Source organism: Chitinibacter sp. GC72, from assembly GCF_009760905.1.
GTDB lineage: Bacteria > Pseudomonadota > Gammaproteobacteria > Burkholderiales > Chitinibacteraceae > Chitinibacter.
The window spans coordinates 1-56,139 of record NZ_VIRW01000001.1; the positions used below are offsets into that span (position 1 = coordinate 1).

Annotated in this window: 57 protein-coding genes and 1 tRNA gene (1 of these 58 only partly in view); 27 read left to right on the forward strand and 31 right to left on the reverse strand. The window is 55.1% G+C overall.

All coding sequences use genetic code 11. The features are described 5' to 3' along the window. The 3 genes from FLS37_RS00005 to FLS37_RS00015 all read left to right on the forward strand — a co-directional run. Positions 1–283, forward strand: a 283-nt coding sequence (locus FLS37_RS00005; protein WP_198314420.1) for a hypothetical protein, incomplete at its 5' end; no start/stop codon positions are given. A 140-nt stretch (positions 284–423) separates the two neighbouring features. Continuing rightward, positions 424–1,020, forward strand: coding sequence for a response regulator transcription factor (locus FLS37_RS00010; protein WP_157313880.1), 597 nt, complete (start codon positions 424–426; stop codon positions 1,018–1,020). A gap of 96 nt (positions 1,021–1,116) precedes the next feature. Further along, the gene (locus FLS37_RS00015) at positions 1,117–1,896 is read left to right on the forward strand and encodes a GntR family transcriptional regulator (protein WP_157313881.1); all 780 of its coding nucleotides are present in this window, start codon (positions 1,117–1,119) and stop codon (positions 1,894–1,896) included. 57 nt (positions 1,897–1,953) lie between these two features. On the opposite strand, the gene FLS37_RS00020 is transcribed toward FLS37_RS00015, so the two are convergent. Both FLS37_RS00020 and orn read right to left on the reverse strand, forming a co-directional pair. Further along, entirely contained in the window at positions 1,954–2,466 is a 513-nt protein-coding gene (locus FLS37_RS00020) for a CinA family protein (RefSeq protein WP_157313882.1), read from the reverse strand. Next, positions 2,466–3,062: an oligoribonuclease gene (gene orn, locus FLS37_RS00025; protein ID WP_157313883.1), complete on the reverse strand. Its 597-nt coding sequence runs from the start codon at positions 3,060–3,062 to the stop codon at positions 2,466–2,468. Before orn ends, FLS37_RS00020 begins: the two co-directional genes overlap by 1 nt. A gap of 48 nt (positions 3,063–3,110) precedes the next feature. Here orn and FLS37_RS00030 point away from each other — a divergent pair, with 48 nt between their 5' ends. The 3 genes from FLS37_RS00030 to rsgA all read left to right on the forward strand — a co-directional run bounded on the left by FLS37_RS00030 (position 3,111) and on the right by rsgA (position 5,925). Then, the gene (locus tag FLS37_RS00030; RefSeq protein WP_157313884.1) at positions 3,111–4,361 is read left to right on the forward strand and encodes a M48 family metallopeptidase; all 1,251 of its coding nucleotides are present in this window, start codon (positions 3,111–3,113) and stop codon (positions 4,359–4,361) included. Between the two features lie 345 nt (positions 4,362–4,706). Further along, positions 4,707–5,021, forward strand: a complete 315-nt coding sequence (locus tag FLS37_RS00035; RefSeq protein ID WP_157313885.1) for a 4a-hydroxytetrahydrobiopterin dehydratase — start codon at positions 4,707–4,709, stop codon at positions 5,019–5,021. Between the two features lie 19 nt (positions 5,022–5,040). Then, positions 5,041–5,925: a ribosome small subunit-dependent GTPase A gene (rsgA, locus tag FLS37_RS00040; protein ID WP_157313886.1), complete on the forward strand. Its 885-nt coding sequence runs from the start codon at positions 5,041–5,043 to the stop codon at positions 5,923–5,925. Positions 5,926–6,071: 146 nt separating this feature from the next. Here rsgA and FLS37_RS00045 read toward each other — a convergent pair whose 3' ends face one another. After that, positions 6,072–6,626 (reverse strand): DUF2062 domain-containing protein, encoded by a 555-nt coding sequence (locus FLS37_RS00045; protein WP_157313887.1) that lies wholly within the window; start codon positions 6,624–6,626, stop codon positions 6,072–6,074. Positions 6,627–6,776: 150 nt separating this feature from the next. Between FLS37_RS00045 and FLS37_RS00050 the strand changes: the two genes are divergently transcribed. Continuing rightward, the gene (locus FLS37_RS00050) at positions 6,777–8,990 is read left to right on the forward strand and encodes a bifunctional (p)ppGpp synthetase/guanosine-3',5'-bis(diphosphate) 3'-pyrophosphohydrolase (RefSeq protein ID WP_157313888.1); all 2,214 of its coding nucleotides are present in this window, start codon (positions 6,777–6,779) and stop codon (positions 8,988–8,990) included. 194 nt (positions 8,991–9,184) lie between these two features. Next, entirely contained in the window at positions 9,185–11,071 is a 1,887-nt protein-coding gene (locus FLS37_RS00055; RefSeq protein ID WP_157313889.1) for a methyl-accepting chemotaxis protein, read from the forward strand. A 101-nt stretch (positions 11,072–11,172) separates the two neighbouring features. Here the strand turns inward: FLS37_RS00055 and pyk are convergent, their stop codons facing one another. Continuing rightward, the gene (gene pyk / locus FLS37_RS00060; protein WP_157313890.1) at positions 11,173–12,612 is read right to left on the reverse strand and encodes a pyruvate kinase; all 1,440 of its coding nucleotides are present in this window, start codon (positions 12,610–12,612) and stop codon (positions 11,173–11,175) included. Positions 12,613–12,879: 267 nt separating this feature from the next. Here pyk and FLS37_RS00065 point away from each other — a divergent pair. Further along, positions 12,880–12,955: transfer RNA gene (locus FLS37_RS00065), tRNA-Arg, on the forward strand. A 294-nt stretch (positions 12,956–13,249) separates the two neighbouring features. Next, positions 13,250–14,452: an ammonium transporter gene (locus FLS37_RS00070; protein WP_157313891.1), complete on the forward strand. Its 1,203-nt coding sequence runs from the start codon at positions 13,250–13,252 to the stop codon at positions 14,450–14,452. A 150-nt stretch (positions 14,453–14,602) separates the two neighbouring features. Here FLS37_RS00070 and FLS37_RS00075 read toward each other — a convergent pair whose 3' ends face one another. The 10 genes from FLS37_RS00075 to FLS37_RS00120 all read right to left on the reverse strand — a co-directional run bounded on the left by FLS37_RS00075 (position 14,603) and on the right by FLS37_RS00120 (position 25,205). Next, on the reverse strand, positions 14,603–15,040 hold the full coding sequence (locus FLS37_RS00075; protein ID WP_157313892.1) for a DUF411 domain-containing protein: 438 nt from the start codon (positions 15,038–15,040) through the stop codon (positions 14,603–14,605). Between the two features lie 35 nt (positions 15,041–15,075). Next, positions 15,076–16,614: a multicopper oxidase family protein gene (locus tag FLS37_RS00080; RefSeq protein ID WP_157313893.1), complete on the reverse strand. Its 1,539-nt coding sequence runs from the start codon at positions 16,612–16,614 to the stop codon at positions 15,076–15,078. A gap of 239 nt (positions 16,615–16,853) precedes the next feature. Next, complete coding sequence (locus tag FLS37_RS00085) at positions 16,854–17,228, reverse strand: hypothetical protein (protein WP_157313894.1); 375 nt, start codon at positions 17,226–17,228, stop codon at positions 16,854–16,856. 107 nt (positions 17,229–17,335) lie between these two features. Next, on the reverse strand, positions 17,336–20,446 hold the full coding sequence (locus FLS37_RS00090; protein ID WP_157313895.1) for an efflux RND transporter permease subunit: 3,111 nt from the start codon (positions 20,444–20,446) through the stop codon (positions 17,336–17,338). Between the two features lie 10 nt (positions 20,447–20,456). Beyond that, positions 20,457–21,548, reverse strand: coding sequence for an efflux RND transporter periplasmic adaptor subunit (locus FLS37_RS00095; RefSeq protein WP_157313896.1), 1,092 nt, complete (start codon positions 21,546–21,548; stop codon positions 20,457–20,459). After that, positions 21,545–22,060 (reverse strand): hypothetical protein, encoded by a 516-nt coding sequence (locus FLS37_RS00100; protein ID WP_157313897.1) that lies wholly within the window; start codon positions 22,058–22,060, stop codon positions 21,545–21,547. Before FLS37_RS00100 ends, FLS37_RS00095 begins: the two co-directional genes overlap by 4 nt. Beyond that, positions 22,057–23,289, reverse strand: coding sequence for a TolC family protein (locus FLS37_RS00105; protein WP_157313898.1), 1,233 nt, complete (start codon positions 23,287–23,289; stop codon positions 22,057–22,059). Before FLS37_RS00105 ends, FLS37_RS00100 begins: the two co-directional genes overlap by 4 nt. A gap of 335 nt (positions 23,290–23,624) precedes the next feature. After that, positions 23,625–24,059 carry a hypothetical protein gene (locus FLS37_RS00110; RefSeq protein ID WP_157313899.1) on the reverse strand — a complete coding sequence of 145 codons (435 nt, stop codon included), beginning with the start codon at positions 24,057–24,059 and terminating at the stop codon, positions 23,625–23,627. Between the two features lie 40 nt (positions 24,060–24,099). Further along, a complete protein-coding gene (locus FLS37_RS00115) occupies positions 24,100–24,837 on the reverse strand; it encodes an LrgB family protein (RefSeq protein WP_157313900.1) in 738 nt (245 codons plus the stop codon). Then, positions 24,834–25,205, reverse strand: a complete 372-nt coding sequence (locus tag FLS37_RS00120; RefSeq protein WP_157313901.1) for a CidA/LrgA family protein — start codon at positions 25,203–25,205, stop codon at positions 24,834–24,836. The genes FLS37_RS00115 and FLS37_RS00120 overlap by 4 nt, the downstream gene beginning before the upstream one ends. 156 nt (positions 25,206–25,361) lie before the next feature. Between FLS37_RS00120 and FLS37_RS00125 the strand changes: the two genes are divergently transcribed. Beyond that, the gene (locus FLS37_RS00125) at positions 25,362–25,565 is read left to right on the forward strand and encodes a hypothetical protein (RefSeq protein ID WP_157313902.1); all 204 of its coding nucleotides are present in this window, start codon (positions 25,362–25,364) and stop codon (positions 25,563–25,565) included. Between the two features lie 63 nt (positions 25,566–25,628). On the opposite strand, the gene murI is transcribed toward FLS37_RS00125, so the two are convergent. Next, entirely contained in the window at positions 25,629–26,462 is an 834-nt protein-coding gene (gene murI, locus FLS37_RS00130) for a glutamate racemase (RefSeq protein WP_157313903.1), read from the reverse strand. Positions 26,463–26,574: 112 nt separating this feature from the next. Beyond that, positions 26,575–28,224 (reverse strand): SulP family inorganic anion transporter, encoded by a 1,650-nt coding sequence (locus FLS37_RS00135; protein WP_157313904.1) that lies wholly within the window; start codon positions 28,222–28,224, stop codon positions 26,575–26,577. 80 nt (positions 28,225–28,304) lie between these two features. Here FLS37_RS00135 and FLS37_RS00140 point away from each other — a divergent pair, with 80 nt between their 5' ends. Continuing rightward, positions 28,305–29,123 (forward strand): fused MFS/spermidine synthase, encoded by an 819-nt coding sequence (locus FLS37_RS00140; RefSeq protein ID WP_157313905.1) that lies wholly within the window; start codon positions 28,305–28,307, stop codon positions 29,121–29,123. A 13-nt stretch (positions 29,124–29,136) separates the two neighbouring features. Further along, the gene (locus FLS37_RS00145; protein ID WP_157313906.1) at positions 29,137–29,928 is read left to right on the forward strand and encodes an alpha/beta hydrolase; all 792 of its coding nucleotides are present in this window, start codon (positions 29,137–29,139) and stop codon (positions 29,926–29,928) included. Positions 29,929–29,985: 57 nt separating this feature from the next. Here the strand turns inward: FLS37_RS00145 and pxpA are convergent, their stop codons facing one another. The 3 genes from pxpA to pxpB all read right to left on the reverse strand — a co-directional run bounded on the left by pxpA (position 29,986) and on the right by pxpB (position 32,453). Continuing rightward, entirely contained in the window at positions 29,986–30,750 is a 765-nt protein-coding gene (gene pxpA / locus FLS37_RS00150; protein WP_157313907.1) for a 5-oxoprolinase subunit PxpA, read from the reverse strand. Positions 30,751–30,843: 93 nt separating this feature from the next. Then, complete coding sequence (locus FLS37_RS00155) at positions 30,844–31,806, reverse strand: biotin-dependent carboxyltransferase family protein (protein WP_157313908.1); 963 nt, start codon at positions 31,804–31,806, stop codon at positions 30,844–30,846. Then, positions 31,803–32,453, reverse strand: coding sequence for a 5-oxoprolinase subunit PxpB (pxpB, locus tag FLS37_RS00160; RefSeq protein WP_157313909.1), 651 nt, complete (start codon positions 32,451–32,453; stop codon positions 31,803–31,805). Before pxpB ends, FLS37_RS00155 begins: the two co-directional genes overlap by 4 nt. A 90-nt stretch (positions 32,454–32,543) precedes the next feature. Between pxpB and FLS37_RS00165 the strand changes: the two genes are divergently transcribed. The 3 genes from FLS37_RS00165 to FLS37_RS00175 all read left to right on the forward strand — a co-directional run bounded on the left by FLS37_RS00165 (position 32,544) and on the right by FLS37_RS00175 (position 36,772). After that, complete coding sequence (locus FLS37_RS00165; protein WP_157313910.1) at positions 32,544–33,824, forward strand: HD-GYP domain-containing protein; 1,281 nt, start codon at positions 32,544–32,546, stop codon at positions 33,822–33,824. A gap of 2 nt (positions 33,825–33,826) precedes the next feature. Continuing rightward, on the forward strand, positions 33,827–35,701 hold the full coding sequence (locus FLS37_RS00170) for a PAS domain-containing hybrid sensor histidine kinase/response regulator (RefSeq protein ID WP_157313911.1): 1,875 nt from the start codon (positions 33,827–33,829) through the stop codon (positions 35,699–35,701). A 579-nt stretch (positions 35,702–36,280) separates the two neighbouring features. Next, positions 36,281–36,772, forward strand: a complete 492-nt coding sequence (locus tag FLS37_RS00175; RefSeq protein ID WP_157313912.1) for a hypothetical protein — start codon at positions 36,281–36,283, stop codon at positions 36,770–36,772. Positions 36,773–36,861: 89 nt separating this feature from the next. On the opposite strand, the gene queG is transcribed toward FLS37_RS00175, so the two are convergent. Beyond that, positions 36,862–37,953 carry a tRNA epoxyqueuosine(34) reductase QueG gene (gene queG / locus FLS37_RS00180; protein ID WP_157313913.1) on the reverse strand — a complete coding sequence of 364 codons (1,092 nt, stop codon included), beginning with the start codon at positions 37,951–37,953 and terminating at the stop codon, positions 36,862–36,864. A 34-nt stretch (positions 37,954–37,987) separates the two neighbouring features. Here queG and tsaE point away from each other — a divergent pair, with 34 nt between their 5' ends. The 4 genes from tsaE to FLS37_RS00200 all read left to right on the forward strand — a co-directional run bounded on the left by tsaE (position 37,988) and on the right by FLS37_RS00200 (position 41,467). Next, positions 37,988–38,470 (forward strand): tRNA (adenosine(37)-N6)-threonylcarbamoyltransferase complex ATPase subunit type 1 TsaE, encoded by a 483-nt coding sequence (gene tsaE, locus FLS37_RS00185; protein WP_157313914.1) that lies wholly within the window; start codon positions 37,988–37,990, stop codon positions 38,468–38,470. Beyond that, a complete protein-coding gene (locus FLS37_RS00190; RefSeq protein ID WP_304487295.1) occupies positions 38,437–39,807 on the forward strand; it encodes an N-acetylmuramoyl-L-alanine amidase in 1,371 nt (456 codons plus the stop codon). The genes tsaE and FLS37_RS00190 overlap by 34 nt, the downstream gene beginning before the upstream one ends. Positions 39,808–40,062: 255 nt before the next feature. After that, the gene (locus FLS37_RS00195; RefSeq protein WP_157313915.1) at positions 40,063–40,866 is read left to right on the forward strand and encodes a Cof-type HAD-IIB family hydrolase; all 804 of its coding nucleotides are present in this window, start codon (positions 40,063–40,065) and stop codon (positions 40,864–40,866) included. Positions 40,867–40,966: 100 nt separating this feature from the next. Further along, complete coding sequence (locus FLS37_RS00200) at positions 40,967–41,467, forward strand: glutathione peroxidase (protein WP_232522451.1); 501 nt, start codon at positions 40,967–40,969, stop codon at positions 41,465–41,467. Positions 41,468–41,530: 63 nt separating this feature from the next. Here FLS37_RS00200 and FLS37_RS00205 read toward each other — a convergent pair whose 3' ends face one another. Beyond that, positions 41,531–42,181, reverse strand: a complete 651-nt coding sequence (locus FLS37_RS00205; protein WP_157313917.1) for a carbonic anhydrase — start codon at positions 42,179–42,181, stop codon at positions 41,531–41,533. A 212-nt stretch (positions 42,182–42,393) separates the two neighbouring features. Here FLS37_RS00205 and FLS37_RS00210 point away from each other — a divergent pair, with 212 nt between their 5' ends. The 4 genes from FLS37_RS00210 to FLS37_RS00225 all read left to right on the forward strand — a co-directional run bounded on the left by FLS37_RS00210 (position 42,394) and on the right by FLS37_RS00225 (position 44,938). After that, on the forward strand, positions 42,394–42,954 hold the full coding sequence (locus FLS37_RS00210) for a cytochrome b (protein ID WP_157313918.1): 561 nt from the start codon (positions 42,394–42,396) through the stop codon (positions 42,952–42,954). 25 nt (positions 42,955–42,979) lie between these two features. After that, on the forward strand, positions 42,980–43,537 hold the full coding sequence (locus tag FLS37_RS00215; RefSeq protein WP_157313919.1) for a YceI family protein: 558 nt from the start codon (positions 42,980–42,982) through the stop codon (positions 43,535–43,537). 137 nt (positions 43,538–43,674) lie between these two features. Beyond that, positions 43,675–44,238, forward strand: coding sequence for a YceI family protein (locus FLS37_RS00220; protein ID WP_157313920.1), 564 nt, complete (start codon positions 43,675–43,677; stop codon positions 44,236–44,238). Positions 44,239–44,398: 160 nt separating this feature from the next. Next, positions 44,399–44,938 carry a TIGR00645 family protein gene (locus tag FLS37_RS00225; RefSeq protein ID WP_157313921.1) on the forward strand — a complete coding sequence of 180 codons (540 nt, stop codon included), beginning with the start codon at positions 44,399–44,401 and terminating at the stop codon, positions 44,936–44,938. 61 nt (positions 44,939–44,999) lie between these two features. On the opposite strand, the gene FLS37_RS00230 is transcribed toward FLS37_RS00225, so the two are convergent. Next, the gene (locus FLS37_RS00230; RefSeq protein ID WP_198314421.1) at positions 45,000–45,923 is read right to left on the reverse strand and encodes a LysR family transcriptional regulator; all 924 of its coding nucleotides are present in this window, start codon (positions 45,921–45,923) and stop codon (positions 45,000–45,002) included. A 107-nt stretch (positions 45,924–46,030) separates the two neighbouring features. Here FLS37_RS00230 and FLS37_RS00235 point away from each other — a divergent pair, with 107 nt between their 5' ends. Beyond that, positions 46,031–46,729, forward strand: a complete 699-nt coding sequence (locus FLS37_RS00235; protein WP_157313922.1) for a pirin family protein — start codon at positions 46,031–46,033, stop codon at positions 46,727–46,729. 256 nt (positions 46,730–46,985) lie between these two features. Continuing rightward, positions 46,986–48,071, forward strand: coding sequence for an SGNH/GDSL hydrolase family protein (locus FLS37_RS00240; RefSeq protein ID WP_157313923.1), 1,086 nt, complete (start codon positions 46,986–46,988; stop codon positions 48,069–48,071). 22 nt (positions 48,072–48,093) lie between these two features. Here FLS37_RS00240 and FLS37_RS00245 read toward each other — a convergent pair whose 3' ends face one another. From FLS37_RS00245 to FLS37_RS00255, 3 genes are all read right to left on the reverse strand, one after another. Further along, positions 48,094–49,140, reverse strand: a complete 1,047-nt coding sequence (locus FLS37_RS00245; RefSeq protein ID WP_308418691.1) for an NADP(H)-dependent aldo-keto reductase — start codon at positions 49,138–49,140, stop codon at positions 48,094–48,096. Further along, complete coding sequence (locus tag FLS37_RS00250) at positions 49,137–50,051, reverse strand: TraB/GumN family protein (RefSeq protein ID WP_157313924.1); 915 nt, start codon at positions 50,049–50,051, stop codon at positions 49,137–49,139. Before FLS37_RS00250 ends, FLS37_RS00245 begins: the two co-directional genes overlap by 4 nt. Positions 50,052–50,119: 68 nt before the next feature. Continuing rightward, a complete protein-coding gene (locus FLS37_RS00255; RefSeq protein WP_157313925.1) occupies positions 50,120–51,121 on the reverse strand; it encodes a nucleoid-associated protein in 1,002 nt (333 codons plus the stop codon). On the opposite strand from FLS37_RS00255, the gene FLS37_RS00260 reads away from it, so the two are divergent. Then, entirely contained in the window at positions 51,120–51,365 is a 246-nt protein-coding gene (locus FLS37_RS00260) for a hypothetical protein (RefSeq protein ID WP_157313926.1), read from the forward strand. The genes FLS37_RS00255 and FLS37_RS00260 overlap by 2 nt on opposite strands. On the opposite strand, the gene FLS37_RS00265 is transcribed toward FLS37_RS00260, so the two are convergent. The 6 genes from FLS37_RS00265 to FLS37_RS00290 form a co-directional block, all read right to left on the reverse strand. Beyond that, a complete protein-coding gene (locus FLS37_RS00265; protein ID WP_157313927.1) occupies positions 51,346–51,660 on the reverse strand; it encodes a hypothetical protein in 315 nt (104 codons plus the stop codon). The two genes, FLS37_RS00260 and FLS37_RS00265, sit on opposite strands and share 20 nt — an antisense overlap. A 97-nt stretch (positions 51,661–51,757) precedes the next feature. Further along, on the reverse strand, positions 51,758–52,243 hold the full coding sequence (locus FLS37_RS00270; RefSeq protein WP_157313928.1) for a DUF697 domain-containing protein: 486 nt from the start codon (positions 52,241–52,243) through the stop codon (positions 51,758–51,760). Between the two features lie 92 nt (positions 52,244–52,335). After that, on the reverse strand, positions 52,336–53,874 hold the full coding sequence (locus FLS37_RS00275) for an HD domain-containing phosphohydrolase (RefSeq protein WP_157313929.1): 1,539 nt from the start codon (positions 53,872–53,874) through the stop codon (positions 52,336–52,338). Between the two features lie 86 nt (positions 53,875–53,960). After that, positions 53,961–54,404, reverse strand: coding sequence for a GNAT family N-acetyltransferase (locus FLS37_RS00280; protein ID WP_157313930.1), 444 nt, complete (start codon positions 54,402–54,404; stop codon positions 53,961–53,963). Positions 54,405–54,411: 7 nt separating this feature from the next. Beyond that, entirely contained in the window at positions 54,412–55,863 is a 1,452-nt protein-coding gene (gene tldD, locus FLS37_RS00285) for a metalloprotease TldD (RefSeq protein ID WP_198314422.1), read from the reverse strand. A gap of 97 nt (positions 55,864–55,960) precedes the next feature. Next, a protein-coding gene (locus tag FLS37_RS00290; protein WP_157313931.1) for a carbon-nitrogen hydrolase family protein crosses the window boundary here: on the reverse strand, positions 55,961–56,139 show its 3' end. The gene runs 658 nt beyond the window's last position; 179 of the gene's 837 nt are visible here — the last part of the coding sequence; its start codon lies off the right edge, out of view; the stop codon is at positions 55,961–55,963.

Below are 56,139 nucleotides of genomic sequence, written 5' to 3' on the forward strand. Positions count from 1 at the left end.
CCTGGCCCTCTACGCCGCCAGCTTTGAAGCCAGTGGCGGGCGCACCCGCGCCGACTGGGAAACCAAACGCCGCGCCCGCGTCGGCAAGGAAGGCAGCATCACGCTCAAACTGGACAACCCAAGCTGCAAGATGAGCGGCAAGGATCGCGGCGAAGTGACCTTCACGCAGCACTACAGCTCGAAAGACTACAGCGACACCGTACAGAAAACGCTGGAGCTGGTGCAAGAAGGCGGCAAATGGAAAATCAGCCGCGAACGCGTCACCAGCGGGCGTACCGAGTAATTACATCAACAAAGGTATTGCCATACAGGCCAATATGCAATTGGTCTGTATCCACATACCCTTGCTTGCTGCTGCGTCATTCAGATCAATTGAATTTAATGGCGCAGAGTGAGCGACTCGCATCTAAAAATGGAACACCGATGAGCCAGCCGATTTACCTGCTTAGCCAAGACGCTGGCCTGCTCAAACACTGGCAGGCCAGTTGGGGCGCCGATTGCGTCACCATAGAGCAAGCCTGCAACCCCCTGCCCGCCAACGCCATTCTGATACTCGATCTGGCGCACCCGCAATTAATGCAATGGGATAATGCACAGTGGTCGGCTCGCCTGAACTCGGCACTGGTCATCGCCGCCAGCACCAACCCCCGGGACGAAGAAGGTCATTATTTGCTGAGCGTGGGCGCGCGCGCCTATTGCCACGCGGCCGCCCCCGGCAAGTTGCTGGAACAGGTTTTGTCTGTGGTGGCAGCAGGAGAAATCTGGGCCGGCCGCAGCCTAGTGCAGCGCATTTTAAGCGCCATCAACCAATTGCCCGCCCAGAAACCGGTGCTCAGCGAATTGAGCGAACGCGAAAAAGAAACCGCCATCTATGCCGCCAAAGGCTACGCCAACAAGGAAATCGCCCGCGTACTGAATATTTCGGAGCGCACCGTCAAGGCGCATCTGACCAGCTGCTATGACAAACTGGGCATCAGCGACCGTGTTCACCTGACGCTGCGCGTGAATGGATTGAGCTAAACGCAGCGCACCATTCATCCGCTGCACGGATCATCGCCGGGCAGCCTCCGACTCGCGCTCGCCTATACTCGGCAAACAAGTCATGGGAGCGCAATCATGAACAGCATCAGCGAACAGGAGTTTATCGAATCTGCCCAGCTTGCCACACTGGATTTGTCCGATCTGGTGCCGCAAACTCATCTGCCACAATCCAATCTGATCCAGTTCTTTGACCGGCTCAGAAAGGCCGTTATCAATGGGCGCTGGCGACCTAATACTGCGCTACCCAGTATCGAAGAATTCGCTTACCTGACCAGCCTGCCCGCCGCACAAGTCCAGCTGGCATTGCGCCTGCTCAATAGTCAGCACTGGATACGCAAGGCCAGCGACGGGTTGTATTACATTACGCCCAGACTCGATCAGCCGGTTGGCAAGCTCAGCAGTTTTAGCGAAATGCTCAAAGAAAGAGGTTTTACACCCGCTTCAACCTGGATTGAACGGGTGATCACCGAGCCCAGCCTGGACGAACAATGGCGGCTTAAACTACATGCAGGCGAGCAAGTGGCCCGCTTACAAAGACTGAGGATTGCCGACGGAATCGTCATCGGCTACGAGGTGAGCGCGATTCCTGAGCGTTTTTTGCCCGATCCCCTTCAGGTGCAGGATTCGCTGTACGCTTACTTCCGGACCGCGCAGCTGGAGATTGCGATGGCGCGGGAGGAAATTGACGCCGATTATGCCGACGAAGACATGGCCAACTGGTGTAACTTTGACCCGCAACAACCGCTATTGCGGCTGACCCGGGTCAGCCATCTGGCCGATGAAACGCCACTGGAATTGAGCTATTCCTTCTTTCGCAGCGATTATTATCATTATGTTGTGCAGTACCGCGAATAAAACAGGCGAATCCCTGCCCGCAGAGCTCAAACACCAGTGGACTAATAACAGACCGTATTAAGCAGCTTCACGCAAAAAGGCGGCCAGCCTCTCTAATGCACGGTATACCGTTGCAGCCCTGATCTGTGAACGGTTGCCGGCAAATACCTGCTTCTCGGTGATAATACCAGCGGGCGTTGCCCACGCCAGCCAGACGGTGCCAACGGGCTTTTCAGCGCTTCCCCCGGTTGGACCAGCAATGCCCGACACGGCCAGCGCCCAGCGCGCGTTGGCGTTGGTCGCTGCGCCCTGCGCCATCGCCGCGACCACTGGCTCGCTCACCGCGCCAAGGCCATCAATAAACGCGGGAGGCACATCCAGCATGTCGGTTTTGGCGTGATTGGCGTAAGTAATATAGCCACGCTCAAACCACGCGCTAGAACCGGCGATTTCGGTAATCGCAGCGGCAATCAGGCCGCCGGTACACGACTCGGCCGTCGCCAGCGTTTCGCCACGAGCGAGTAGCAATTGGCCAATCTCGGTCGAGATAGAGTCGACTTCGGCCGAAAAAGGAGCAGGAAAGTCAGGCATTACGCGTCATCTTCTTCAGTCTGTAGCAGGGCAACGTCAACGCCTTCACCAGCCAGCTTGATAAAATGATCGCGATAAAACTTCAGCTCGTCGATCGACTCCAGAATATCGGCCAGCGCGGTATGCGCACCGCGTTTTTTAAATTGCTTGGCCACTTCGGGCTTCCAGCGCTTGCACAATTCCTTGAGCGTTGACACATCCAGATTGCGGTAATGGAACCAGCTTTCCAGCGTGGGCATGTATTTGACCAAAAAGCGTCGATCCTGATGCACCGAATTGCCGCACAGTGGCGAAACGCCTTTCGGGCAATACTGGCTGATAAATTCGATCACTTGTGCTTCGACTTCAGCTTCGGTCAAGGTTGAGGCTTTCACCTTGGCGGTCAGGCCGGAATTGCCATGCGTTTTGGTGCACCACTCATCCATTGCATCCATCACTGCGTCAGACTGATGCACCACCAGCGTCGGACCTTCGGCAATCAGGTTCAGGTGGCTATCTGTAATCACCACGGCTATTTCAATCACACGGTCGGTTTCTGGCTCCAGACCGGTCATTTCCATATCGATCCAGATGAGGTGGTTCTGGTCTTGTGGCATACTTGCTCGCTTGTATTCATAAAAAAATCTATTTTATCCCGCGATCCCATGACTGCCCACCAATTTTCCATCCTCTTTCTATTCGCACTGCTGACCAGCGTTTTGCTGCAATTGTGGCTGGCGATGCGCCATATCAATCATGTGCTGCGGCATCGCAAGGCAGTACCCAGCGAGTTTGCCGGGCAAATCAGCATTGAGGCGCATGGCCGCGCAGCGGCGTACACCATTGCCAAAACCCGCTTTGGCATGTTCAGTACCATTTTTGATGCGATGCTGCTGGCCGCATTTACCGTTGGTGGCGGGATCGAATGGCTATCGCAACTGACTGCTCCATGGTTTGATTCCGATATTGCCCAGGGCCTGGCGCTGATCACCGGCCTGGCCATCGTCAACACCATACTGAGCCTGCCTTTTTCGCTGATCTCGACTTTTGTCATCGAGGCGCGTTTTGGCTTTAACCAGATGACACCCAAATTGTTTATTGCCGATTTCATCAAATCGACCGCGATAGGCGCAATCATCGGCCTGCCTTTGCTGGCGGCGATTTTATGGCTGATGGCCCGTATGGGCGACAACTGGTGGCTGTATGTGTGGGTCACGTGGCTGGTTTTTTCGCTCACATTAATGTGGGTATTCCCGACTTTTATCGCACCACTATTTAATAAATTTGTCCCGCTGGAAGACGGCGTCATGAAAGAGCGCATCGTCGCGCTGCTTCAGCGTTGCGGCTTTACCAGTAATGGCCTCTTTGTGATGGACGGCAGCAAACGCTCCAGCCACGGCAACGCCTACTTCACCGGCCTTGGCAAATCCAAACGCATCGTCTTTTTTGATACCTTGCTCAAAACGCTGGCGCCGGCCGAAGTGGAAGCCGTGCTGGCGCACGAGCTGGGGCATTTCAAACATCGCCATATCGTCAAACGTATGATCTGGACATTTGCACTGATGCTCGGCCTGCTCTGGGTGCTGGGCGAGCTCAAATCACAGCTATGGTTTTATCAGGGGCTGGGCGTGAGCACCCCGAGTACCGCCGCCGCGCTGCTGCTGTTTTTCCTCACTCTGCCGGTATTTACTTTTATTTTTGCACCGATCAGCTCGATCACCTCGCGCAAGCATGAATACGAAGCCGACGCTTTTGCCGCTTCGCAATGTTCGGCGGAAGATCTGATTACCGCGCTGGTGAAACTGTATCGTGATAATGCTTCAACGCTGACGCCAGATCCACTGCACAGCATGTTTTACGATAGCCATCCGCCAGCGAGCTTACGCATCGCCGCTTTGCGCCGATTGAACAGCTAAATTGTCAGTTTCACTAGGGTCTGTTAACGTCTGGTTTGCGATCGCGCTGGAGCGATTTTCGTGGCAGATCAAGGCATTTCGTACGATGGTTCGTAATTTTGACCAGCCATTCGAGCACAGAATAGCGCCGAGATGCCGCGAAAAGCGCCCAGCCCTACGGGATTGGCTACTTTTGGCCTGACCCTGCGTTACAAGCCGCTGGCATAGAATGCTATGCGGCACGTCTTGTACCTTGGCTCAGGCCAAAATCAGCACAAACGCGATTCGTAAACCAAACGTCAACAGACCCTAAAAAACCATGCTAGAACTAGATTACATTTTAACCAGCACCAACGGGATGTAATCATGGCCTTGGCACAAGAAAACTGTATTGATAAAGCCCCCAAACTGGACGATGTGGCGGCGGAAATGCTCTCGACCGACCTGCAAGACTGGATTATGGTCAACGGCACTCTGGAAAAGACCTTCCGCTTTCGCAATTTTCACGAGACGATGAGTTTCGCCAATGCCGTTGCGTACATCGCGCACCAGCAAGACCATCATCCTTCGATAGACCTGACTTTTGGCCGCTGCAAGCTAACGTGGAATACCCATTCAGCCGGCGGCCTTTCCCGCAATGACTTCATCTGCGCTGCCCGGGTTGATCAACTCAAGGCGTAGACCAACCGATCAAGGCTTCATGACCGCTACCACCGCCCGCATTGTGACCAGCTACGGCAAAGTTTATATCGTTGAACTTGACGATGGCCGCCGCCTTTCCGCCTCGACGCGAGGTAAAAAAACCGATTATGCCTGCGGCGATTATGTCGCCATCGACGTACTGAACGCCGAGCAGGCGGTGATCAACAAGGCGCTGGAGCGTAAAACGCTGCTCTATCGCTCGGATCAATGGAAAAGCAAGCTGATCGCCGCCAATGTGACACAGATTATTATCGTCGTCGCGTCAGTACCGAGTTTTTCGGATGAGCTGATCGGCCGCGCGCTGCTCGCCGCAGCGGACGCCAATATCCGCGCGGTCATTTGCCTGAATAAATGCGATCTACCCGAAAGCGAGGCTGCGCGTGAGCGCCTGGCTTACTACAAGCAGTTTGATTACCCAGTGGTGGAAATTTCGGCCAAAGAAGATCTGAGCCCCTTGATGCCGTGGCTGGACGGCCAGATTTCGGTGCTCGTTGGCCAATCGGGCATGGGCAAATCGACGATCACCAATGCACTGATTCCCGAAGCCAATGCGCGGGTGAACGACATTTCGGTCGCGCTCGATTCGGGCAAGCACACGACAACGCACGCACAATTGTACAAACTGAACGAAACCGCTGAGCTGATTGACTCGCCCGGCCTGCAATCGTTTGGGCTAGCGCATATGCGCGCCGAATCGCTGCCGCACCTGATGGCCGATATGTCACCCCACGTCGGACAATGCCGCTTTAGCAATTGCCGCCATCGTCAGGAGCCCGGCTGCGCCATTCTCAGCGCCGTGGCCGCAGGCCAGATCGCTGCCAGCCGTCTGGAACTGATGCACCGCTTGCAGGACGAAATCCAATTGGCCAGCACGAATTACTGACGGGACGAGGTGTGAGGTGTGAGGTGTGAGGTGTGAGGTGTGAGGTGTGAGGTGTGAGGTGTGAGGTGTCTGCAGCATGGTTGAATATGGGTATACCAACGAAAGCGTTACTGATCAATACCCACATGAATATACCCTGTGCAGTATTAAATTTTGTTCCGCTGCGGTTTCGCTCTCTTGCGCACAGCCCAGTACACCCACAAGCGCCACAGCAATTGCACAAGCAGATAGCTGCCCGCAGCCAGCAAAAGCCCTAATAAGGGCAAGCCGATCAGCAGCGGCATTCCTAATGATTGAACCCACGCCCCCATCGCCGCAAGCCAATCGAAAAAGGCCAAATCCATCAGCGACGGAATTTGTGCCATGGTGGCGCTGCCATCCTGCCCTGTGACCCAGGAGCCAAGCAAAAAGGCCAGCCAGTAAATCGGCGCAATCGTCAATGGATTGGTATAGAAGGTCGCAAAAATAGCGACGGGTAAATTAACCCGAAACACCAGCGCCAGCACTGAGGCGGTAATCACCTGCAAAGGGCCGGGAATCAACCCGCCTATCATGCCTGCAGCCACGCCCCCGGCCACCGAGCGCCGGTTCAGGTGCCATAAATTGGGGTGCTCAAACCAGTGCGCAAACCGGCGCAAAAACCGGTTCTGATGCAACGTGTGCTGATCGGGCAGCCAGCGGCGCAATATTTTTTTCGGCATATGTAAATATTCATCATCAATAAGCTATGACAGACCTTTTATTTTGGGCAAAATTCACCACTGAACAAAATATGCTGAACGCACACTAATGATGGCTTGCCTCTGGGCAAGATCAACTCGGGCTTTCGCACACAGGACATCGCATTTTTTATGGTCGCAGTCACCCGCCCTCTTGCTCAATCCATTGCCGAAGCGGCCGACCCCGATCGCTGGCTTGCAGCCCTAGCCGAGCGCTATCCGCCCAATGAGATAGCGCGCCTGCGCGAGGCGCTGGACTGGATTGCCGAGGTCTACGGCAAAGCACTCAACCCCGATACCGATGAATCGCTGTTTCTGCACGCAGTGGCCAGTGCGTCCATCGTCGCCGATTTGCGCATGGACGCCAATGCGGTCATTGCAGCGTTGCTGTTCTGCACCCCGGATTTTGTTGAGAAATCAGCCGAGCAAACCGACAAGCGCTTTGGCCCTACCGTAGCCTCGCTGGTCGATGGCATCAGCAAAGTGCGCAAGCTGCGAGCGCTGGCCAAACCGGCAGCAGGCAAAGCCGATGATTACGCGCAGCAAGTCGAAGCGCAGCGCAAGATGCTATTGGCCATGGTCGAAGATATTCGCGCCGTACTGATCAAGCTGGCGTGGCGCACGCAAACCATGCACAGCATTGCCAAAATCAGCGAGGAGCGCCGCAGAAAAATCGCGCAGGAAACGCTAGACGTATTCGCGCCGCTGGCCAATCGCCTGGGTGTGTGGCAAATCAAATGGGAGCTGGAAGACCTCGGTTTCCGTTTCCTGCACACCGATACTTACAAAAAAATCGCCAAGCTACTCGACGAGCGCCGGGTTGATCGCGAACATTTTATCGCCGAAGTGCTTGGTACTTTGCGCGGCGAACTCGCCAAAGCCGGCGTAACGCATGTCGATTTGATGGGGCGTCCCAAGCATATCTACAGCATCTGGAAAAAGATGCAGAAGAAAAAGCTCGATTTTTCCGAGCTATACGACATCCGCGCCGTGCGCGTGCTGGTTGATGATGTAAAAGATTGCTATACGGTGCTCGGCATCGTGCATAATCTGTGGCAGCCGATTCCGGGCGAATTTGACGACTATATCGCACAGCCCAAGGGTAACTTCTACCGCAGCCTGCACACGGCGGTAATCGGCCCGCAGGATAAGGCCGTTGAAGTGCAAATCCGCACCTTCGATATGCACGATCACGCCGAATACGGCGTGGCGGCGCACTGGCGCTACAAGGAAGGCGGCCATGGTGATGCGCGCTATGAAGAGAAAATTGCCTGGTTGCGCCAGCTGCTCGACTGGCGCGATGACGTTGCCACCGACGACAAATTTACCGACGCGTTCAAAGCCGAATTATTCGAAGACACGATTTATGTGCTCACCCCGGCTGGCCGCGTCATTTCACTGCCCAAGGGCAGCACCCCGGTCGATTTTGCCTATCATCTGCACACTGATCTGGGGCATCGCTGCCGTGGGGCCAAAATCAATGGCCAGATCGTGCCGCTCAATACCGCGCTGGAAAACGGCCAGCGGATTGAAGTGCTGTCCTGCAAGGAAGGCGGCCCAAGCCTGGACTGGCTGCATCAGGGATACGTCAAAAGCCACCGCGCTGCGCAAAAAATCCGCCACTGGATACGCCAGCAAAATCTGGATGTCGCCATAGAGGCAGGCAAAAACCTGTACGAGAAAGAATCTGCACGTGCAGGCGCAGGCCAGCTAAATCAGGATCTGGTCGCCGAGCGGCTGGGCTACAAAACCATCGCCGAAGTGCATATTGCTCTGGGTCAGGGCGAGGTGAGCCTGCGTGAGCTCAATTTGGCCTTTAGCGATGCATTACGCCCGGTAGAAGTCGAAGCCCCTGAAACGCCGGAAGACTTTGTCCGCGCAGCACGGGCAACACAATACGGCGAGGGCATTCTGATCGAGGGTATCGACAAACTGATGACGATGCTCGCCAAGTGCTGCAAGCCCGTGCCGCCCGACGCAGTTATGGGGTATGTCACCAAGGGACGCGGTATTTCAATCCACCGCTGCGATTGCACGGCGCTCAAACGCCTGGCGGCAGAAGCGCCAGAGCGGCTGATTCGCGCCGACTGGGGTAATCTGGCCAAAAGCGGTCATGTGTTTGCCGTGGATATTCTGGTGGAGGCGGTTGAGCGCGCCAGCCTGTTGCGCGATCTGACCGACATCATGTCACGAGAAAAGATCAACGTCAGTGCGGCCAATATGCAAGTCCGCGATGGGCGCTCGCGGATTTCGTTCACCATTGAAATTCGTGATAACGAACAACTGCTGCGCATTTTCTCGCGTTTGCAGGAAGTTCCCGGCGTATTGCGTTGCAATCGTAATTAACAGCAAGAGCAAACCACGCAAAAACCACCAAATAACTGAATTTATAAACAAGAAAAACTTACACATAAAGATAAAAACCCCGATTGACAGCCGTTTCAACCCGGAAATAAGATTTATCCCTTTAGCAACTCGCATTTATGCCGATAGTAAGCTAATAATCTTATAACAAAATGTCTGTCCACACGGGGTGCACAATGTTTAATTCCTTACGCGCAAGGCTAATCGCTTTTATTGCTGTGCTCATTCTGGTTGTCACTTCAGTTCTGACAATCGGGGCATACACCAAAATGCGCGACGAAATGATTAATGTAGGATTGCGCAACGAAATTATCGGTATTGAAACCGGTTACAGCGTTATGCTGAGAAACTGGATGGCCGACAAGAAAATGATCGTTAGCGCCATCGCCACCGCGCTGGAAGGCGCTACCGACTTCACACCGGTGCTGCTGCAGGGATCAAAAAGTGCGCTTTTTGATTCAGCCTATCTAGGCACGCAGGACAAACAGATGATCGTCTCCCGTGATCTGGGCCTGCCGGAAGGCTACGATCCGACTTCGCGCCCGTGGTATCAACAGGCACAGAAAGAAAACAAAACCGTGATGACTGCGCCATATGTTGATGCAGGTACCAAACGGCTGATTATTTCTTTTGCGGCACCGGTGAAAAAGGATGGCGCTTTCTTTGGCGTAGTCGGCACCGATATTTTCCTTGATGACATCGTTAAAGACGTCCTGAATATCAAAATGACCGGTAACGGCTATGCCCTGCTGGTGGATAAAGCCGGGACGATTCTGGTGCACTCGGATCAGGCCAAAATCCTCAAACCCACCACTGATCTCAACCCCGACATTTCCGCAGCCAATCTGGCCAAGATTTCTGCCAGCCAGGATTTTCTGGATACCGAAATCAACGGCGAAGGCAAGTATGTCTACGCCAAAGCCATCGACGGCAGTGATGTCGTACTGATGATGGTGATCGACAAAGCCACCGCACTGGCCCCCTTAAACCAGCTGCTGTGGACCGCCATTGCCACACTGGTGGTGATTTTGCTGATTGTCATTCCGCTGGCCAGTGTGCTGGTGAACCGGATGATGGCCGGCTTGCTGAAAATCCGTAAAGGCATGGTTGAGATTGCTCAGGGTGAAGGCGATCTGACGCGTAAAATCCAGATTGATGGCGATGATGAAATTGCGCAAACCGCCAAAGCCTTCAACCAGTTCACCGATCGTCTGCGTACGATGTTCAGCGATTTGCGCAAAGAAACCGAAAACCTGACCGTTGGTGTGCAGCAAATCAATCAGGTGCTCAATACGCTATCTAATGATTCGCGCATTCTGTCAGACATGGCGGCCACAAACGCAGCGACGATTGAGGAAATCACCGTCAGCATCAGCCACATCGCCGATAATGCCGGTGAAGCCAACCACCTAGTAAACAATACCGGTGCACTATCGGCAGATTCGGCCAAAACCATGAACGAAGTGGCCAATGAAGTGGGCAAATCGGCCACCGAGGTGAGCGAGCTCTCTTCCCTGCTTGATCGACTCAATCAGCGCAGCCAGGACATTAGCGGCATTATTCAGGTGATCAAGGAAATTGCCGATCAGACCAATTTGCTGGCACTGAATGCCGCCATCGAAGCTGCGCGCGCTGGCGAGCAAGGCCGTGGCTTTGCCGTGGTGGCCGATGAAGTACGCAAGCTGGCTGAGCGCACTAGCTCGGCCACGCTGGAGATTACCGGCATGATCGATGGCATTCGCGGTGAAACCAATGCAGCAGTCCGTAATATGGAATCCACCCTGGGTGCAGTACAAAGTGGCGTGGCCTTGTCGAATAATGCGGCCAGCAAGATTGTCGATATTCGCCAGAACATGAGCCAGGTGATGGAGAAAATGAGCGAGATCGCGCACGCCACCAAAGAGCAGCAAGATGCGACCACGATGATGGCACAAAGCGCGGAAAACATTACCAATCAAATGCAACAATCAGATGCCGCCCTGCACCGCGCCAATGATTCGGTAGCCCAGCTCAACCATCTGGCCGGATTTTTGCGCGAGATGTTTGGACGTTTCAAAGTATAGAAAGGGTATATCCTTGTAGGTCAATCTGAAATTGGCCTACAGAGCAATACCCAACAAAAAGGCCGCAAAGCGGCCTTTTTGCTATTCGGAGTGACTCAATCTTATCGCTGCTTTTGTGATTCACCCGCCCGGACAATTTTCAGGCAGTTAGTGCCGCCCAGCATGCCGACCACATCACCGAAGGTAAACGCAATCAGATCGCCCTGCTGCACAATGCCCCGGCGCAACATTTCCAGCTCGGCACGTACCAGCAATGATTCGCGGTCCGTATTGTCGTGCGAGAGCATCACCGGCTCGACATCGCGGAACAAGGACAGGCGGCTATAAGTTTCTGCCTCCGGCGTCAGCGCATAAATCGGCACGCCCGAAATCACGCGCGACATCCACAATGCGGACGAACCTGACTGGGTTAAAGCCGCAATCACTTTGACATTCAGGTGATTCGAGGCAAACAGCGCAGCCATCGAAATGGTCTGGTCTACGCGGGTATATTCACCGTCGAGCAAAGCAGCATTGCTCACCTTATAATCTTGCGACTTTTCAGCCTCCAGACAAATTCTGGACATGGCCTCGACGGTTTCAACCGGGTACTGTCCTGCAGCTGTTTCGGCAGACAGCATGACGGCATCAGTGCCATCAAGTACAGCATTGGCCACGTCAGAAACTTCGGCGCGGGTAGGCACCGGGCTGGCAATCATCGACTCCATCATCTGCGTGGCCGTGATGGTTAACTTATTCATCCGGCGCGCGGCCTTGATCATGCGTTTTTGCAAGGCAGGCACCGCCGCATCACCGACTTCAACCGCCAGATCACCCCGCGCCACCATAATGCCATCGGATGCCTCAAGGATTTCGTCCAGATTGGCAATCGCCTCGGTGCGCTCGATTTTGGCTATCAGCAAGGCCTTGCTGCCCGCAGCGCGCAACAGGGTACGCGCCATATACATATCGGCAGCACTTTTTGGAAACGACACGGCAACATAATCGGCATGCAGTTTAGCCGCCACCTTGATGTCTTCCATATCCTTGCCCGTCAGCGCAGGCGCAGTGAGCCCCCCACCCTGCCGATTGATGCCTTTATTATTCGACAGCGTACCCCCCATCAGCACCGTGGTATGCACTTTGCTACCTTCAACCGCATCGACAATCAGCTGGATTTTGCCGTCATCGAGCAGCAGGATATTGCCGGCCTCAACATCATTGGGCAGCTCTTTGTAATCGAGCCCCACCGTATTCTGATCACCCAGCTCGCACGCTGCGTCAAGGATAAAGCGTGCACCTTTGACCAACTCGATCTTGTTCTTTTTAAATTTGCCAACGCGGATTTTCGGGCCTTGCAAATCCACCATAATCGCAATCGGTCGCCCCGCTTTTTTAGCCTGCTCGCGCACCATCGCCGCACGGTCAATATGATCCTGCGCCGAGCCATGCGAGAAATTGAGGCGAACCATATTGACCCCCGCCTCGACCAGACGCGCCAGCATGGCCGCATCGTTGGATGCCGGACCCAGAGTGGCAACAATTTTAGTGCTTCGTAGCATGAACAGCTCCTTTGATTGATTCGGCGGAAAATGCCCGAGATGCGCCAGCAAGATCAGCGCAGTACATCGCTTTATTGTGAACATATCTGGATCAACCGGTCTGAGCCTGATCAATTTAAGCTAAATTGCCGCGAATATCCGGCAGGGTGTGGCTAAAACAGCAACAGAGGATGGGCCAAACCAAGGAGCAGCCGCACGAGCGAAGCAGCCCGGAACCAAGATCGATAGACGCCGGGCCGCGAAAAACGTAGAATGCCGCTCGGTATTGTCCCCATAGCTCAACAGGATAGAGCACTTGCCTCCTAAGCGAAAGATCCCCGTTCGAGTCGGGGTGGGGATACCAGTTCAGCCTTGCAGTACGTCAAATTCACGGTGTTTTACGACGATTTGCTACAGACATCGTGATCACTTCACTACTCCTGCTTAAAGAATCCAACATCAACTGCCGCACAAATTACGCACCAACATAGTGCAAACATTTTGTGCATGACATCCTATCTGCACCACTAAATAGCACGCACTCCCCCCCACATTAGAAGCAAATACCTTGCTCACGCGGCAAACGCACCAGCTTTGCGCATTGGCATGCTCTTTGCTAGTTCTCGTGCCATAAAAACGATCACACACGAGAGCACACATGGACGCATTTCGCACCAGTACGGACGTACTGTTTATTTTATTGGGCGCCATTATGATTTTGGCGATGCACGCTGGCTTTGCTTTTCTGGAGCTGGGCACCGTGCGCAAAAAAAATCAGGTCAACGCGCTGGTTAAAATTCTGACCGACTTTGCTGTTTCGACGATTGCTTATTTCTTTATCGGCTATAGCGTCGCCTACGGCGTCAACCTGCTCGCGCCAGTGAGTGAGCTCAATCTCGCCAGCGGCTATGGCATGGTGAAGTTCTTCTTTCTGGTGACTTTTGCCGCGGCCATTCCGGCTATTGTTTCGGGGGGGATTGCCGAGCGCGCCAAGTTTCACCCGCAAACTGCGGCGACTTTTATTCTGGTCGGTCTGGTTTATCCCTTCTTCGAGGGCATGATCTGGAATAATAATTTTGGCGTGCAGGATTGGATGAAAGCGAGCTTTGGCGCAACCTTCCATGATTTTGCTGGCTCGGTCGTTGTCCACGCTGTCGGCGGCTGGATAGGTCTGGCTGCCGTGCTCCATCTTGGTGCGCGCCGTGGCCGCTATAGCAAGGAAGGCCGCATCGCCGCGCATCCGCCGTCGAGCATTCCATTTCTGGCGCTTGGCGCCTGGATTCTGATCGTCGGCTGGTTCGGTTTTAACGTGATGAGCGCGCAAAAAATCGAAGGCATTTCGGGTCTGGTCGCAATGAATTCGCTGATGGCGATGGTCGGCGGCACGCTCGTCGCCACTTTTACTGGCAAGAACGACCCCGGCTTTATCCATAACGGCCCGCTCGCCGGTCTGGTCGCCGTTTGCGCCGGGTCGGACATTATGCATCCACTGGGCGCGCTGATCGTCGGTGGCGCAGCGGGTGGCATGTTTGTTTATCTATTCACGATTACGCAGAACAAATGGAAAATCGACGACGTGCTCGGCGTCTGGCCGCTGCATGGTATTTGCGGCGCATGGGGGGGTATTGCAGCCGGTATCTTTGGTAGCGAGGCCTTAGGCGGTATGGGTGGGGTAAGTATACTCGCGCAAATCGTCGGTACGCTGATGGGCATTGTGATCGCCTTTGTCGGCGGCTACATCGTCTACGGCGTATTGAAGAAAACCGTCGGGATTCGATTGAGCGATGAAGAAGAATTCAACGGTGCAGATTTAAGCATCCACCAGATTTCCGCCAGCCCCGAGCGCGAAACCAACTGGTAATTCGCCCAAGCATTAAAAAAGCCGGCTTCGTCAGAAGACCGGCTTTTTTACCGCAGGCGGCGACAAAAGAGTTGCCGCCTGCTTATGACATCCACTGTACCGGGTTTGCGCTCAAATCAGAGCAAGTGCAATCGAGCGGCAAGCGATCTGTCACTCGACTGAAAACACTCGTTTTTGCCGATCCTGACTCAGTGCGTAGACCGTGAGCGTTCCCTTGATTTCGGGTCCCATGCCAGGCGAATTGGCCGGCATGCCCGGTACGGTAATGCCGACAATATCGGGTTTTTGCTTGAGCATTTTCTGGATTGCCGCCACCGGCACATGGCCTTCTACCGTGTAGCTGCGGCCATTGCTGGCTTTGATTTGCATCGTGTGGCAGCTGGCCATTTTGTCCGAGCCCAATTGCTTTTTAATCGTGCTCATATCGTTTGACACAATCGCGTTCACTTTAAAACCATTGGCGTTCAGATATTTCACATACTCATCGCAGCAGCCGCAGTACGGGTCTTTGTACAGCGTTGCGGCCACGCCCGCCCAGCTTGGTGCGGCGAGTAAACTAATCAGTAAAGCAGGTACCATTTTATTCATTGATATTCTCCAAAATTCATTTTCTGATCACAGCCTTATTTGACAAGCACTTGCGCCATCATGCCCTGCCCTTCGTGCTCCAGAATATGGCAGTGGAACATGCGCAAGCCCTTGTCGTGCTGAACCATTTTGATGCGCACGGTTTCATACGGGCGCAAATTAATCGTGTCGTGCAGCGCGCGGTATTTCGCGTTTTGGCGCTTGCCGTCCAGCTTTGCATCAAGCACCAAAAACTGCGTGCCGTGGATATGGAATGGGTGATCCATGTGCGAGTTATTAAAGATTTCCCAAATCTCAACTTCATTGAGTTTGCTGGTCATATCGATACGATCCATGTCGTACACCTTGCCGTTCACCAGAAATTCCATCGTGTGAACGCCATTCTCCATGCTCATCGTTTCGCTAAACTCAACCTTTTTCAGCGCTGTGGCGCGACCCAAATCGTTGATCTTGCGTAGCTGCGCCGGAATTGCGGGCACATCACCGGCGGTGAACACAAGTTGCGCCAAGACGCGATCAACTTCGGGCTCGAGATTGCCCATTTTTTCGCGGTTATACGCCAAGGCTTTCAGCGCCAACTGCGCCGCTTTACCATCACCGACCAGCACTTCAATTCTTTGCCCCGGCACCAGCAAAATCTGCTCGTGTACGACCGGTTTTTCCAGCAAACCGCCGTCGGTACCGACCAAAGTCAGCTTTTGCCCAGGAATCGCCAATTGCAAATACCGCGCGCTGCACGCATTCCAGATGCGCAGACGTTGGCGGCCCGCGATCGTCACCACGGGCTCGCGCTGGCCATTGACCAGCACAAACTGCCCTTCGCGGCCATTCATCCAGTCGTTGGCGGTGTTATCGGGGATCAAAGCTTGCGCATCGAGTTTTAAATCTGAAATCACCAGATGCTGCTCGGCAAACGCGCGTAGCGGATCATTCTTGCTGCGCACAATAAACAGCCCTGCTAAGCCACGATAAACCTGTTCGGGCGTGTCGCCGTGCGGATGCGGGTGGTACCAGTAGGTGCCAGCGCTGTCTTTCGGCAATTTAAAGCGATAGACGCGCTCAGCGCCCGCGGGTACGGCGTCTTGCGGGTTACCGTCTTCTTCCGGCGGCACCGGCAGTCCGTGCCAGTGTATCGTCGACGCTTGCGTTAGTTTGTTCACAAAGCGAATCGCCACTTCGTCGCCTTCAAACGCCTCGATCAATGGGCCGGGCACTTGGCCGTTGTACAACCACATTGGCGTTTGCTGGCCTGCAACCAGCTCAACTTGGTGCTCAGCCGCGGTCAGCGTTGCTTCAAAGCGATTTGCTGCGGTGGCCGTATTGGCCAATTTCGATAGAGCCACGTGCGCGCGTCCGGCGGCTAAGGCCGTCACCGGCAGCAAAGGCATGTCGGGCACGGTTTTTAATGTCATTGCGCCAGCGCCATGTGACGCACCCCCAGCCGAACCATGGCCGGAATGATCCATCGAGCCATGTGCGGAGTGATCCATAGCTGCCGCCCACGCCGCATTAAGCGAAAAGTAGCCGAGCGCACCAGCGCCGATCGACGTAGTTAAAAATTGTCGTCTATCCATTTCAAACTCCCTCATCTGGACGAGCCATGCGCCACTCGCGCTCATGCACACAGCCTATGTGTGATCGTATTCGGCTCAATATAGCCAGACTGCGATTTCGACGCAGCCAGCGATTAATCTGTTAAGCACGAAATAAAGCCAAGCATCGTACTTTTTGCGCCATGATTTTAAGGGCCATAAGGGGTATTGCTATGCGAACAAATACACAATTAGCATGCAAAACAATACCCCAAGGGTAATTATTTCAATTCAAAGCGAAATTGCTCAGTGGCTTTGCCCGGCAAAGTCACTTTTAGCAAAGCCTTAGTGCCGGCAACAGCTTTGTATTTGCCTTGCGCCATAAATGAATTGGCGCCCGATGGCATAAATTTCACCTCTTGCTTTTCGGTGCCATTGAGCAAGGTCAGCTCGGCCACTGCGCCTTTGGTCGCAATCGCTTCGTTGCTATGAGTCGTTAAGTAGGCCATCAGCATATTGCCGGCGGTGCTCAATTCAGCGCGCGTGCCTGATTTGGCCTCGCTCATCACGCCGCCATGAGCTGGCGTCATCGTGCCATCGGCCATGCTCAGCGCAGAAGCCAAAGAAAAGCTCAAAGCAATCATCATCTTTTTCATACTATTTCCTTTCTAAGTGTTAAACCAACACGGCCCACACGGTCTGACTAGCGCAGCTCGTGCGAGCCCTGTTGGCAAGAACCTGCGACATTCGGCGCAGGATTGGGTTAAAAAACGGTGTCTGCATCTTGCGTCAGTAAGCGCTGCAACGGTTTTTCGCCGTACAGCCAGAACATCAGCGGCGTCAGCAGCGTATCGAGCAAGGTCGAGCTAATCAGCCCGCCAAAAATCACTACCGCCACCGGGTGCAAAATCTCTTTACCCGGCGCATCTGCAGCAAATAGCAAGGGCGTTAGCGCCAAGGCGGCAGTTAAGGCGGTCATCAATACCGGCGTTAGGCGCTCGAGTGAGCCGCGCACAATCATCGCCTTGCTGAACGTTTCGCCCTCAAACTTGCACAAATTGATGTAGTGGCTGACCTTCAAAATGCCGTTGCGTGTCGCGATACCGGTTAGCGTAATAAAGCCGACCATCGAGGCGACCGACAGCGTAATACCCGCCAGCCACATCGCCGCGATACTGCCGATCAGCGCCATCGGGATATTGGCCATAATCATCGTTGCGAGTACGCCCGATTGATAACGCGTGTACAGCACCATAAAAATCAGCGCCAAGGACACGACCGACAGCAAGGCGATCAAACGCGTGGCGTCTTCCTGCGCTTGAAATTGCCCCTCAAGGCTAACGAAATAGCCTTCTGGCATCTGGTTTTCGGCTATCACCGTGCGCATTTTGGCGATCACCTGCGCCATATCGCTGCCATCGGTATTGGCCGAAATCACAATGCGGCGGCGGCCATTTTCGCGGCCGATTTGATTGGGGCCGTCGCCCTCTTCAATCGTCGCCACTTGCGACAGCGGCACTTTGCCGTGCGGCGTGTCGATCAAAATATTGGCCAAACCGGCGGCATCGCGCGCCGCATCGGGCAGGCGTATCACCAAGTTAAAGCGTTTATTTTGGTCGACAACTTGCGCCACCGTATCGCCCTCGCTCAGCGCCTCCAGCGTGCTGAGCAAAGTGCCGGGCGCAACGCCCAACTGCGCGGCGCGGTCATAATCGATTTGCACCTTCAGTTGCGGGATCAAGACCTGCTTCTCGATTTGCAAATCGGTCAACCCTGGCACGCCAGCTAATTTCTGCTGCAGGCCCGCCGCTTGCGCACGCAAGGTATCAAGATCATCGCCGTAAATCTTCAAGGCGATTTGCGCGCGCACGCCGGACAATAGGTGATCGAGTCGGTGCGAAATTGGTTGGCCCAACATCACCGTTGCTGGCAATCCAGCCAGACTTTGGCGAATATCGGCCAGCACTTGTTCGCGCGGGCGATCGGATGGTTTTAGGTCGATATCAAGCTCGCTGGTGTGAACGCCTTCAGCGTGCTCGTCAAGCTCGGCGCGGCCGGTACGACGACCAACGCTTTCGACTTCCGGCACTTGCTGCACCAAAGTCTCGGCCAATTGACCAATGCGATTCGATTCCGCCAACGAGGTGCCGGGGTTCAATAGCATGCTCACCAGCAACGTGCCTTCGTTAAACGCGGGCAAAAAAGCGCGCGGCAAAAATGGCATGCTCGCCATTGCCACCAGTAGCAACAACGTGCTCGCCGCCAGTAGCGATTTGGCGCGATCGAAGGTGCCTTCCAGCAAGCGTTGATCGTGGCGTTTCAGCCATTGCACCAACTTGGAATCGCCGTGCTCGATTTGCTTCATTTTTGGCAGTAAGAAGTAGCACATCACTGGCGTCACGGTCAGCGCGACCAGCAAGCTGGCCAAAATCGACGTGATGTAGGCCACGCCCAGCGGCACAAACAAACGCCCTTCCATGCCGGGCAAGGCAAACAGCGGCACGAAGACCAGCACGACGACCATCGTCGCGACCACCACGCCCGAGCGCACTTCATTACACGCGCTGGCGATGATTTTGATCGCCTCGATTTTGCCTTGCGGTTTTTTCTCTTTAAGCCGGCGCAGCACGTTTTCAACGTCCACCAGCGCGTCGTCAACCAACTCGCCAATCGCAATCGCCAAACCGCCCAAGGTCATCACATTGACCGAAAGCCCAAGCGCTTGGAAAATCAAAAACGTCAGCCCCAAAGACAGCGGAATCGCGGTCAGCGAAATAATCGTCGTGCGCGTGTTCATCAAGAACAGGAACAAAATCACCGCGACCATAATCGCGCCGTCGCGCAAAGCTTCCTCGACGTTATTGACCGAGGCTTCAATAAAATCGGCTTGGCGGAACGAGACTTGCGGCTGGCTCACGCCGGCAGGCAGCGCTTTGCTCAAGCTGGCGAGCGCGTTTTCGACTTCGCGCGTCACTTTGACCGAGTCGGCTGTTGGCTGTTTTTGCACGCCAATAATCACCGCCGCTTGGCCGTTAAAGCCAGCGTCGCCGCGTTTGAACGCCGGTGCGAATTTCACTTCCGCCACTTGCTTGAGCAGCACTGGCTGACCGTTGACGACTTTCACCGCCAGATTTTGCATATCGGCCAGCCGCGTGGTGCGGCCCATATTGCGGATCAGATATTCGCGCGCGTTTTGCTCTAAATACCCACCGCTGGTATTGCTTGCAAAGCCATTGAGCGCATTCTCAATATCCTCATACCCAACGGTTAATTGCGCCATCCGCGCCGAATCGGGCTCAACGCGAAATTGCCGTACTTCGCCACCAATCGGAATCACCTGCGCCACGCCGGGAATCGACAATAGACGAGGGCGCAGCACGAAATCGACGTATTCGCGCACCGCCATACCCTGTTGGGGATTCGCTGAGTTGTTCACAATCGGAAACGCGATCAACATAATTTCGCCCATCACCGACGAAATCGGGCCCATTTTCGGGCTAATGTCGGCCGGCAATTGCTCTTTCACTTCGGCGAGCCGCTCGGCAACCAATTGCCGATTGCGATAAATATCCGAGCCCCAAGCAAATTCGGCGTACACAATCGACAACCCAACGCCTGACACCGAGCGCACGCGCGTCACGCCCGGCATGCCGTTGAGCGAAGTTTCGAGCGGAAAGCTGATCAATTGCTCGACTTCTTCCGGTGCCATCCCGCCCGCCTCGGTCATGATCGTGACCGTGGGTTTGTTCAGGTCCGGAAACACATCGACCGGCATTTTGCTGGCGGTATAGCCGCCATACACCATCATAATCACCGCGATGGCGAGGACGAACAGCCGGTTTTTTAAACTGGCATTGACGATCCAACTAAACATCGCAGCCCCCTTAACGAATCTGATTAATCAGGTTTGCGCCCTCAACCACCACGCGCGCGCCCTCTTTCAGCGACGGCACCAGCACCGTTTTGCCATCGAGCGGCATAGGCTGCACTGGCTGCGCGCGCAATACTTGCGCTTGCTCCAAAATCCACACCACGCTTTGATTGCTGGCGTTTTTCACCACCGCACTGGCGGGTAAAACACCGCCTTTCACTTGCTCACGCGTGCCGACCGCCACTTTAACCACTTGGCCTAAAGCCAATGGCATCGCCTCACTCGGGGCAAATAGCAAGGGCAAAGCGCCGTCGCGCAAGGCGCTCGCGCCGCCTAAATATTTCAGCTTCACGCCATTGAAAGCAGCGCTGTCGATCTGACTAATCAAGGCCGGATCAAAGGCGGTGGCTTCGATTAAAAAGCCTTTGGGATCAACGATTTCAAACAGCACCGTCGCTGGGTCAATCACCTGACCGTTCACCACATTGCTTGAGGCCAACACGCCATCGACGCTGGCGCGTAATACTTCACCGCTGCTGGCTTGCGACAGCGCGCCGGTACGAGCGCGCAAGGCGCTTACTTGCGCTTGTGCAGCTTCAATGTCTTTGCGCGCCACCGAGCCTTCCAAATCGCGCAGACGATTTAGGCTTTGCTCGGCTTGCTTTAAATTGGCTTGCGCCTCGGCCAAATCGGCGCGCTGTTGCGCGAGTTCAAACGCGCTTTGCGCCGGTTGAATCACCGCCAAAACCTGGCCTTTTTTCACTTTGCTACCCAATAGCGGCAAACCTGCGCTCGGCGCGCTGATGCGCCCGGCGCTACTGGCTTGCACGCGGGCGCTGCGGTTCGGGTCCATCACCACATGGCCGTTGAGTTCTATGGTTTTGGCTGCGGCGGTGGTTTTGGCCAATTGCGTGATCACGCCCAATTGAAACTGCGTGGCTTTAGGCACATACACCCGGCCATCGGGTAAGCGTTGTGGTTTATTCAGGCTGGGGGCGACAGCGGCTTTCGGTGCGTCTTGGCTGTGGTCTTCGCCTTCGTGCGCAAAGCTGCTCACCATCGCCAGAGCCAGACTTAAACTTAAAATAATGCGATTTAATTTCATGCTTGATTACCCCCACGACGGCGCACGTACACGCCTGCCAGTAGCAACAGCGCTGCCGCGCCTGCGCCCCAAATCCAATTTTTCTGCTCAGTTACAACGGTTGCGGTGGCCACGTCTGAAGCAACGCTTAAGCTGGCGTCGAGTAAATCGGCTTGCTCGCCAGCGACCACGGTAATCGCCAGCGCATGTTCGCCGACTTTGGCCAATGGCGCGGCACTGACTTGATACACGCCTGAGGCGATCGGTTTGAGCTTGGCTTTGAACGCGCCGCTTTCCACTTCCAATTGCGCCTCGCTCACTGGGCGATTGTCGGCATAGCGGTTGAGATAAATCGTGAGCTGCTCGCCTTGCATCGTGGCCAGCACTTCAAAATCACTGCTGGCGCTTTCCGCACTCGCACCGGCTTGAAGGACAGGTTCAGGATGCGGCGCTGCGCCGTGGTCTTCATCACCGTGTGCCCAAGATACAGCACTGAGTATCAGGCCACAGATCAATACAGAAATACGCTTCATGGCAATACCCCTAGTGTTTGTAAATAGCGAGAGTGGGCAAGTCCGAGTTCAAGCTCGGCCCGCTGGGCGGCAAAACTGCGTTCGAGAAATGCCGTTTGAGCCATCAGGTACGCGCTCAAACTGGTTTGCCCAGCGCGATAGCTGCGCTGCTGCCAGTTCCAGGCCTGATTGGCAAATTGCAGGTTTTTTCGCTGGAACTCCACGTTTTGCTTCGCCAGCTCAAGCGCCTGAGTGGCCGCTTGCTGCTGCGCGCCAATTTGCCGCTCAGCGCGCTGTGCGCCAGTTTGCGCAGTAATTAGCTCAAGATTGGCGCTGCTGATTCGCGCCTGCGTACGACCATCGCTGCCAAAGGGAATACGCAGGGAAATCCGGCCCCGATTTTGATACGCCTCAGCCACATCGCCGCGCTCGCGCGTCAGGCTGAACGCCAGCTCCGGCGTATCGCGCGTATCAAATTGTGCCTGCGCCAGCTGCGATTGCGCCAAGCGCGCCTGCGCCTGCCATAGCAGCCGCTGCGGATGCCCAACGCGGCTTACCTCGGCATTGGGAGTGAAGGTTTCTGCCTTGTCAGCGACTAAGGTTTCTGCCCTGTCGGGCAAGGGCGTTTGCTCGCCAACCAAAGCCTGAAAGTGCTGCACGCTGGCGCCTGCCTGCTGTGTGCGCTCAGCCAGTTGCAGCTGCGCTTCAAGCAGAGCCTGATTGGCCAGATTATGATCCAGCGGAGCGACTTCGCCGGCTTTGAGCTGACGTGCCAAGTCATCAACGGTTTTTTGCAAGAGAATGACTTTCTGCTGCGCCAATGCCTGCTCGTGCTGTGCAATGCGCGCAGCCCAGACGGCTTCGCGCACCGCGCCTGCCAATTCCCAGCGTGCCAGCAACAGCTGGCTCTGCTCTGCATCACCGGCATGCTGCAATTGCGCCTGCAGCCGTTCTTTTTGCCCCCACTGCCACAATGGAATGCCCAGCTCGACTTCATATTCGCGCGCGCCCTGTTTGGGCAACAGTTGCTGATCCAGTGAGTTGGCGGCCGAAATGGTCAGCGAGGGCGGCTCGGGCGTCAGTGCCCTGGCGTTGCGCAGCGTATTATCCGTCTTGCCCTGTTGCGCTGCGAGAATGAGTGCGTCGCTGGCGCTGGCCAGCTCAAACGCCTCCCTGATACTGCCCGCCTGAACGGGCAGCGCAATAAATACGCAACATGCCACGCATGTGCGAAATCGCATTGATTGCATAAAAATGCACCTATTTTCATTTCCAGAAAATCAGACCCGCAGGTCTGCTGATTTTGGATTTGAGGCGCAATAGCCGATTGAAAACTCCGTCTACCACCGGCGAGCAATAAGTCATTCGACCAAAGCGATCACGCCAGACGCAACGCCGAAGATCAGTACAAACCGTACTGCAAGGCGAAGTCACTCAGCGTGGAAACTTTTGCTTTACTACTTATGACAGATCACCAGCATCAATTTGGCAGTACGCAGCAGGCACAGCCTGCCGATGCGCAATGCCACCGGATCAAGTGCCGGACACGGTGTTGGAATCAGGAGAAAAATCGATCACGCGCCACTCAGGCGCGTATTTTGGGCGGGTCTTCCAGCGGGGGAACCGTGATGCCTGCAAGAGCAGCCACGGGCATGCCAACGAGTACAGCATTGAGTGGCAATGGGGAAACAAACAGTGCATTGATCAGCATGGAGCCGGGTATCGCCTGACAGGCTTTGATGCAATCGGCTTGTGGGGCTGGCTCGTGCGTATGCGCACTGACTTTGCCAAACAAGCCGTGATGCAGATGCTGCTCGGTCAGCTCTTTGACTGGCGCAGCGTGATGCGAAGCGCTGGCCGCCGGAATATTGTCTGCGTGATGCTGGGCGTGCTCCGCCTGAACCGCTTGAAAAGAGGCAGACTGAACCGCGGCGATTTTGGCGTGTGCAGGCATCTGCGCCAGCACGGTATTCACCGGCAGCACCATAGCCATCACGCATAAAAAGAAAAATCGCAGCATTGTCATTGGCTTGCGCAGCAATCCACAGTGAATTTCGAGATTAGAAAATATAAAACCAGGCGCTGAGCACCAGCGATAGGATCAGCGATGTTAACACGCCATTCAGGCCCATCGCCAAACCGGCGAATGCACCTGTGGTCTCGGACATCTGCAAGGCGCGAGAAGTTCCCACACCGTGCGCAGCAATCCCCAGCGCAAAGCCCTGCGCAATTTCGCTATCAATACGCAACAAGCGAAACAAGGGCGCGGCCAGTACCGCACCGCAAATGCCAGTGAGAATTACAAGGCCGGCAGCCAGCGATACATTGCCGCCAGCATGCTGGGCCAGCGCCATGGCAATCGGCGTGGTAACCGATTTCGGCGCGACCGAAATCAGGCTTTGCACCGACAAGCCCAACAGCTGACCCACTAGCAAAGCCGACAGCATCCCCACCAGCGAGCCGATCAACAAGGCAATCAGCAAGGGCCAGATCAGCTCGCGGATGCGCTGCAGATTGGCATACAGCGGAATCGCCAGCGCCACGGTAGCCGGCCCCAACAATAAATGGATGGGATACACCCCGGCAAAATAATAGGCATACGGCACACCGGTGATGAACAGCACGGCAATCAGCAGCACCACACTGGTTAGAACCGGGTGCAAAATGGCTTGCGGCACCGGATAAGGGCTGGCCCAGCGGTGCAGCGCATCGCAAACGGCAAAGACGGCAAAGGTGAGCGCCAGCCAGATCGCCGGAATCGCGCTCAATTGCTGCCAGATCTGCGGCCAGCTGCTCATGGCAGCTCGTCCTGGTAAGGTGCAGCATCGCGCTTGCGCCTGAGCAGATATTGCAAGACCAGCGCCGTGACGCTCATGGTGATCACGGTTGAAATCAGCAGCGTGAGCAATAGCGCCCAGCCCTGGTGGCTGATCTGGGCACTCAGCGTCATCAGACCAACGCCAACCGGAATAAACAGCAAAGCCAGATAACGCAGCAGAGCGCTGGAGAAATCCACCACTCGTCGATCAAACCCGCGCCTGAAAAAGGCAAATAAAGTCAGCAACAGCATACCAATTACTGGCCCCGGAATCGCGCCAAGCAATAAGCGGTTGACGGCCTCACCAGCAAAAAGCGCAATAAATATCACTGTGATGCCGTATAGCATACTGTCTACCTTTATCCGATCAGAGGTATTTTTCTAATACCAAACAAATACTTACAAAGAAACCAGTTATCGGCAACAGCTTCACAACAGACAATCGCTGGCTTAATTTGGCATCAGTGTGGCTGCAAGTCGGCCCGGTTTAAAAAGGAACAGATCATGCACAAACCCAACTTTGGCTCGACCCCGTATGACTGGCTGAATGAATTACCAGACCGCGAACTGGAAGCACTGGAAATCGGCCTGCGCGAACTGATTGCCCGCCAGCCCAGCGCATTTTCGGTGTTCAAGGCGCACTCAATGCGCGAAGCTGTTGAATGCATTTTATTTGACCGCCAGCAAGCCAGACGCTACGTCGCTTAAGCTTTATTGTACGCCAGCCCGATTTTTTAATCGGGCTTTGGTATTTTTGGCACTGCCTGCAGTTTATAACTGGGTCAGTTCAATTTTACCTAGGCTGCGCCCCAGAAAGCGCTCGCCAATGGTCTGAAATTTCACCGGCAAATCGGTCACCACAAAGCGATATTCGGGCATGGTGTGCGCCGGATTGGCCAGACCGCTGCTTTGCAAGATTTCGGCCGTTTGATCGGCAATCGACAAGGCCGAGTCAACCAGCTGCATGCGGTTACCGCACACATCGAGTAGCAATGGTTTGATCAGCGGGTAATGCGTGCAGCCCAGCACCAGCGTATCAATTAACTCAACAAACACCGGTTTGAGGTATTCCTGCGCAGTTAAGCGCGTTACCGCGTGATCGAGCCAGCCTTCCTCTACCAGCGGCACAAACAGCGGACAGGCCTGTGAGTAGACGCGTGTCGCCGGGTTGAGCTGATGGATTGCGCGCGCGTAGGCATTCGAATTAACCGTCGTTGGCGTGCCAATTACGCCGATGCCGCCCGTTTTGGTATGCGCCACGGCATTTTTCGCGCCCGCCTCGATGACATCAAGCACCGGCACTTTGGCACTGGCGCGCACCTTATCGGCCGCCACCGCCGCCATCGTATTGCAGGCAATAATCAGCATTTTGACGTCTTGTTGCTGCAAAAAATCGGCAATTTGCTGCGTGTAATGCTCAATCGTCGCCACCGACTTCACGCCATACGGCACGCGCGCGGTATCGCCAAAATAAATGATGTTTTCAAACGGCAATCTATCCATCAAAGCGCGAACGACAGTCAAACCACCAACGCCCGAATCAAAAACCCCAATCGGGTGCGAAGGCAAAGACGTTTGAGAAATATGGGAAGCGGAAGAAGACATACGCGCAATCGGCTTAGCAGAAAAGCGCGATTCTACCTTGCACACCGCGCCGCTGATAGGGCGCGGTGGCGACAAAGTGACGGGTCAATTAAAAATAAGGCCTTTGTTTCAATCATTGTTGACACAGCGCATCGGCGCGGCTGATTGCAGCGGCAAAAGTGAGCTGCAGATTTTCGGTTTTCAGCGTTTTCACCACGCCAGAGCGAGTAAGTTTTGCCTGCACAGCACTATTGGCTTCACACAGCATCACCACTACACCACGCTTTTGCAGACTAGCAATCACTTCATCCAAGGTCTGCAGACCGGTCATATCCATAAACGGTACGCGATGCAGGCGGATAATCAGCACTTTCGGGTCGGTGTGTGTGTCGTGGAGTACGCGCTGGAAGTTTTCGACTGCGCCAAAGAAAAATGGCCCTTCAATCACATACACCAGCACACCTTTCGGTAATTCAACCATGCCTTGGCTGAGCAGATCCATTGCCAGCTCTTTTTCATCTTGCGGCCCGACCTCGACCGACATCGACATGCGGCGCAGGAAATGCATCGTCGCCAGAATCACGCCAATATTCACCGCTACGACCAAATCGGCAAACACCGTCAGCACAATGGTAATCAGCAACACGGCCACATCGGCGCGCGGCGCGTGCGTGGCCATGTGCCAGAAATGCTTCAGCTCGCTCATATTCCACGCCACAACAAACAAAATCGCCGCCAATACCGCCAGCGGAATGCTTGCCGCCAGCGGCGCCAGAAACAATAAAATCAGCAACAGCACCAGCGAGTGCACCACCGAGGCCAGCGGGCTGGTGCCGCCGTTGCGGATATTGGTGGCGGTGCGGGCAATCGCCCCGGTGGCCGCAAAGCCGCCAAACAGCGGAATGACCATATTGGCCAAGCCCTGCCCGATCAGCTCCTGATTCGAGTCGTGCCGCGTGCCCGCCATGCCATCGGCCACTACCGCAGACAAGAGCGATTCAATCGCGCCGAGCATCGCAATCGTGAACGCCGGGCCAATTAGCTCAATCACCCGCGCCATCGTAATGTCGGGCCAGGCAAAGCTGGGCAAGCCTTGCGGAATACCGCCAAAGGCCGAGCCAATGGTCGCCACTCCCGCAAATTGGCCAAAATATTGAATCAGCGTCACCACCAGCATCGCCACCAAGGGGCCGGGCAGTTTATTTAGGTACGGTACTTTGGGCGTGATCAACAGCAGACTGAGCCCCAAGGCCGCCAGCGCCGTGGTGGCCAGATGCAAACTCGGCAGGCTATGCAGCATTAACCACAGTTTTTCGTGAAAATGCGTCGCACTCGGGCTAGGAATACCGAAAAATGCCGGCCATTGGCCAGTCCAGATAATCACGCCAATGCCAGCGGTAAAGCCGACGATCACCGGCGCGGGGATAAACTTGATCACGCCGCCGAGCTTGGCGAGCCCCATCAGCAGCAAAATCACCCCAGCCATCATCGTGGCGATTTCCAGCCCGACAATCCCGTGCTGCGCGGTAATCGCCGCCAAAATGACAATAAACGCGCCGGTGGGCCCGGCGATTTGCAATCGGCTACCGCCGCACAAACCCACCACAATACCCGCGATCAGCGCGGTATAAATCCCCTGCTCGGGCTTGGCGCCGCTGGCAATCGCAAACGCCATCGCCAAGGGCAGCGCCACCACGCCCACCACCACGCCGGCAATTAAATTGGGTAAGATGTGCTGACGGCTAAATAATCCTGCCCGCTTCGCTTCAATAGCTGCGATCATAAGTCCGGCTTTTTGCGAGTCTGCAATCAGCTCAGTTTAGACCTCCTCACTGATTACACTTTGATCAAACTAGGGTTTTTGTGACTTCAAGCTCCACCAATTTCTTTAGCGACAGCTTTGCCGCGCTGCTGCGCGAAACCGAATCGGGCAAGCCCTTTGTCTACGATGAGGGCGACGAAGTCTCGCTGATGTTTGATCTGGCCACGGTGCAAAGCCGGATGAAGCGCGCCAAGCCCAATGATTTAATCCTGGGGTATACGCGTGCAATGCTTGGTAGTGTTCTGACACAGGAATATACCCAGCAGATTGGCATGATAGGCATGGGTGGCGGATCACTGGCCAAGTATTGCCACCACTATTTGCCAGACAGCCAGATCAGCGTGGCCGAGATTGACCAGCGCGTGATCGATCTGGGCCATCATTTCCAGATTCCATTTGATAGCCCGCGCCTGCGCGTGCATTGCGCCGATGGCGCCGATTGGCTTAAAACCAGCACCCAAGCTTTTGATGTGCTGATGATCGACGCCTACGGCCCGCAAGGCATGCCCGACAATATCGCCAGCAATGCGTTTTTTGATCTGTGCCGCACCCGGCTTAGCCCGCAAGGCATACTGGTCGTTAATCTGTGGGGCAGTGATAAGCGTTTCGAGAGCTATTACCAGCGCATCCGCAGCATTTTCGACGATGCGGCGCTGGCCATTGGTGCCGACGGCTGCGCCAACCGGATTGTGTATGGCTTTAATGACTCGCGCCTGCCCGCACAAAAAACCTTGCAGCACTATTGCCGCCAGCGCGCCGATCAGCACAGTATTGATCTGATGAGTCTGGGTCAGCGCCTGTCGCGCGCGCTGCGCGCCACCGATGGGCTTGAGCCCATCAGCCCCAAACACCCGAAATAACTGGAAAACCGCCATGCCCCTGCAACTTGAGTTGCAACACGTCCCCGCAGTACAGCCCGGCAACCGCCCCCCTATATTATTACTGCACGGCGCATTTGCCGGCGCGTGGTGCTGGCAGCAAGTGCAGCAGGATCTGGCCGCAGCCGGCTGGGAAAGCTACGCGCTCAGCCTGCGCGGCCACGGCAAGAGCGAAGGCGCGCTCATGCTCGCCAGCGCCACGCTGAACGATTATCTGGCTGACGTTGAGCAAGCGCTCGGCCAGATCGGCCAGCCGTGCATTGTGATCGGGCATTCCTTGGGCGGCTATCTGGCGCAACAAATCGCCGAGCGGCAAATCGTGGCAGGCCTGGCGCTAATCGCCAGCATTCCGCCGTATGGCTTATCGGGCTCGCTCAGCTATATGTCGGCGCTACACCCCAATTTGCTGATGGGGCTACAAAGCTTTGCGCTTGGCCACACCAGCAAACCCGAATCAGCGCTGCTGCAGCACCTGCTGTTCGCCAAAAACACGCCGATGAGCATGGTTGATGATTTCGCCCAGCACGCACAGCTCGAATCAATGACCGCGCTGTCCGAGCTATGGATGCCGCAGTGGTGGAAAAACCTGCCCCGTTTCCCCAAATTTCCTGTACTGGTATTGGGCGCAGGGGACGACAGCATCATTCCGTTTAGCGATGTGCAAATCACCGCGCAAGCCTGGGGCGTCACCCCGATCATGCTGGCCGAAGCCGGCCACGCCATGATGTGCGACCGCACCCAGCCACAGCTAAGCGCCGCCTTGCTGGGCTGGCTGGCTAGAATCTAGTAACGAGGGTATTGAGCCACAATCTTTATAGTTATTAGCTTAACTGACAATACCCCATCAATCATCATCAGGGATTACTTCATCCAAAGCCGGATCGCCGACAATCGCGTCGCGCGGATCTTCAAAGGCGCTGATGCGAATGCCAGCATTTTGCAGTGCGGTGCGGATGGCTTGCGCTTGGGCGATGGCGGCGGGGTTGTCGCCGTGCAGGCAGAGCGAGTCAACCCGCTGGCTGAGCGCCAGAGCTTGCACCACCACGTCGTCGATCTGCTTAAGCACGGCGCCTGGCTGATCGCGCGGCATTAGGCTGCCGTCGCTCAGATAGGCGCGATCGGCAAAGCCTTCTTCGATCACTTGCAGCCCGGCATTGCGCCCGGCTTTGACTAGCTCGCTGCCAGCCAGCCCCATCAAGGCCAGATCGGGGTCGATTTCGCGGATCAGCTGGGCGATTTGCTGCGCCAGCACCGGATCTCGCGCGGCGTCGTTGTACAGTGCGCCGTGTGGCTTGACGTAGGCGACCGAGATGCCCTCTTCGATGCTCACCGCTTTGATCGCCCACAATTGCGCGGTGAGGCTGAACACCAGCTGGCTGGGGGTGAGCGTCATGCTTTTGCGGCCAAAACCCTCGCGATCCGGGTAGCTGGGGTGCGCGCCGATGCGCACGCCATAGCGATGCGCCAGCCGCACAGTGGCGCGGATGCTATCCACATCGCCCGCGTGGCCGCCACAGGCAATATTGGCCGAGCTGATCAGCGGCATCAGCTGCGCATCAAAGGGGTAGCCCTCGCCTAGGTCGGCGTTTAAATCGAGATGAGTTTTCATAAGCGGATCAGCAGCAAATAGAGGGTGACGGCGGTTGCGCGAGACAGTACACCACGTCAGGCGCGGCGGCGCAATCTGCTGACCCGCACTGCGCTAGCGACTTTGCCGGGCAATCATCGCCTCGATGCGCTGCAGCCAGGCTTGTTGCTGCGCCAGTGCGGCCAGCGCGGCGGGCTGATCGATTTGCTGCAAATAAACGGCATCGCCCGCGCGTAGCTGGCCCAGTCGCCATAAATCAGCCTGGATAATTTGTGCAATCACTGGATAGCCGCCCGTCACCTGGGCGTCGCTTAGCAGGATCATCGGCTGGCCGCCATGCGGCAATTGCACGGTACCGGCCAGCACGGCGTGCGAGGCCATTTCGATGGGTATTTCCATCTGAAGCAATCCACCATTGAGCTTCAGAGCCATACGGTTACTCTGTATATCAATTTTCCAGCTTTGCTGGGTCAATCTTTTTTGCCCTTCGCTGCCCAACTGCGCCCATTGCGGCCCGGCGATAAAGCGCAGCAGATTGCCGCGCTCGGGCATGGCGATGGCAATGGCAGGCCGGGATTGATCACGCCACCCGGCACAAAGCTGATCACCTTTTTGCAAGGCACGCCCGGCCAAACCGCCCAAAGCAGCCGCCAGCAAGGTGGAGCGGCTTCCCCATAGCTCAGGGACATCAATCCCGCCCGGCAAAGACAGATAGCTGCGTGCGCCCTGCTGCGGCGAGCCCAGACTGAGCACCTGCCCTTTTACGCCGCGATACACCGCATTGGGCAACAGGCGTCGGCCATCGAGCCGGGCCTCGCAATCAGCACCAGAGAGTGCAAACGAGCTGGTGTGCGCAAACTGGGCACGAAAGCCACCCAGCGTGATTTCCAATGCAGCCGCATCGTGTGGATTTCCCAGCAGCAGATTGGCCACTTGCAGCGCTAAAGCATCTGCAGCGCCACCGACGGGCAAGCCCCAGCTGGCGCCTTGCGGCCGCCCCAGATCTTGTACCGTGCTTTGCAGGCCAGCTTTTTCAACCCGCAAAATCAAGGGCGGCGCTGATTTCATCTTCGTCATACCCGCTCCTGCGGCACAAAGCGCACTCTGTCACCCGCCTGCAAGCGGCAAGGCGGATTGGCGCGGCAATCAAACAAAGCCAGCCCGGTGCGGCCGATCAGTTGCCAGCCACCAGGGCTTTCGCATGGATAAATGCCAGTTTGCGCGCCACCAATGCCGACTGATCCAGCAGGGACACGCACGCGAGGCTCGGCGCGCCGGGGCGTGGCCAGGTTGGCGGGCAATCCGGCCAGATAGGGAAAGCCGGGCAGAAAACCGATGCACAGCACTTCGTACACCGCGCTGCTGTGCGCCTCGATCAATTGCGATACCGACATGGCACAGTGCGCGGCCACGTCGGCCAGATCGGGCCCGGCTTCGCCGCCGTAGCACACGCCAATCTGGTGCTGCGTTGATGCAACATCGTCCCGCGTCTGTGCGCTGTGCTCCCACTGCTGTTGTAACCACGCCAATACCTCATCGGCCGATTGCTGCAGCGGATTAAATCTCACAGTCAGATTACCCACGCCCAGAATCAGCTGATAGCCGCGCTCTGCAACGCCCTGCGCCTGCTGGCGGGCAATGGCAATCAGCCGGGCTTGCTCACCGGCTCCGGCCTGTAAAACCAGCGCTGTTTCACCCAGCGGATAGATCATTAATGGCGACATGGTGTTCACTATTTATGCAATATTTATTCACAGCAAAGGAGAGAAAATGCGTCATACTAAAAGCCGATTTCATCCGTTCCAGATTGCGTAATGACTCAAGAAGACTCCGCATTGTTTATCACCCCGGATCAATTGCAAATCGGATTATTCATCCATCTGGATTTGCACTGGATGGATCACCCCTTCCCGTTTGGCAGTTTCAAGCTTAAATCTGACGAGCAGATTAATACGCTAAAAAAAATGGGGCTCAAGCAAATCCGCTATGTGCCCGAAAAAAGCGATTGCCAGCCTGCCACGATTGTCGATGCCGAACCAGTGCAGTGCAGCGAAGCAGCCGAACCGGCGCCACCTGATCCGGCGATTGTCGCTGAGCTGGCGGTCAAACGACTGCGCCAGGCCGAGCAGGAGCGGCGCAAGGCGCAACTGGCCGAATGCACCAAGGCCTTTAGCCAGGCGGCCAATACCGTGCGCAAGCTCAACAAGGAAATCCACAGCAACCCGCGCGAAACCATCGCCGCCGCCGAGCAACTGCTGGGCACCATGCTCGATTCGCTGCTCAGCAATAATGACATCGCCATTCACCTGATGAATGAAAAATCCATGGGCGATGATTTGTATTTCCACTCGCTCAATACCACCGTGCTGGCCATGCTGCTGGCGCGTGAAATGAAGCTTGAGCGGGCGCAAATCGAACACCTGGGCATGGCCACGCTGATGCACGATATTGGCAAGGTGGAAGTCCCCGATAAAATCCTGCTGAAAACCGAAGCTCTCAACCGCGCAGAGCGCAGCCTGTACGAGCAGCATTGCCAATGGGGCGTTGATGCCGCCAAGCGCGCTGGCCTGCCGCCGGAAGTGCTGCGCATTATCGGCCAGCACCACGAATTATGCGACGGCAGCGGCTACCCACGGCAGCTCAAGCTGGACGATATTGACCCGCTGGCGCGCATTCTGGCCATCGTCAACGCCTATGACAACTATTGCAACAAGATCAATCCGGCCGATTCGCTGACACCGCACGAAGGGCTGTCGATGATGTTTTCGCACCAGAAAGCCAAATTTGCCCCAGTGCCGATGAATATCCTGATCCGTAGCTTGGGCGTGTATCCACCCGGCACGCTGGTTCAGCTCTCCAATGAGCATTTTGGCCTGGTTGTTGCCGTGAACGCATCCCGCCCGCTAAAACCGCAGGTGCTGGTGCATGATCCGGCGCTGGTTCGCGAGGAAGCCATGGTGCTGGATCTGGAACGCTATCCGGAGCTCAATATCAGCAAGGCGCTCAAAGCCAGCCAGCTGCCACGCCCCGTGCTGGCCTACCTGAACCCGCGCAAGCGCATGACCTACTATTTCAGCCCCAGCGAGGCCAATTGAATATGCTAGAGCACTCCCTGCTCAGTGATTACTGCTCCACAGCCATTCTGGTGGTCAGAGCCAGCGATGAACGGATTATTGCCGCCAACCCGGCCTGCGAAACACTATTGGGCTATCAGCGCGAACAATTGCTAACGATGACCATCTCGGCCATCGAAGTCGGCCTGCAGGATGTGTTTTTCTGGGAAGACGTGCGCCAATCCGGCGCGCAGGAAATCTTGCAGGTCGAGGGCGAATACCTGCATTTGAACGGGCAATTTTTGCACGTCAGCAAAAGCATCCGGGTGGTAGAACAAGACGGCGAAACGCTGTATGTCATCTCGGCTTGCGATATTAGCGCCAGCAAAAGGCTGGAAGAAGAAAGCGCCCGCACCAGCTCGCTGCTGGCCGCCACGCTGGAATCGACCATCGACGGCATTCTGGTGACCGATCTGGCTGGCAATGTCATCAATTTCAACCACCGACTGACGCAGATCTGCCCCTGGCAGCGACAAGGCGAAACCAGTTTTCATGCCCTGCTAGCACAGTTGATAAATTTACTGCTGGAAAAGCAGCGCTTTGAGCGTTGGGTAGAGCGGCTCTATCGCGACCCCTACCTAGAAGAACAACAAACCTTTCAACTGAGCGACGGGCGCGCGTTTGAAATCAATAGCGGCCCACAGCAATACCGCGATGGGCCGATTGGTCGGCTGTTCTGTTTTCACGATATTTCAGCGCTCAAAGCCACTGAAGCTGAATTACGCATCGCCCGCGATCAGGCACAACAGGCCAACAAGGCCAAATCCGATTTTCTGGCGCATATGAGCCACGAGCTGCGCACGCCGCTGAACGCTATTCTGGGCTTTGCTCAGGTGATCGAAGCCGATACGCAGAACGAGCACCAGGTTCTGGGCGGGTATATTCATCGAGCCGGGCAACATTTGCTGGAGCTGATCAACGAGGTACTTGATCTGGCCAGTATCGAAGCGGGCAAGCTGGCACTCAGGCTGGAAGGCACCTCGGTCGAGCGCTGCATTCACGAGGTGGTCGAGCTCACACAAGTACTGGCCAGAGACAAAGGCATTACGCTCTCGATCGACCCAATACCGGCCGATTGCTATGTGCTGGCTGACGTACGCCGCTTGCGGCAGATGTTGCTCAATCTAATTTCCAACGCCATCAAATACAATCGCCCGGCTGGCACGGTGCAGGTCTCGGTGGGACAGGGCGAGCATGAACATTGGCAAATCAGGGTGCGCGATAGCGGCGTGGGCATTTCGGCGGCCGATCAGGCGCAATTATTCAGCGCATTTAGCCGCGTTGGCAAAGCACAGACCCAGATCGAAGGTACCGGCATAGGCCTGGCGTTTACGCAAAAACTGGCTCAGCTGATGCAGGGCAAAATCGGCCTGAGCAGCGAGCCCGATGTCGGCAGCTGCTTCTGGATCGAATTGCCGATGAGCCAGGCCCCGGATCAGGCCCCGGCGCTACTACCATTCACCATTGACGAGCACAGCCGCACTATTTTATATGTTGAAGATGATTTGCTATCGCAAAAGCTGATGCAGAATATTCTGGCCAAGCAAAGACCGACTTATCAGCTGTTTCTGGCCAGCAGCGGCGAGGAAGGCATTGCGCTGGCGCGGCATGTCGACCCCGACCTGATTTTGCTCGATCAGCAATTACCCGATGCCACCGGCGCCGAGATATTCAAGCAATTGCAGCAGCACTCGCGCACCCGTTCAACACCATGCATTGCGCTATCGGGCAACACCATGCCAGAGCAAATCAGCGAAGCCCTGCGCAGCGGTTTTAGCGCCTATCTGGGCAAACCCATCCAGATCAGCCAGGCACTGCTGACAATCGACCAGCTCATTTCCACCAAGCGGCCACGGTAAGCGGGTGTGAGGTGTGAGGTGTGAGGTGTGAGGTGTGAGGTGTGAGGTGTGAGGTGTGAGGTGTGAGCTAGCAATTATTGCGCTCAATCTCAAACATTAATAGGTATTTTTCTATAGCCTTTATCTGGATTGACCTATAGAGCAATACCCCTAGCAACTCAGCCCTACTCGCTCCTCACACACCCTGCATTGGGCAAAGCCCATGTCACGGCCATCACCCTCTCCGTCGCAGTCACTCTCTCCTTCTGTAACGCAGAGTAAGCTGTTCCGGGATTGAGCAGGCTCTTGAAAGCCTTTTTCTTCCCACATTTTTTAATCCCCTTAAAAGTCAGAGCGCTACATTTTACCTTTGAGCTAAATGCCCACATTCACCTGCCCATTCATCCAGAAATTCAATGTTAAGGCCTAGAGATGAACACGCAGGCAAAGCGGGCAGAAAGCCTTTGCCGCTGTGGGTCTGAGGCCACCGTCTGCTTTTTAATAATGCATCCCACTTTCAACTACGATATTATTTTCAATCAAAGAAAGAATTAAGAACAGATATTGAAATAAATAACCAGCTTTAGCGAAGGGAAATAAATGAAAAATATTGATTTTGAGACCATGAATGAATGGATCAACCAACAAGGTGGCCTCATTCAAAAAGAAGCTTTTTTTGAAGAGGAAGATGCTTTTGAAGAAGAAGGTGCTCAGTTTTATCAAGGCAATCTGAGTGTAGATACGCTCAGCGTATCGCCTTGCGTCGTGATCGACGGGAATCTGGAAGTGGCTGACGAAATCACTTGGGATTTCGATGTCGGCCTACTCGTGGTCAAAGGTGATCTCCGCTGCAAAACATTCGATTTTGCGCTTAACGCAGTGATTTCAGGTAATTTGTACGCCAGTGAAATCAATATTGGTTCAGACTGCGACTACCAGCTGTCCGTCGGTGGTGATGTGTATGCCACATCAATTATCGAAAATGGGCACAGTATCGAGATTCATGGGCAAGCTTTTTGCTCTGAAATCGTCTCCAAGCTCAATCATCTTTCCATTGGAGGCAAGGTGATATCGCGTAATACATCGGCATAGATCAAGCACGAAAAACAGGGGTATTGCCCTACAGAGCTTTCCACAAGAGAGCTACAGAGCAATACCCATGCACACTAAACCGGCTTCTATTAAGTTTGTTCATTCCCCACATACCCTGCATTGCTCAAAGCCCATTCCACATGCTCGCGCACCAGCTCGCTCGCATCATGACGCCGGGCAAGCAAGGCGCTGGCAATCGCCGCGCTGGGGTTGGCATTGCCCAAACCGATCGCCAGATTGCTCAGCCATTTGGCGTAGCCGATGCGGTAAATCGGGCTGCCGGCCATTTTCTGCGTAAAATCGGCCTCGCTCCAGGCGAATAATTCCAGCAAGCTCACGTCATCCAGACCATGCCGAATCGCAAAATCGGTCTCCGGGCTGTGCGCGGCAAAGCGATTCCACGGGCAAACGAGCTGGCAATCGTCGCAGCCATACACGCGATTGCCGATGGCGGCACGAAACTCGACCGGAATCGCCCCTTTCAATTCAATCGTCAGATAAGAAATACAGCGGCGCGCATCGACCTGATACGGCGCCACAATCGCTTGCGTCGGGCAGGCCTCGATACAGGCGGTGCATTTACCACAGTGCTCTTTGGGCAGCGGCGGATCAGCGGGCAGTGGCAGATCGGTAAACAGCTCGCCCAGAAAATAGAACGAGCCAAATTCGCGATTAAGTAATAAAGAATGTTTCCCGCGCCAGCCCAGCCCGGCCTGCTTGGCGATTTCTACCTCCAGCACCGGCGCGGAATCGACAAACACCCGATGGCCGTACTCGCCAGCAACAGCGCTGATTTTGTCTGCCAGCTGCTGCAGACGCTGGCGCAAAACTTTGTGATAATCTCGCCCCAGCGCGTAGCGCGATATATACGCCTTGGATGTATCGGCCAGAACAGCATCTGGCGCTTGCCCTGCAGCCAGATACGGCATAAAAATAGTGATTACCGACACCGTGCCCGGTACTAATTCCGCAGGACGGGCGCGTTTTAACCCATGCCTTGCCATATAATCCATCTCGCCGTGGAACCCCTTGGCCAGCCACGCGCTCAAACCGGCTTCGGCGTGACTCAGATCAATGCCGCTGATGGCAGCGCGGGCAAAACCAAGCTCTTGCGCCCAGCTTTTGATCGACTGCGCCAGCTGCTGATAATCGGGGGTGGATTGGGCACCGGTGTGGTTCATGAGTTTAACTTTTTAACAGCGGATGATTGCGTAAATGCAAGCCAATGATAACGCTTTTTCAGTTTTTCTAAGCGACGAAGACGCCACCATTGCCTTTGGCGCGCAATTGGCGCACGCGATTTCACCGGGAATGACAGTATTTCTGGATGGCAATCTGGGCGCAGGCAAAACCACGCTCACGCGTGGCGTTTTGCGCGGTCTGGGCTTTACAGGCCGGGTCAAAAGCCCCACCTATACGCTGGTTGAACCTTATGCTGTTTCTAGCTTATACTTTTATCACTTTGATTTATATCGGTTTAATGACCCTGAAGAATGGGAAGACGCAGGGTTTCGCGACTACTTCAATAGCGAATCGGTTTGCTTGATCGAATGGGCCGACAAAGCCGCAGGCCAATTGACAGCGCCCGACTGGCTGATTGAATTGGCCCCCGAGAACGAAGGTCGCCGCCTGCGACTGAATGCAATCACTCCATTAGGTTTGGCATGTCTGAACACCCTGAAATCACAAGCAATCTAAACCACGCCGGCCAGCCCATGCTGGAGCGGCGCGACGTACTGCGTGGACTTGCCGCCACGCTATTGCTGTCGGTCGCACCGGTCGGCCTGGCGGCCGCCAGCGCCAGCGTCGTGGCGGTTCGCGTCTGGCCTGCCAACGCCTACACCCGTGTCACTATCGAATCGAGCGCCCCGCTCACCTTCAAGCAGTTTCTGCTCAAAGACCCTGAGCGGCTGGTGGTTGATCTCGAAGGCGTTGACCTGAATAACGAATTGCAAAGTCTGGCCGGCAAAGTTGGCGAAGACGATCCTTATATCAAATTGCTGCGCGCAGGCCGCAACAAGCCAGGCGTGGTGCGGCTGGTGCTGGATCTGAAAACCGTCGTCAAACCGCAGGTCTTTACATTGCCACCGGTGGCCGAATATAAAAACCGTCTGGTGATTGATCTTTACCCTGCAGTGCAAAATGACGAATTGCTCGCTTTTCTGAACGACAATACACAGCTCAAAATGGACGCCGTGCCGCCGCCATTGCCGGCTGACAAAAATGCCAGCCAGGCCAGCAGTAGCAACAAAGCCAGCGAGCCGGCCAAACTGGCCGACAAAAAACCGGTTGAAAGCGTCGATCGCAACAAACTTAAGGTCGACCGGCTAATCACAGTGGTGCTCGATCCGGGCCACGGCGGCGAAGACCCCGGCGCCGTGGGGCCAAGCGGCACGCATGAAAAAGCCGTGGTATTGCAGATTGCCAAACGCTTGCGCGATCTGCTGCAAAGCGAGCCCAATTTCCGCGTCGTGATGACGCGTGACGCCGACTTCTTTGTGCCTCTGGGCGTGCGCGTGCGCAAAGCGCGTGCGGTGCAGGCTGATTTATTTGTCTCCATCCATGCCGATGCATTTGTTCGCCCGGATGCCAACGGTAGCTCGGTGTTTGCCCTCTCCGAAGGTGGTGCATCCAGTACGGCAGCGCGCTGGCTGGCACAAACACAAAATGATGCCGATCTGATTGGCGGCGTGAAAGTCAAAGGCGGCGAAGATTTGCGCAAAACCCTGCTTGATTTGACTACTACGGCCACAATCAACGACAGCCTGAAATTGGGCAAGGCCATGCTGGGCGAGCTGGGCGGCATCAACCGTCTGCACAAACCGCATGTCGAGCAAGCCAGCTTTGCGGTTTTAAAAGCACCAGACATCCCCTCGGTTCTGGTGGAAACCGCGTTTATTTCCAACCCGGCTGAAGAACAGAAACTGATCAACGAAGAATATCAGCAGAAAATGGCGCAAGCGCTGTTTAAAGGTATTAAACGCTACTTCGCCAAAAACCCACCGCTAGCGCGCACGCGCATGGCGCAAAATTAAAGCCTGTGGGCGCCTAGCTTACCTTCAAACTAGCCATCAAGTGCTTACGGACTTTTCGATCAATCACGCTCTGGATTGAGCCACAAAGTCGAGACTAATCTTCGTCTTGTCATAACGAGGAATCAGCACAAATGTGATCGGCAGAGCAAACGTCAACAGAACCTAGGGTATAACCCCATTGGCACTATTACGCAGGCACCGCTCGTCAGCTCTGGCGTAGAATATTCTCACTCACCACGCTGGAGCCCTGATTACATGCACACGATGATCGTTACCGACCTTGATGGCACCCTGCTCGACTCTGAACACAAAGTTGACCCTTACACAGCCGAAACATTCCAGATTCTGGCTGCCAATAGCATCAATATCACCATCGCCACCGGCCGCCACTTTCTTGATGTCAAAGGCATTCGCAGTGTGCTGGGGGTTGCCGCTCACCTGATTACCTCCAACGGTGCGCGCGTGCATGCGCCTGATGATCAGGAAATTTATGCGGAAAATATCGATCCGGCACTGGCACGCACGCTGATGCAGCCTGAGTTTTCTGGCGAAACGCTGCTCAATGCCTACGTGGATGAAGGCTGGCTGGTTGAGCGAGAATGCCCCGAACTGATTGGGGTGTATTACAAGGACTCCGGCTTTGGCTATCAGGTTTGCGATTTGAAAAATCACAGTGGCGAAGGCATGGCCAAGATTTTATACATTGGCGAACATAACACGCTGACGGCGATCGAGGCCAAAATTCTGGCTCAGTACCGCGATCAGGTTTATATCACCTTTTCCGCCCATGATTGCCTGGAAGTGATGGCGCCCACCGTGTCCAAAGGCCACGCCTTGCAAGCTGTGCTGGCGCGGCTTGATTCAGATAAAGCGCACTGCATCGCTTTTGGCGATGGACAGAACGATATTGAAATGCTCGGCGTTGCCGGTCAGGCTTTCGTGATGGCCAATGCCAGTGAGAAACTCAAAGCGGCTCACCCTGATTTACCAGTGATCGGCAGCAATGAAAATCATGGCGTGGCCACCCAATTGCGCAGCATGTTCAAGGAACTGTTTTAAGCAATTGATGTCCCACTGCAACTATTCCCAATCAAACCGGGAAACAACCTTTTGCTGGAGTTCCACCATGCGGCTAGCAATACTTATCGGAGGTATATTCATGAGCGGATTGGCCAATGCTGCCTGCAGCCCGATACTCCAGCATCAGTTTAAAACTTTGCAAGGCCAGCCTTTTGATTTATGCCAGTACGCGGGCAAACCGATTCTGGTGGTCAACACCGCCAGCAAATGCGGTTTTACCAAGCAGTTTGCCAAGCTGGAGAAAATGTACGATCAGTACAAAGGGCGTGGCCTGCTGGTGATTGGTTTTCCGTCCAATGATTTCAAACAGGAGCTGGAAACCAATGCCGAAATAGGCGAGTTTTGCAAACTTACCTATATGGTTGAATTTCCAATGATGGAAAAAACCAGCGTCACCGGCAAAAGTGCCAATCCCTTTTATCAGCAATTGATCAAGGCGTCGGACACCAGCCCGAAATGGAATTTCTACAAATACCTGATTGCGCCCGATGGCAAAACAGTCACCGCGTACAGCTCGATGACCGAACCGGATCACAAAGACATCATCGCCAAAATCGAAGGCTGGTTGCCCAAAAAGTGAACCAGACGTCAACAAAAAAGCCCGTCAAACCTGACGGGCTTTTTTCTAGGCATAAAACCTGACTTACTTGCTGGCAATCGCCGTGACCAAAGGGCGGAAGCGGTTGATGCTTTGGTCAAAGTCATACAAAGCGCCCTGCTGGATGTCGAAATACCAGCCAATCAGGCTTAGTTTACCGGCCTCAACGCGCTCGGCAATAAAGGGGAAACTCATCAGATTATCGAGCGAGACAATAATCGCGGCCATTTCGCAGGCGCGAATCTGGCGCTCTTCGTCTTTGTGCGACAACTCGCGACGCACCTGCTCGCGGGCATTTTCTGCAATCCGGACCCAGCGGCCCACAAAATTGGCTTCGGTTTTGGATTCGGGGTTTTGCATCAGCGCGCGAATACCGCCGCAAGCCGAATGGCCCAGCACGATGATTTTGCTGACTTCCAGATGCACTGCGGCATACTCGATGGCCGAAGAGACCCCGTGAAAAGCGCCATCCGTTTCATAAGGTGGCACCAGATTGGCCACATTGCGCACCACAAACAGATCACCCGGGTCGCAATCCATCAGCAGGGCCGGATCTACGCGTGAGTCGGAACAACCAATCAATAAAGTTTTCGGGTTTTGTCCTTGCTTGAGTTCTTCGAACAAAGAGCTGTGTTCGCCAAAATACTTATGCTGGAAACGGCGAAACCCACCGATGAACTTTTCAATGTCTTCCATCTCTCCTCCTGATCCCTCAAAGTTTGCCGCGCAATTCTACTGGTTTTCCAGCCCGCATGCGCAGGCAAATCACCACACCCCTCTGATCTGGCGCAAAAGATGGCGCACATTCAAATTTTTTGAATAGTCAATACAAGTATTTTTGCTATCAATAGGAAGTGTCGCCCTTTAATATCCAACTCAGATTCAGAATTACTGAATAAGGAACTCTTATGAAATCAACTCAACCAAGCAACTACAATGCGCTGCAGATTGGCCTGCACTGGCTCACGGCCCTGTTGATTCTGGCAGCATTTATTCTGGTCTGGAGTTTTGATAACACGCCGCTGGCGCCCGCAACATTCAAACTGAAACTGCAACTGATCGCCTGGCACAAATGGGCCGGCATCACGGTCTTGATGCTATTTGCGCTGCGCATGGCTTACAAATTAGTCCGTGGCACGCCAGCAATTGACCCCAATCTGCCCGCGTTGCAACGCAAAATGGCGCTGGGCGTGCATCACCTGCTCTACCTGCTGATGCTGGCTTTACCGCTGGTGGGTTGGCTGCTGACATCAGCCAAAGGCTATCCAGTGATGCTGTACGGCATCTGGCAAATGCCCGATCTGATTAGCCCGAATGAAGAGATGGCGCACACGCTGAAAGAAATACATGAATGGCTAGCCAATGGCCTGATGCTCTGTATTGCACTTCACGTTGCCGGGGCATTGAAACACTATTTCATCGACAAGGATGGTACGCTGGCACGCATGCTACCTTTCTTGAAACGATAACTTAACTGACTGGAGAAACATCATCATGTTGCGTTCTATGCTTGCCGCCACTTTCCTGTTTAGCGCCCTGGGCGCACAAGCGGCACAAACCGTGGTGCCACAAAAAAGCCGAATCGGTTTTACTTTCAGCCAGATGAATACGCCAGCCGATGGCCTGTTCAAAAATTACACCGCGGCGATTGATTTTGACCCTGCCAAGCCAGAAAGCGCCAAAGCGCAAATCGTGATCGATCTGGCCAGCATTGACGTTGGCGGCCCCGATGGCAACGCCGAAGCGAAGAAAAAGGCCTGGTTTGACGTGGCCAGCAACCCCAAAGGCACGTTTACCGCCACCAGCGTCAAAGCGCTGGGCGGAGGCAAATTTGAAACTAAAGGCAAATTGACAATCAAAGGCATTAGCCGCGATGTAGTGGGCCAAATGAGCGCCAAACAGCAGGGTGCAGAGCTGATTCTGGAAGGCTCGGTGCCGCTCTTGCGTCTGAATTACAAACTCGGTGACGGTGCATGGGCCGACACCGGCACAGTGGCAGATGAAGTCACTGTGAAATACAAGCTGGTATTAACCGGCAAAGCTGGAAAATAAGTCCCTGCGCCCAAGTTTGCGGCCCAAGCGTCAAAGCCCCAAGCCGTACCGAGGTACGGCAAGCTAAGCCGTTCACGCTGGAAAACTTGAATCAATTGAATCGACCACTTTTTTATACCCAACCGGAGTATCTCAGCATGAAAAAACTGATTCTTGCCTCAATTCTGTCTGCCGCCACCCTGAGCGCTGTTGCTGCGCCAGAAACCTATAACGTTGATCCATCGCACACTTTCGCCAGCTTTGAAATCAATCACCTGGGTTACTCAACCCAGCGCGGTTCATTCCACAAAACCAGCGGCACCATCACGCTGGATCAGGAAAAGAAAACCGGTAGCGCCGACATCACCATCGATGCCAGCAGCCTGAACACCGGCTGGGCTGCGCGTGACAAACACCTGACAGGCGAAGATTTCTTCAACGCGGAAAAATTCCCGACCATCACCTTCAAAGGTAAGTCTTTCAAATTTGACGGCGACAAGCTGAGCAGCGTGAGCGGTGATTTCACCTTGCTGGGCGTAACCAAACCATTGACTCTGAATGTCACCGCCTTCAAATGCTCGCCACACCCGATGAGCAAGAAACCGGCTTGCGGTGCTGATGCTGTGGCCACCATCAAACGCAGCGAGTTTGGCATGGCGGCCTATGTGCCCGCAGTGAGCGACGAAGTGACCCTGCGCATCCAGGTTGAAGCAATCAAATAAGCAGTCCAAACAGTCTGCTTAATCTGCACCCCTTTGTTGCCGCTGGCACAAAGGGGTTTTTATATTACCGGACGCCGTTTTGAGCGGCACGATGCGCTTGCGAGGCCGCCTTGCAACAGCGACAATCTGCCCTTCGCAGAAACACACAGGATTTAGCTTGATGGAAAAACATCCCTACGCTGCCACAGAATCAACGCCACTACTGGGCAAAGTGATTTTTGCCAGCCGCTGGCTGCAATTGCCAATTTATCTGGGTTTGATCATTGTGCAAGGCGTTTACGCCTATAAATTTCTGTCCGCGCTTTACAATATGATGAGCAATCTGACGACCTTGTCGGAAACGCAAATCATGCTGGCCGTGCTGGGCCTGATTGATGTGGTGATGATTGCCAACCTGCTCTTGATGGTGACGGTGGGCGGCTACGAGACTTTTGTCTCGCGCCTGCGTATTGATCGCCACCCTGATCAGCCCGAATGGCTCGATCACGTCAACGCCACGGTGCTAAAAGTAAAACTATCGATGGCGATTATCAGCATTTCGTCGATCCACCTGTTGCAGACCTTTATCAATGCAGCGCAAATGGCCGAAGTAACGATGAAATGGCAAGTGATCATCCACCTAGCCTTTCTGATTTCAGCTGCCGCGCTGGCCTACACCGACAAGCTGCTCAATTCGGTATCGCAAAGCGCGCGCCACTAAATACCCGCCATGGTATTGCCATGCAGATCAATTCCAGAATTACTTGCGTGGCAATACTCCACTAATTAGCGGCAACACCACTTGAGAGCCATTGCTGGATCACCGGTGTTGTCGTTAAAGTTTCCACCCACCATTTCAGCGCCTGCCCCACATCCTGGCTGCGCCAGGCATGACACAGCCGCGATTGCGGCCGCACTTCCGACACCGCTTTGATCACCAGCTCGCCACGCTCCAGATACGGTTGCGCCCACGGCAGCGGCAGATAACCGCAGCCCAAACCGGCCACCTGCGCGGTCACTTTGTCCGCCATGCTGGGCACACGCAAGATATCCTGCCCGGATAGAATATTGTAGGAATACGTCGGCATCTGCCGCGCGCTATCGGGCACCACCACCGCCCGATGCTGCATCAGCACTTGTGACGACAAAGGCTCGGGCGCGTTGGCCAGCGGATGATCGGGCGAGACAACAAACACGCTGCGAAATTCGCCCAGCGCATGCGTTGAATAGCCGCCGCCCGATGGCCCTTGTGCAATCGCGCCGACGACAATGTCGGCACGACGTTCAAGCAAAGCCTCCCAGCTCCCCCCCAGCGATTCATGCAAAAACCGCACCCGGGTGCCCGAATTGATCGCGTCAAATTGCTTGAGCAGCGGAATCAGCAGCGGCAAGGGAATAATGGTATCAACCACAATGGCCAGCTCGGTTTCCCAGCCCGTGGCAATGCGCTTGATCCGGCATTCCAGCTCATTGGCCGCGCGTAGCAAGTGGCGGCCTTCATTGAGCAATTCCACACCGGCAGCGGTGAGCTGGGCGCGGTGGCCGCTGCGATCAAAAATCGGCACCCCCATATCGTCTTCCAGCTTGCGCACCATATAGGTTACCGCCGAGGGCACGCGGTGGACTTCCTCCGCAGCTGCGGCAAAACTACCCCGGCGGGCAATAGCGTCGAGGATTTCTAGCGATTCCAGGCTTAGGCGCAGCATATTTATTCCAATTTTTTGAATAATTCAGGCAGAACTTTTGGCTATCAAAGCCGCGATCTCAAGCTTATTATGGCATACACCATTCAAATAGATTGAAGGAGAAAAGCATGATTACCCTACGCAAATCCGAAGAACGTGGCCACGCCAACCACGGCTGGCTTGATTCCAACTTCAGCTTTTCCTTTGCCGAATACTACGACCCGGCGCATATGCACTTTGGCGCGCTGCGCGTGATTAACGATGATCGCATCGCGGCCGGCATGGGCTTTGGCATGCATCCGCATCAGGACATGGAAATCATCACCTATGTGCTATCGGGCGCCATCGAGCATAAAGACAGCATGGGCAACGGTTCGGTGATCCGCCCCGGTAATGTGCAGCGCATGAGCGCGGGCACCGGCGTTCGGCATAGCGAATTTAACCCCAGCGACACCGAAGAGACGCATTTGCTGCAAATCTGGATTATTCCGGGGCAAAAAGGCATTGCGCCATCTTATGAAGAAAAAATCTTCTCGGATGAGGACAAACGCGGCCAGCTACGTTTGGTGGCCAGCCCGGATGCCAGCAATGGCTCGGTGCTGATTCATCAGGATGTGCGCCTCTACGCGGGATTGTTTGACGGCGATGAAGCGCTGGAGCAAGCCATCCAGATGGGTCGCAAACTGTATGTGCACATCGCCCGTGGCAGTATTGAAGTGAACGGCATTGCGCTTAAAGCGGGTGACGCGGCCATGCTGACACATGAAACAGCGCTGACGCTCAAGCAAGGCCATGGCGCCGAAGTGCTGGTCTTTGATCTGTTCTAGACTGGTCTGTTTTAAATCGATCTGTACTACAGCATCCTGCCCTGCCTGCCCGCATCTACGGCATGGCAGGGTATATCCATGTAAGCACCTATAAATAACATCTACAAAGCAATACCCTAACGGGTCATTGACATACTCCCTTGTCGGCGCTGCCTCTGCGCGCAAGCAGGCCAGATCCGGACAAATCGGCTGATCGTTTCAGACAAGGCCTTTTACCGTACACCTCGGTACAATCGTCGGCATGGAGGAAACATTCATGCCGACGATCAAATTAACCCACAGCTGCGCCGCCGCCCTCGTAGCTGCTTGCGCCTGCCTATCCGGCCCGCTGGCCGCAGCCGAAACCGGCACCGCACCGCTGCTGCTTTCGGGCCGCTGGGTGCAAAACAGCGACCATTGGCAAGCGAGCTGGCCCGGGGTTGCCATGGCCGCGCGCTTTCAAGGCAGTGCCGTTGGCGTGGTGCTCAATGACGAGCGCAGCCACTATGCCGTTGAGATTGATGGCCAGCCCGTCGCACAGATTTCCCCGGCCAGTGGCAAACGCACGGTGTGGATTCGTAGTCTGGCCGCTGGCGAACACCGTATCGAGCTGATCCGGCGCAATGAAACGCCGGACTATGTGGGCAGCGTATATGGTTTCACGCTCGATGGCGGCCAATGGCTGGCGGCACCGACACCACCACAGCGCAAAATTGAATTTATTGGCGACTCTTTCACCGCCGCGCTGGCCAATCTATCGAATAAACGCGATTGCAGCGACGCTGAAATCAGCAGCAGCACCGACATCAGCCAGGGCTTTGCCATCCAGCTTTCCCGCCAGCTGGGCGCACAGTGGCAAACCAATGCGATGTCGGGCATGGGGCTGATTCGTAACTGGAATGGCAATCTGCCCGACCGAGATTTCCGCACTTATTATGCCCGTCAGCTGCAAACCGACGCCAGCAGCAAACCCGACAACCACTGGCAGCCGCAATTGGTCGTGATCGGGCTGGGCGTGAATGATTTTTCCACCCCGGTCAATCCGGGTGAGCAACGCAGTACCGAACAGCGTGCCAAGGATTTTCAGGCGGCCTATCGCGAGCTGATCAAAACACTGAATGCCCGCTACAAAACGCCGCACATCATTGTGACCGCCATGAAGCTCTGGCCGGACGATCAGCAGCGGCCGAATGTACGAGCGGTGGTTGACGCCGAGCAGGCTGCTGGCAATCAGCGCATCCATTATCTGCAGCTGGAGGCGATGCAATTGAGCGCCTGTCAGTGGCACCCCAACCGGGCAGACCATCGCCAGGTGATGCAGCAATTACTCGACAAAATTGCCGCTATCAAAATGCAGTGGTAAATATCCCGCCCGGTGTGGCGTTCTATTGCGCCGGGCTGGTACAGCGGCGGTGGATGGCCTCGATCTCGGCCAGAATGGCGTCGCTTAACACCACATCCTGCGCGGCGATGTTCTCGCGCAATTGCGCCATTGAAGTCGCACCAATGATGGTGCTGGACACATACCAGCGGCTGTATACCCAGGCCAGCGCCATCTGTGCCGTACTCAGACCATGTGCTTTGGCCAGCTCATGGTAGGCAGCCACAGCTGGCGTAACATGCGGTTTGAGATAGCGCGAGCCAAAATTGGCAAACTGGGTCATCCGCCCGGCACTGGCCGGATTGTCGATGTATTTTCCTGACAGTAGACCAAAGGCCAGCGGGCTGTAGACCATCAGGCCGACCTGTTCACGATGGCAGGTTTCGGCCAGACCATGATCAAAATTGCGGTTGATCAGGTTGTAGACATTCTGGATGGACTGGATCAGCGGCAGATTTTCGCGCTCGGCCACTTTAACAAACTCCGACACCCCCCATGAGGTCTCGTTCGATACGCCGATATAGCGCACCTTGCCCGCGCGAACCAGCTGATCAAGCGCTGCCAGCTGCTCGGCAATGGCCGGGGCATTCGCGTATTCCTGGCTGGGCTCGTAATAGGTCTGGCCAAACATCGGCACATGCCGCGCTGGCCAGTGAATCTGGTACAGATCGAGATAATCGGTATTGAGCCGTTTCAGGCTGGCATCGCACGCGGCGATAATCTGCTCGCAGCTTAGCTGCGGGCCACCGCGTATCCAGTCCATACCGCGATTGGGGCCAGCTACTTTGCTGGCAATCACCAGCTGATCACGTTGCTTATGTTTAAGCCAGCTACCGATGTATTGCTCGGTCAGCCCCTGCGTGCCCGCATTGGCAGGCACCGGGTACATTTCGGCGGTATCGATAAAATTGACGCCTGCGGCAACGGCGTATTCAAGCTGCTCGTGCGCTTGCGACTCGCTATTTTGTTCGCCAAACGTCATGGTACCCAGACAGATCCGGGATACCTCAAGCTCGCTCTGGCCCAAACGGGTATAGATCATTTTTGTCATTTTTGTGCAGGCTCCACCTTGACTGCTGTCACCTTGTAACCGGCAGCGCGCATGGCCGCAAGCAAGCCATCCTGACCGGTCAGCTGCCCAGCCCCGACGGTAAAGAAAGCTTCGCCTTTTTGCAGGGCGGGCTTGAGGCGCTCGATAATGATCTTGTTGCGCGAAGTTTTCAGCTCCTTGCGCCATGCGCTAAACCAAGCCCGCTCATGCTTGGGCAAGGCAATGGTTTCGATCTGCATCAGTGGTGCAATCGGGTCCAGATTGGATTTCAGATAGGCGGCCATATTGGCGGCAAATGCGCTTTCCAGTTCATCATGATTGGCGATCAGGCCATCAATCAGAATGATCTGTTTGCCCGCAGGCAGTTTTTTAAACGGCGCCAGCTGCTGCTCAATGCTTTCAATCGCAAAATAGGGCTTATTGGTTTCGGTGGCGTACTGGAAGACATATTCATCCATCGGGATATTTTCTTTGCCCTGCTTGGGTGAAAACAGCAGCATCGCGACCGCCCACGGCTGCAATTTGGCCGCCACAGCTTCCGGGTAGCCGCGTGCAGCGAGCAAAGGCAGCACTTTAGCGTAGCGTTCCTGCCCCAGTAGCGCCTGCAGGCTCGCTTCTTTGGTCAGCATGGCCTGAGCCAGCTGAATCGACGAATTCATGTCGTTGTAGTATTCGGTGCCGATGTACTTGGAATTGAGCAAGGCGGGCTCGACTTCGGGCTTGAATTCCACATCCTGACCATCGGGCGTATTCACAGTGGCCAGCAACCACGATGCAGGCGAGTTGGCCATTTCGATTTTCCACAACACCGCATTGGACGGGTTGGTTTTTTCTGCATTAGCCGAACAGCCAGTCAACAACAACTGGGCACTCAAAATCAGAACAATCAGAGGACGCAGACGCGAAAACATAGAGCAAACCTTATTCGACGGGATACGAAAGTTTTGTAGTATATCGTGGCTTGTGCAGTGAAACAGCACTATTGATCCAGCAGGGCTTTTTTCAGCTCATCCGGAATATTCGACAGCACCAGCGTGTCGCTGTATTTGTCGTAAATCACCGCACCGCTGCGCAGGCTGGCGCGATCAAATTCCAGCTTCCATTGCGCTCCGTTGGCTTTAAAGCGCATCAGCGGCTTGATGGCGCGCCGATCAGGCACAAAGCCATCGTTGATGCCCAGCTCATCGCTTTGCAAAGCGTTTTGCAATTGCGCGGGCGACTCGGGAAAGACCTGCTCGGCCACTGTCGCCAGATCCACTTCGCCCTGCCCGTCGCCCAGGGCATCCAGGTAGGAATGAGCGCGCTGGAATAGCTCGTCACGCTCGTGACCGGCAATCGCCTGCTTATTGGCGAAGGCTTCCAGACCTTTAACCAGTTTCTGGGTTTCTTTCAGCGGCGTTTTAACGTCGTTGCAGCCGAGAAAAGCTTTGAAATAGCCCGCCACATCGCCACGGCCGCGCAGGAAACTCACATAGCGTTCGCCACCGCTTTTCCAGCTACCCAGATCAATCCGCCCGGCCACGCGCAGATGATCCATATCCAGATGAATGCTATCGACTACATTCATCTCGTCAGTCATTGCGGTGCCAATCACCTCGCTAATGAGGGCGACAAAAATAAACTGCATCGCCGCATTGCTCACCTGCGCAATGAGTACATAGCCACCGCTGGCCAGCGGCTCGGCTTCAGCACGCGTTTGCAGCTCGGCCATCATTTGCTGGCTTAAGCTCAAGAAATCGATGCTTTGCTCGGTAGCAAATTGCTCAATAAGTTTGGGCATGGCAAAGCTGGCGTCGTCCAGATCGAATTTGCCAAAACCTTTGCCATTGCGCGTACCGTACAACTCGCACACATGATCGACCAAACGCTGCGACGCGCTATTGAGCGCCAGCGGCGCAGTGCCAAGTGCAACACGCGCCGGGCCGTTAGGCTCTTTGTGCAGTTGGTGGATAATCAGATGTTCAATGGTATTTAGCGTCATGGAAATGGGGCAGCCGATCAATGGTCAAGAAGTGTTTCCTTCGCCGCCAGCTTGCAAACAGGGCAAAGGTCAGCCGCCATTTTCCATTCTTTGTGCGGGCTTGACCAGCGCAGCTTGCTCCGGTGCTGGGGTGCAGACTGGAGCGCTGATATTTTACCTGGGTATTGCTCTAAAAATTAGAGAAGAAAAGGTCTATAGGGCAATACCCCTACAAACAATGGCCTTCAATGCCGGGGATGGATAAATCGAGACAGCAATACAGCACACCAGCTACCTGCAATCATCGCAGGCGCGCCTACGGTGATCGCCGCCAGAATGGCATAACTAAAAGCCGACTCAAGCCCCGGTCTGGCTGAACCGTGCCAGAAGCCAAAAGCGTGAAACAGTCCATACGCACCACTTGCGAGCAGCAGCAAGCCCAAGCTGCTGGCGGCCCCCAAGAGAGCAAGTCCAAAACACGAGCGGCGCTTGAATACGACAATCGAGGCAATCAAGCCCAGCAAGATGCTCATGAGATACAATAAAGCCAGTATGGACACTGCGAGCTCCTGCATGGGCGGGCGGGGAGAAAAAACATTGATCAAGCCAGACTGCGGCGAGGATAAGCCGCAGGCTGGTGGGCAGAAAGTATGATTTTTAAGCGCTGGAATCTGCTTCAGCAATGGCCTGCCTGAGCACCCGGTAGCAATCTTCGATATGCGCATTGCCCAGATAGCGCATGGCGCCATAACTGACGCCCGCGGCAATGGCCGTTCCGAGCAGCGGCACAAATTTGGCGGCCTGCTTGGAAGCCATACGCACGCCAACGCGTTTCAAGGCCAGAATGATCAGCTCCTTGCTGGCGTAGCGCCCAATCAGCGAGCTGCCCAGCGAGGTGATAATCACCAGCAGGCGTTGCCGGGTTTGCGCATCCAGCCGCGCCACGTCCTGCTCGCGCAGGCCAAATTTCTCATTAATTTGCTCGATCATCCGCGTCATAATCGCCACATCGGCGCCCACATCCAGGCCGGGCAGCGGAATTGCAGCCGCGGCAGCGGACACCCAGGCACGCTGATTAACCAGCTGCAGACACTCGCGGCGCGCGGCATCCAGCTGAGCCAGATTCAAGTTCAAGCTGCTCATTGACCAACCTCATGCAGTGAAAAGCAATGTTCTTGCGTATTGGTAGTTTGCTGCTGGCTTTTGTTCCCTTGGCGGGAGAGAGTTAGAGGCGGTTAATGCCCTTGATCGGATATATCAGGCAGCTGATGGCGAATGGCCAGCAACTCATCGTAATGGCTGAGCGCCAGATCGACCAGCATGGGGTCAAAATGCCGGCCGCGCTCGCTGCGCACCAGCGCAATAATCGCCGCATCATCCCACGGCTCCTTGTACGCGCGACGTGAACCGAGGGCGTCGATCACGTCAACAATCGCCATAATCCGAGCCTCGATGGCGATTTGTTCACCCGCCAGCCCACGCGGATAACCGCTGCCATCCCATTTTTCATGGTGTTCTCTGGCGATAATCGCGCCCATTTTGGCAATGACCCGCTTGGTTTTTTTCAGCAACTGGTAACCCAGCTCGGCATGAGTCTGCATAATCGCCCATTCGGCGTCGTCCAGTTTGCCATGCTTGTGCAGGATATGCTCGGGGATGCCGATCTTGCCAATATCGTGCAAGGGCGATGCGTAACGGATGGTTTCGCAAAACTCGGCCGACATCCCCAGTTTTTGCGCCAGCAATTCGCACATCAGCGCCACGCGGCGAACGTGCATGCCGGTTTCTTTTGAGCGCTGCTCAATCGCGTCGCCAATCACCAGCAGCAGCTCTTTTTGCGTTTCCTGGATGTTTTCCTTGGTGTAGAGCGACTCGAAAATCAGCGCTACATTGCTGGCAAACATCTGCAGCAGCTTGGTTTGCAGTGCATCCAGCGGTTGATTAAGGCTGGCATACAGCACATTTGACGAGCTTTCCCCCACCTGGAAACGGGCCAGAAAAGCGGCATCCGGCAGATGATTATCGCCACCCGCATTGACGTAATTGACCAGCTCGCGCACATGATCCGGCAGCACAGGCGTACTTAAATCATCCTGCACCGAGATATTCTCACCAGTGGCAGCCAGCACATGATTGACTTTGTCGCCGTACAGATCGACCGATTGCGACACCAGATAGACTTCGCTGCTCTGGATATTCAAGAGATCAAGCAGCTGCTGCAAAACAGCCGAGCCAAACTGATGCAAGGTGCGGCTGCGGAGCACAGCTTGCGACGAGGCAATGACTTTTTCCATGCCGTGCTGGGTATTGCGGATGGTGACAATATCGCGGTAAGAGCGGATGGCGGCGTAAATGCAGGTTTTGAGCTTGATATTGGTCAGCTCGGTTTTGGCTTTGTAGTCGTTGATGTCGTACTCCTGAATCACGACTTCTTCAGGATGCTGATTGGCCTGCCCCGTGCGCAAAATAATGCGCAGCGAATGGTTTTTCATTTCGGAGCGGATGCGCTCAACCAGCTCCAGCCCCGCTTCGGGTGACTCCATCACCACATCGATAAAAGCCACCGCCACATCCGGGTGCATGCTGAGCAATTCGTAGCCACTGCGGGCGCTGTCTGCGTACAGGAGTTCAAGCGGACGCCCATCCACTTTGACGCGCGAGAGCGATAAACGGGTGACTTCAAAAATATCACGCTCGTCGTCGATCACCGCTACTTTCCAGGGCGGCAAGAGCTCGTTTACAGGTGTTGTCGATTCGGGAAGTAAAAAATCCATGACAAAGCTGATCTACCGAAATATCGACTCTTTAGCATAGCCTGAAGCTGACAAATTGCGAGAATCCAGCGTGACATTCATGCATTTCAAAACCGCTTCATCGGCACAAAACGGATGCCGGTATCGCTAAGCTGCTCGGCGCCAATTGGCATAAAGCCATAGCGCATATAGGCATTGACGCTATTGAGGCTGGCATTGACTGTGAGCAAGCGCTGCTGTGCATCAGCGGCACGGATTAGCGCACGGCCAACACCACGGCTTTGAAATTCGGGCAGCACAAATAACAGCGCAATATGCGCGTCAGCGCGTGCCTGCAACACACCAATGACGGTGTTTTGAATCACCGCCACATGGCACTGGCCGCCCACCGCATCGCGCGCGCGAATTTCGCTGGCCTGGGCAAAGCGCCGAAATTGCTCGATGCCGGCGGCGCTTTGGTATTGCGCCGCAAGGTGCTGGAACGAAGCCCAGACCACCTCGGCAGCGCGCTCGTACTCGGAAAATGCAATCTCGCGGATTTCAAGTGCCATGCGAATCTTAACCCGCTGTACCACCAACGGTGAGGCCACCGTCGATGCGCAAAGTTGGCTGCCCTACGCCAACGGGCACGCTCTGCCCATCTTTACCGCAGGTGCCCACGCCCGGATCGAGCGCCATATCGTTACCAATCATTGACACGCGCGTCAGTACATCGGGGCCATTGCCAATCAGCGTGGCACCTTTCACTGGATACAGCATTTTGCCGTTTTCAACGTACCACGCCTCGGCGGCCGAGAACACAAATTTGCCGCTGGTAATATCGACCTGCCCGCCGCCAAAGTTAACGGCATAGAGGCCGCGATCAATCGAAGCGATAATTTCAGCCGGGTCTTTATCGCCATTTTCCATAATGGTGTTGGTCATGCGTGGCATGGTGATATGCGCGTAGCTTTCGCGCCGACCATTGCCGGTGGTCGGCATGCCCATCAGGCGCGCGTTCAGGCTGTCTTGCAAATAGCCTTGCAAAATACCGTCTTCAATCAGCACCGTACGCTGCGTTGGATTGCCTTCATCGTCGATATTGAGCGAGCCGCGTCGATCGACAATCGTGCCGTCGTCAACGACGGTCACGCCTTTGGCGGCAACACGCTGGCCAATTTTGCCAGCAAAAGCCGAGCTGCCTTTACGGTTAAAATCACCTTCAAGGCCGTGACCAATCGCTTCATGCAGCAAAATGCCGGGCCAGCCACTGCCAAGTACCACGGTCATTTCACCGGCAGGCGCTGGGCGCGCATCGAGATTGAGCACAGCCTGATCGACTGCGCGTTTGGCGTAATCAAGCAGCACGGTATCGGTGAAATAAGCGTAATCAAAACGGCCACCACCGCCAGCACTGCCCTGCTCGCGCTGGCCATTGGCCTCGATAATCACATTGATCGACAGCCGACACAGCGGGCGCACATCGGCGGCGCGATGACCGTCGTGACGGGCGATATAAATTACTTCAAATTCACTCGCCAGACTCGCCATGACTTGCACCACGCGCGGGTCCAGACTGCGGGCGATTTGTTCGATTTTTTCCAGCAAGGCCACTTTCGCTGCTTCATCAAGGCTTGCCAGCGGATCCTTGGGGGTATAGAGCTGCAGCCCTTGCTGTTTATTGGCAAAGGGAGCAATACCCTGCCCACCTTGCCGACCAATTGCGCGCGTGGCTTGCGCGGCCTGATTCAAAGCGGCGAGGCTGATGTCGTCCGAATAAGCAAAAGCAGTTTTTTCGCCGCTGATCGCGCGCACGCCAACGCCCTGGTCGATATTAAAGCTGCCCGATTTCACAATGCCTTCGTCCAGGCTCCACGCCTCGGAGCGGCTGTATTGGAAATACAAATCGGCGTAGTCGATTTCATGGCTGAGCATTTGACCAAACACCGAGTTGATCGCCTGATCATCCAGTGAAAAGGGCGTGAGCAATTGTTGCTCGGCGATTGCAAAATGATCCAAAGAGATGCTCATTGTTTTACCTAAATTAATCTGTCCGACGAAGTGATTAAGCGAAAAACTTCACACAAGGCACAGCAACGCAGCGTGAGAACTTTTGCCTTTTCACTTATTAAAACACACGATGCTTCAGTGCTGGCAATATCGTTCTGACTCTGTGTAATTGCGTGGCTTTGAGCTCGGCGAGCGCCAGCCCTTCACCTTCGGGCAACACATCAAGCACCACGCCCCACGGATCGATCAGCATACTATGGCCAAAGGTGGCGCGCCCGCTCGGGTGCACACCGCCCT

Excerpts from the sequence above, each read along its gene's own strand:
- FLS37_RS00010 (WP_157313880.1), top strand. The coding sequence starts at position 424 with ATGAGCCAGCCGATTTACCTGCTTAGCCAAGACGCTGGCCTGCTCAAA.
- FLS37_RS00015 (WP_157313881.1), top strand. The coding sequence starts at position 1,117 with ATGAACAGCATCAGCGAACAGGAGTTTATCGAATCTGCCCAGCTTGCC.
- FLS37_RS00020 (WP_157313882.1), bottom strand. The coding sequence starts at position 2,466 with ATGCCTGACTTTCCTGCTCCTTTTTCGGCCGAAGTCGACTCTATCTCG.
- orn (WP_157313883.1), bottom strand. The coding sequence starts at position 3,062 with ATGCCACAAGACCAGAACCACCTCATCTGGATCGATATGGAAATGACC.
- FLS37_RS00030 (WP_157313884.1), top strand. The coding sequence starts at position 3,111 with ATGACTGCCCACCAATTTTCCATCCTCTTTCTATTCGCACTGCTGACC.
- FLS37_RS00035 (WP_157313885.1), top strand. The coding sequence starts at position 4,707 with ATGGCCTTGGCACAAGAAAACTGTATTGATAAAGCCCCCAAACTGGAC.
- rsgA (WP_157313886.1), top strand. The coding sequence starts at position 5,041 with ATGACCGCTACCACCGCCCGCATTGTGACCAGCTACGGCAAAGTTTAT.
- FLS37_RS00045 (WP_157313887.1), bottom strand. The coding sequence starts at position 6,626 with ATGCCGAAAAAAATATTGCGCCGCTGGCTGCCCGATCAGCACACGTTG.
- FLS37_RS00050 (WP_157313888.1), top strand. The coding sequence starts at position 6,777 with ATGGTCGCAGTCACCCGCCCTCTTGCTCAATCCATTGCCGAAGCGGCC.
- FLS37_RS00055 (WP_157313889.1), top strand. The coding sequence starts at position 9,185 with ATGTTTAATTCCTTACGCGCAAGGCTAATCGCTTTTATTGCTGTGCTC.
- pyk (WP_157313890.1), bottom strand. The coding sequence starts at position 12,612 with ATGCTACGAAGCACTAAAATTGTTGCCACTCTGGGTCCGGCATCCAAC.
- FLS37_RS00070 (WP_157313891.1), top strand. The coding sequence starts at position 13,250 with ATGGACGCATTTCGCACCAGTACGGACGTACTGTTTATTTTATTGGGC.
- FLS37_RS00075 (WP_157313892.1), bottom strand. The coding sequence starts at position 15,040 with ATGAATAAAATGGTACCTGCTTTACTGATTAGTTTACTCGCCGCACCA.
- FLS37_RS00080 (WP_157313893.1), bottom strand. The coding sequence starts at position 16,614 with ATGGATAGACGACAATTTTTAACTACGTCGATCGGCGCTGGTGCGCTC.
- FLS37_RS00085 (WP_157313894.1), bottom strand. The coding sequence starts at position 17,228 with ATGAAAAAGATGATGATTGCTTTGAGCTTTTCTTTGGCTTCTGCGCTG.
- FLS37_RS00090 (WP_157313895.1), bottom strand. The coding sequence starts at position 20,446 with ATGTTTAGTTGGATCGTCAATGCCAGTTTAAAAAACCGGCTGTTCGTC.
- FLS37_RS00095 (WP_157313896.1), bottom strand. The coding sequence starts at position 21,548 with ATGAAATTAAATCGCATTATTTTAAGTTTAAGTCTGGCTCTGGCGATG.
- FLS37_RS00100 (WP_157313897.1), bottom strand. The coding sequence starts at position 22,060 with ATGAAGCGTATTTCTGTATTGATCTGTGGCCTGATACTCAGTGCTGTA.
- FLS37_RS00105 (WP_157313898.1), bottom strand. The coding sequence starts at position 23,289 with ATGCAATCAATGCGATTTCGCACATGCGTGGCATGTTGCGTATTTATT.
- FLS37_RS00110 (WP_157313899.1), bottom strand. The coding sequence starts at position 24,059 with ATGCTGCGATTTTTCTTTTTATGCGTGATGGCTATGGTGCTGCCGGTG.
- FLS37_RS00115 (WP_157313900.1), bottom strand. The coding sequence starts at position 24,837 with ATGAGCAGCTGGCCGCAGATCTGGCAGCAATTGAGCGCGATTCCGGCG.
- FLS37_RS00120 (WP_157313901.1), bottom strand. The coding sequence starts at position 25,205 with ATGCTATACGGCATCACAGTGATATTTATTGCGCTTTTTGCTGGTGAG.
- FLS37_RS00125 (WP_157313902.1), top strand. The coding sequence starts at position 25,362 with ATGCACAAACCCAACTTTGGCTCGACCCCGTATGACTGGCTGAATGAA.
- murI (WP_157313903.1), bottom strand. The coding sequence starts at position 26,462 with ATGTCTTCTTCCGCTTCCCATATTTCTCAAACGTCTTTGCCTTCGCAC.
- FLS37_RS00135 (WP_157313904.1), bottom strand. The coding sequence starts at position 28,224 with ATGATCGCAGCTATTGAAGCGAAGCGGGCAGGATTATTTAGCCGTCAG.
- FLS37_RS00145 (WP_157313906.1), top strand. The coding sequence starts at position 29,137 with ATGCCCCTGCAACTTGAGTTGCAACACGTCCCCGCAGTACAGCCCGGC.
- pxpA (WP_157313907.1), bottom strand. The coding sequence starts at position 30,750 with ATGAAAACTCATCTCGATTTAAACGCCGACCTAGGCGAGGGCTACCCC.
- FLS37_RS00155 (WP_157313908.1), bottom strand. The coding sequence starts at position 31,806 with ATGACGAAGATGAAATCAGCGCCGCCCTTGATTTTGCGGGTTGAAAAA.
- pxpB (WP_157313909.1), bottom strand. The coding sequence starts at position 32,453 with ATGTCGCCATTAATGATCTATCCGCTGGGTGAAACAGCGCTGGTTTTA.
- FLS37_RS00165 (WP_157313910.1), top strand. The coding sequence starts at position 32,544 with ATGACTCAAGAAGACTCCGCATTGTTTATCACCCCGGATCAATTGCAA.
- FLS37_RS00170 (WP_157313911.1), top strand. The coding sequence starts at position 33,827 with ATGCTAGAGCACTCCCTGCTCAGTGATTACTGCTCCACAGCCATTCTG.
- FLS37_RS00175 (WP_157313912.1), top strand. The coding sequence starts at position 36,281 with ATGAAAAATATTGATTTTGAGACCATGAATGAATGGATCAACCAACAA.
- queG (WP_157313913.1), bottom strand. The coding sequence starts at position 37,953 with ATGAACCACACCGGTGCCCAATCCACCCCCGATTATCAGCAGCTGGCG.
- tsaE (WP_157313914.1), top strand. The coding sequence starts at position 37,988 with ATGCAAGCCAATGATAACGCTTTTTCAGTTTTTCTAAGCGACGAAGAC.
- FLS37_RS00190 (WP_304487295.1), top strand. The coding sequence starts at position 38,437 with ATGTCTGAACACCCTGAAATCACAAGCAATCTAAACCACGCCGGCCAG.
- FLS37_RS00195 (WP_157313915.1), top strand. The coding sequence starts at position 40,063 with ATGCACACGATGATCGTTACCGACCTTGATGGCACCCTGCTCGACTCT.
- FLS37_RS00200 (WP_232522451.1), top strand. The coding sequence starts at position 40,967 with ATGAGCGGATTGGCCAATGCTGCCTGCAGCCCGATACTCCAGCATCAG.
- FLS37_RS00205 (WP_157313917.1), bottom strand. The coding sequence starts at position 42,181 with ATGGAAGACATTGAAAAGTTCATCGGTGGGTTTCGCCGTTTCCAGCAT.
- FLS37_RS00210 (WP_157313918.1), top strand. The coding sequence starts at position 42,394 with ATGAAATCAACTCAACCAAGCAACTACAATGCGCTGCAGATTGGCCTG.
- FLS37_RS00215 (WP_157313919.1), top strand. The coding sequence starts at position 42,980 with ATGTTGCGTTCTATGCTTGCCGCCACTTTCCTGTTTAGCGCCCTGGGC.
- FLS37_RS00220 (WP_157313920.1), top strand. The coding sequence starts at position 43,675 with ATGAAAAAACTGATTCTTGCCTCAATTCTGTCTGCCGCCACCCTGAGC.
- FLS37_RS00225 (WP_157313921.1), top strand. The coding sequence starts at position 44,399 with ATGGAAAAACATCCCTACGCTGCCACAGAATCAACGCCACTACTGGGC.
- FLS37_RS00230 (WP_198314421.1), bottom strand. The coding sequence starts at position 45,923 with ATGCTGCGCCTAAGCCTGGAATCGCTAGAAATCCTCGACGCTATTGCC.
- FLS37_RS00235 (WP_157313922.1), top strand. The coding sequence starts at position 46,031 with ATGATTACCCTACGCAAATCCGAAGAACGTGGCCACGCCAACCACGGC.
- FLS37_RS00240 (WP_157313923.1), top strand. The coding sequence starts at position 46,986 with ATGCCGACGATCAAATTAACCCACAGCTGCGCCGCCGCCCTCGTAGCT.
- FLS37_RS00245 (WP_308418691.1), bottom strand. The coding sequence starts at position 49,140 with ATGACAAAAATGATCTATACCCGTTTGGGCCAGAGCGAGCTTGAGGTA.
- FLS37_RS00250 (WP_157313924.1), bottom strand. The coding sequence starts at position 50,051 with ATGTTTTCGCGTCTGCGTCCTCTGATTGTTCTGATTTTGAGTGCCCAG.
- FLS37_RS00260 (WP_157313926.1), top strand. The coding sequence starts at position 51,120 with ATGGAAATGGGGCAGCCGATCAATGGTCAAGAAGTGTTTCCTTCGCCG.
- FLS37_RS00255 (WP_157313925.1), bottom strand. The coding sequence starts at position 51,121 with ATGACGCTAAATACCATTGAACATCTGATTATCCACCAACTGCACAAA.
- FLS37_RS00270 (WP_157313928.1), bottom strand. The coding sequence starts at position 52,243 with ATGAGCAGCTTGAACTTGAATCTGGCTCAGCTGGATGCCGCGCGCCGC.
- FLS37_RS00275 (WP_157313929.1), bottom strand. The coding sequence starts at position 53,874 with ATGGATTTTTTACTTCCCGAATCGACAACACCTGTAAACGAGCTCTTG.
- FLS37_RS00280 (WP_157313930.1), bottom strand. The coding sequence starts at position 54,404 with ATGGCACTTGAAATCCGCGAGATTGCATTTTCCGAGTACGAGCGCGCT.
- tldD (WP_198314422.1), bottom strand. The coding sequence starts at position 55,863 with ATGAGCATCTCTTTGGATCATTTTGCAATCGCCGAGCAACAATTGCTC.